This is a genomic window from Pseudomonas sp. C1C7 (assembly GCF_013359595.1).
Taxonomy (GTDB): domain Bacteria; phylum Pseudomonadota; class Gammaproteobacteria; order Pseudomonadales; family Pseudomonadaceae; genus Aquipseudomonas.
On sequence record NZ_JABFMP010000006.1, the window covers coordinates 7598 to 65268 of the forward strand.

At 60.3% G+C, this 57671-nt stretch carries 38 protein-coding genes and 2 pseudogenes (1 of these 40 cut by a window edge); 18 read left to right on the forward strand and 22 right to left on the reverse strand.

Translation table 11 applies throughout. The annotated features are described in order from the left end of the window. Positions 1-96: 96 nt before the first annotated feature. From HNO86_RS06960 to HNO86_RS06970, 3 genes are all read right to left on the reverse strand, one after another. Positions 97-1767, reverse strand: coding sequence for an ATP-binding protein (locus HNO86_RS06960; RefSeq protein WP_175376278.1), 1671 nt, complete (start codon positions 1765-1767; stop codon positions 97-99). Beyond that, positions 1764-3266: an ATPase domain-containing protein gene (locus HNO86_RS06965; RefSeq protein ID WP_175376279.1), complete on the reverse strand. Its 1503-nt coding sequence runs from the start codon at positions 3264-3266 to the stop codon at positions 1764-1766. Before HNO86_RS06965 ends, HNO86_RS06960 begins: the two co-directional genes overlap by 4 nt. A gap of 147 nt (positions 3267-3413) precedes the next feature. Then, positions 3414-4469, reverse strand: a complete 1056-nt coding sequence (locus HNO86_RS06970) for a tetratricopeptide repeat protein (protein ID WP_175376280.1) — start codon at positions 4467-4469, stop codon at positions 3414-3416. Positions 4470-4789: 320 nt separating this feature from the next. Between HNO86_RS06970 and HNO86_RS06975 the strand changes: the two genes are divergently transcribed. From HNO86_RS06975 to HNO86_RS06990, 4 genes are all read left to right on the forward strand, one after another. Beyond that, positions 4790-9001, forward strand: a complete 4212-nt coding sequence (locus tag HNO86_RS06975; RefSeq protein ID WP_175376281.1) for a hypothetical protein — start codon at positions 4790-4792, stop codon at positions 8999-9001. Positions 9002-9124: 123 nt separating this feature from the next. Then, complete coding sequence (locus HNO86_RS06980) at positions 9125-11263, forward strand: FUSC family protein (protein WP_175376282.1); 2139 nt, start codon at positions 9125-9127, stop codon at positions 11261-11263. Next, a complete protein-coding gene (locus tag HNO86_RS06985; protein ID WP_175376283.1) occupies positions 11253-11453 on the forward strand; it encodes a DUF1656 domain-containing protein in 201 nt (66 codons plus the stop codon). Before HNO86_RS06980 ends, HNO86_RS06985 begins: the two co-directional genes overlap by 11 nt. Positions 11454-11457: 4 nt before the next feature. Beyond that, entirely contained in the window at positions 11458-12423 is a 966-nt protein-coding gene (locus HNO86_RS06990; protein WP_175376284.1) for an HlyD family secretion protein, read from the forward strand. A gap of 127 nt (positions 12424-12550) precedes the next feature. Here HNO86_RS06990 and HNO86_RS06995 read toward each other — a convergent pair whose 3' ends face one another. The 5 genes from HNO86_RS06995 to HNO86_RS07015 all read right to left on the reverse strand — a co-directional run bounded on the left by HNO86_RS06995 (position 12551) and on the right by HNO86_RS07015 (position 19774). Then, positions 12551-13972: an efflux transporter outer membrane subunit gene (locus HNO86_RS06995; protein WP_175376285.1), complete on the reverse strand. Its 1422-nt coding sequence runs from the start codon at positions 13970-13972 to the stop codon at positions 12551-12553. Beyond that, a complete protein-coding gene (locus tag HNO86_RS07000; protein ID WP_175376286.1) occupies positions 13972-17160 on the reverse strand; it encodes an efflux RND transporter permease subunit in 3189 nt (1062 codons plus the stop codon). Before HNO86_RS07000 ends, HNO86_RS06995 begins: the two co-directional genes overlap by 1 nt. A gap of 15 nt (positions 17161-17175) precedes the next feature. Then, positions 17176-18429: a multidrug efflux RND transporter periplasmic adaptor subunit MexE gene (mexE, locus tag HNO86_RS07005; RefSeq protein WP_175376287.1), complete on the reverse strand. Its 1254-nt coding sequence runs from the start codon at positions 18427-18429 to the stop codon at positions 17176-17178. Positions 18430-18995: 566 nt separating this feature from the next. Continuing rightward, on the reverse strand, positions 18996-19457 hold the full coding sequence (locus HNO86_RS07010; protein WP_175376288.1) for a type II toxin-antitoxin system YhaV family toxin: 462 nt from the start codon (positions 19455-19457) through the stop codon (positions 18996-18998). Next, complete coding sequence (locus HNO86_RS07015; RefSeq protein ID WP_110607479.1) at positions 19457-19774, reverse strand: type II toxin-antitoxin system PrlF family antitoxin; 318 nt, start codon at positions 19772-19774, stop codon at positions 19457-19459. Before HNO86_RS07015 ends, HNO86_RS07010 begins: the two co-directional genes overlap by 1 nt. A gap of 241 nt (positions 19775-20015) precedes the next feature. Here HNO86_RS07015 and HNO86_RS07020 point away from each other — a divergent pair. Beyond that, positions 20016-20189: pseudogene (locus tag HNO86_RS07020) on the forward strand (DUF2274 domain-containing protein); the annotation flags it as partial. A 79-nt stretch (positions 20190-20268) separates the two neighbouring features. On the opposite strand, the gene HNO86_RS07025 reads toward HNO86_RS07020, so the two are convergent. The 8 genes from HNO86_RS07025 to HNO86_RS07055 form a co-directional block, all read right to left on the reverse strand. Continuing rightward, positions 20269-22002: a UvrD-helicase domain-containing protein gene (locus HNO86_RS07025; protein WP_175376289.1), complete on the reverse strand. Its 1734-nt coding sequence runs from the start codon at positions 22000-22002 to the stop codon at positions 20269-20271. Next, a complete protein-coding gene (locus HNO86_RS30210) occupies positions 21999-22787 on the reverse strand; it encodes an ATP-dependent endonuclease (RefSeq protein WP_256672561.1) in 789 nt (262 codons plus the stop codon). The genes HNO86_RS07025 and HNO86_RS30210 overlap by 4 nt, the downstream gene beginning before the upstream one ends. Further along, positions 22784-24082, reverse strand: a complete 1299-nt coding sequence (locus HNO86_RS30215) for an ATP-binding protein (RefSeq protein WP_256672562.1) — start codon at positions 24080-24082, stop codon at positions 22784-22786. Before HNO86_RS30215 ends, HNO86_RS30210 begins: the two co-directional genes overlap by 4 nt. 78 nt (positions 24083-24160) lie before the next feature. Then, positions 24161-25435, reverse strand: a complete 1275-nt coding sequence (locus HNO86_RS07035; protein ID WP_175376290.1) for a TIGR02679 family protein — start codon at positions 25433-25435, stop codon at positions 24161-24163. Next, positions 25432-29577 (reverse strand): TIGR02680 family protein, encoded by a 4146-nt coding sequence (locus HNO86_RS07040; RefSeq protein ID WP_175376291.1) that lies wholly within the window; start codon positions 29575-29577, stop codon positions 25432-25434. Before HNO86_RS07040 ends, HNO86_RS07035 begins: the two co-directional genes overlap by 4 nt. After that, positions 29574-30842, reverse strand: coding sequence for a TIGR02678 family protein (locus tag HNO86_RS07045; RefSeq protein WP_175376292.1), 1269 nt, complete (start codon positions 30840-30842; stop codon positions 29574-29576). Before HNO86_RS07045 ends, HNO86_RS07040 begins: the two co-directional genes overlap by 4 nt. Next, positions 30839-32386, reverse strand: a complete 1548-nt coding sequence (locus HNO86_RS07050; protein WP_218583514.1) for a TIGR02677 family protein — start codon at positions 32384-32386, stop codon at positions 30839-30841. Before HNO86_RS07050 ends, HNO86_RS07045 begins: the two co-directional genes overlap by 4 nt. Before the next feature lie 263 nt (positions 32387-32649). Then, positions 32650-33564: a LysR family transcriptional regulator gene (locus tag HNO86_RS07055; protein WP_256672563.1), complete on the reverse strand. Its 915-nt coding sequence runs from the start codon at positions 33562-33564 to the stop codon at positions 32650-32652. Between the two features lie 280 nt (positions 33565-33844). On the opposite strand from HNO86_RS07055, the gene HNO86_RS07060 reads away from it, so the two are divergent. The 4 genes from HNO86_RS07060 (at position 33845) to pgm (ending at position 40175) form a co-directional block, all read left to right on the forward strand. Beyond that, positions 33845-34867 carry a zinc-dependent alcohol dehydrogenase family protein gene (locus HNO86_RS07060; RefSeq protein WP_175376293.1) on the forward strand — a complete coding sequence of 341 codons (1023 nt, stop codon included), beginning with the start codon at positions 33845-33847 and terminating at the stop codon, positions 34865-34867. Between the two features lie 574 nt (positions 34868-35441). Continuing rightward, positions 35442-36923 (forward strand): hypothetical protein, encoded by a 1482-nt coding sequence (locus tag HNO86_RS07065; RefSeq protein WP_175376294.1) that lies wholly within the window; start codon positions 35442-35444, stop codon positions 36921-36923. 67 nt (positions 36924-36990) lie between these two features. Further along, positions 36991-38391, forward strand: coding sequence for a PLP-dependent aminotransferase family protein (locus HNO86_RS07070; protein WP_175376295.1), 1401 nt, complete (start codon positions 36991-36993; stop codon positions 38389-38391). Positions 38392-38528: 137 nt separating this feature from the next. After that, a complete protein-coding gene (gene pgm, locus HNO86_RS07075) occupies positions 38529-40175 on the forward strand; it encodes a phosphoglucomutase (alpha-D-glucose-1,6-bisphosphate-dependent) (RefSeq protein WP_175376296.1) in 1647 nt (548 codons plus the stop codon). Between the two features lie 91 nt (positions 40176-40266). On the opposite strand, the gene HNO86_RS07080 is transcribed toward pgm, so the two are convergent. Further along, a complete protein-coding gene (locus HNO86_RS07080) occupies positions 40267-40962 on the reverse strand; it encodes a pirin family protein (protein ID WP_175376297.1) in 696 nt (231 codons plus the stop codon). 291 nt (positions 40963-41253) lie between these two features. On the opposite strand from HNO86_RS07080, the gene HNO86_RS07085 reads away from it, so the two are divergent. Next, entirely contained in the window at positions 41254-43719 is a 2466-nt protein-coding gene (locus HNO86_RS07085; protein ID WP_175376298.1) for a UvrD-helicase domain-containing protein, read from the forward strand. A gap of 60 nt (positions 43720-43779) precedes the next feature. Here HNO86_RS07085 and HNO86_RS07090 read toward each other — a convergent pair whose 3' ends face one another. Beyond that, positions 43780-44052, reverse strand: coding sequence for a DUF1652 domain-containing protein (locus tag HNO86_RS07090; protein WP_033054957.1), 273 nt, complete (start codon positions 44050-44052; stop codon positions 43780-43782). Positions 44053-44315: 263 nt separating this feature from the next. Between HNO86_RS07090 and HNO86_RS07095 the strand changes: the two genes are divergently transcribed. The 5 genes and pseudogenes from HNO86_RS07095 to HNO86_RS30220 all read left to right on the forward strand — a co-directional run. Beyond that, positions 44316-45131: an AraC family transcriptional regulator gene (locus tag HNO86_RS07095; protein WP_175376299.1), complete on the forward strand. Its 816-nt coding sequence runs from the start codon at positions 44316-44318 to the stop codon at positions 45129-45131. Between the two features lie 50 nt (positions 45132-45181). Next, complete coding sequence (locus HNO86_RS07100; RefSeq protein WP_175376300.1) at positions 45182-46588, forward strand: FAD-binding oxidoreductase; 1407 nt, start codon at positions 45182-45184, stop codon at positions 46586-46588. A 26-nt stretch (positions 46589-46614) separates the two neighbouring features. Then, positions 46615-46956, forward strand: coding sequence for a cupin domain-containing protein (locus HNO86_RS07105; RefSeq protein ID WP_175376301.1), 342 nt, complete (start codon positions 46615-46617; stop codon positions 46954-46956). A 56-nt stretch (positions 46957-47012) separates the two neighbouring features. Beyond that, on the forward strand, positions 47013-48098 hold the full coding sequence (locus HNO86_RS07110) for a polyamine ABC transporter substrate-binding protein (protein ID WP_175376302.1): 1086 nt from the start codon (positions 47013-47015) through the stop codon (positions 48096-48098). Positions 48099-48135: 37 nt separating this feature from the next. Continuing rightward, a pseudogene (locus HNO86_RS30220) lies at positions 48136-48264 on the forward strand (transposase); the annotation flags it as partial. A 141-nt stretch (positions 48265-48405) separates the two neighbouring features. On the opposite strand, the gene HNO86_RS07115 reads toward HNO86_RS30220, so the two are convergent. Further along, positions 48406-48630 (reverse strand): YgdI/YgdR family lipoprotein, encoded by a 225-nt coding sequence (locus HNO86_RS07115; protein ID WP_175376303.1) that lies wholly within the window; start codon positions 48628-48630, stop codon positions 48406-48408. A gap of 192 nt (positions 48631-48822) precedes the next feature. Between HNO86_RS07115 and HNO86_RS07120 the strand changes: the two genes are divergently transcribed. The 3 genes from HNO86_RS07120 (at position 48823) to HNO86_RS07130 (ending at position 54751) form a co-directional block, all read left to right on the forward strand. Further along, positions 48823-50490 (forward strand): VRR-NUC domain-containing protein, encoded by a 1668-nt coding sequence (locus tag HNO86_RS07120; protein WP_175376304.1) that lies wholly within the window; start codon positions 48823-48825, stop codon positions 50488-50490. Next, entirely contained in the window at positions 50487-52763 is a 2277-nt protein-coding gene (locus HNO86_RS07125; protein WP_175376305.1) for an ATP-dependent DNA helicase, read from the forward strand. The genes HNO86_RS07120 and HNO86_RS07125 overlap by 4 nt, the downstream gene beginning before the upstream one ends. A gap of 65 nt (positions 52764-52828) precedes the next feature. Beyond that, complete coding sequence (locus HNO86_RS07130) at positions 52829-54751, forward strand: PAS domain-containing sensor histidine kinase (RefSeq protein WP_175376306.1); 1923 nt, start codon at positions 52829-52831, stop codon at positions 54749-54751. On the opposite strand, the gene HNO86_RS07135 is transcribed toward HNO86_RS07130, so the two are convergent. From HNO86_RS07135 to HNO86_RS07145, 3 genes are all read right to left on the reverse strand, one after another. Next, positions 54729-56093 (reverse strand): sodium:proton antiporter, encoded by a 1365-nt coding sequence (locus HNO86_RS07135; protein WP_175376307.1) that lies wholly within the window; start codon positions 56091-56093, stop codon positions 54729-54731. The two genes, HNO86_RS07130 and HNO86_RS07135, sit on opposite strands and share 23 nt — an antisense overlap. Positions 56094-56105: 12 nt before the next feature. Beyond that, positions 56106-56372: a YIP1 family protein gene (locus HNO86_RS30540; RefSeq protein ID WP_372242514.1), complete on the reverse strand. Its 267-nt coding sequence runs from the start codon at positions 56370-56372 to the stop codon at positions 56106-56108. A 191-nt stretch (positions 56373-56563) separates the two neighbouring features. After that, on the reverse strand, positions 56564-57671 hold the 3' portion of the coding sequence (locus HNO86_RS07145) for a MalY/PatB family protein (RefSeq protein ID WP_175376308.1). It continues 38 nt past the right edge of the window; the window shows 1108 of its 1146 coding nt (coding positions 39-1146); its start codon lies off the right edge, out of view; its stop codon occupies positions 56564-56566.

Consider the following 57671-nt stretch of genomic DNA (forward strand, 5'->3'; position numbering starts at 1 on the left):
CGGTGTTTGCGGTGTTTGCGGTGTTTGCGGTGTTTGCGGTGTTTGCGGTGTTTGCGGTGTTTGCAGTGTTTGCAGTGTTTCGGGAATGGTGGTGGATCAGGCCCTGACCATCTCCCGAACCTTCGCCGTCAACAGGTCGAAGGTGAACGGCTTGGTGATCATCTGCATGCCCGAATCAAGGAACCCGGCTCTTACCGCCGCGTGTTCGGCATAGCCGGTAATGAACAGCACCTTGAGCTGCGGCCGATGTTGCCGGCCGATTTCCGCCAGTTGCCGGCCGTTCATGCCCGGTAGCCCGACGTCGCTGATCATCAGGTCGATCCGTTGCTCCGATTCGAGAATCGGGATCGCGCCGTCGGCATCACCGGCTTCGACGAAGGCATAGCCCAGTTCGCTCAGCACCGTGCAAACCAGCACCCGCACCGCCGGATCATCCTCGACGATCAGCACCGTTTCGCCGTGTTGGGCGAACAGCGGGTGCGGATTCTCCACCGGTTGCGCCTCGGGCAGTTCGCCGCCGTAGCGGGGCAGGTACAGCCTGACCGTGGTGCCTTTTCCCACTTCACTCTCAATGGCGACATGCCCGCGCGATTGCTTGGTGAAGCCATAAATCATCGATAGCCCAAGCCCGGTGCCCTGGCCAATGGGCTTGGTGGTGAAGAACGGATCGAACACCCGATTGATCGTGGCTTGGGGTATGCCGCAACCGCTGTCGCTGACGCTGAGCACCACGTAATCACCGGGTTCGAGATTTTTGTGAAACTGCGTGAAGTCCGCATCCAGATACTGGTTCGATGTTCTCACCACCAGATGGCCGCCATCGGGCATGGCATCGCGGGCGTTGATCACCAGATTGAGCAGGGCGCTTTCCAGTTGATTGGGGTCGGCTTCGGCCACCCACAAGCGCTCGCTCAACTGCATGTCCAGGTGAATGCGTTCGTCGATGCTGCGCTGCAACAGCTCACCCATGGCCACCACCAGGGTGTTCATTTCCACGGGTTGCGAATCCAGGGACTGGCGACGGGAGAACGCCAGCAGTCGATGAGTCAAGCCGGCGGCGCGGTTGGCGGAGGTCACGCCCAGATCGATCAGGCTTTCCAGATCGTCCAGGCGCCCCCGGGCCAGGCGTCGGCGCAGCAGTTCCAGGCTGCCGATGATGCCGGTCAGCATGTTGTTGAAGTCGTGAGCGATACCGCCGGTGAGCTGGCCGACCGCTTCCATCTTCTGCGACTGGCGCAACACCTCTTCGTTATGGCGCAACTGGGCGGTGCGCTCTTCGACCTGCTGCTCCAGGGTTTCCAACGTGTTTTTCAGGCGCAACTCGCTTTCGCTCAGGTCCACCAGCCGGTCCCTGGCCTCGTATTGTCTCCGGCGACCACGCAAGGCGGCAGTCACCAGACTGATCAGCGTCACCGGATGAAAAGGGCGCTCAAGAAACGTGACGTTGCCCAGATATGTGCCGAAACGCGAGGCCGGGCTCTGTTCCGGACCGCCATGGTGGGTGAACAGGACGATCGGCAGGTCGGACCAGGCCGGTTGCTGTTCGATGAACCGCAGCAACGGCTCGAGATCCTGGCCGAGCAACGCCTCCAGCGCCAGCAGCAGCAAACCCGCGCCTTGCTCGAGTTCATGACAGAGGCCGGCCAGATCCCGGGTGATGACCCCGTCGAAACCCGCTTCGTTGAGAATCATCAGCGCAATCTGGCTGTCGCGCCCCTGCGGCGCAAGAATGATCGCGCGCTCGGACGTGGCGTTCTGCGTCGTCACTGGTGAACATCCTGGAGCAACGGACTGCCCGAACCCACATAGGTCGGGATACCCCGCAGTACGCCCTGGAAGGCCTCAAGCGGTTCACCGATGGTCATGCCTTGCGTGCTGATCTGGTATTCACGGATGGTCGACTCGTGGCTGCCGGTGCGTTTCTTGATGATGGAAATGGCCCGGCGCACCTTGCCCAGCGCTTCGAAGTAACGCAGCAGAATCACTGTATCGGCCAGGTAGGTGATGTCCACCGGCGCCTGCATGTCTCCGACCAGACCATGCTGGGCGACGGTCATGAAGGTCGCGGCGCCCTTGCGGTTCAGGTACAGCAACAGCTCGTGCATGTGCAGCACCAGGGCATTTTCCTCGGGCATCGCCGCCTGATAGCCGTTGAGGCTGTCGATCACCACGGTTCTGATCTCGCCCTGATCCACGGCGCGCCGCACCCGATGGGAGAACTCGCCGGGGGACAGCTCGGCGGCGTCCACTTGCTCGATCAGCAGGTTGCCGCTGGCTTGCAACGCCTCAAGGTCGATACCGAGGTTGTTCATCCGCTCGAACAGCAGACCAAGCTCTTCATCGAACACGAACAACGCGGCTTTTTCACCGCGCGCCACGGCTGAGGCGGCGAAGATCAGGGCAATCAGCGATTTGCCGGTGCCCGCAGGGCCGAGAATCAGGGTGCTGGACCCGGTCTCGATGCCTCCGCCAAGCAGCGAGTCCATCTGTGCGATGCCGCTGGTCAACTGCTCGCGCAGGTAGACACCGCGGTGTTCGGCAGCCACCAGGCGGGGGAAGACATGCACGCCATCGCCCATGATGGTGAAGTCATGAAAGCCGCCGCGGTACTTCTGCCCGCGGTACTTCACCACACGGACCCGCCGCCGCTCGGCGCCGTAGTTGGGGGTCAACTCCTCAAGGCGAATCACCCCGTGGGCCACGCTGTGCACGGTCTTGTCGAGCAGTTCGGTGGTCAGGTCGTCCAGCAGCAGGACGGTGGCGTCGTAGCGCACGAAGTAGTGCTTGATCGCAAGGATCTGCCGGCGATAGCGCAGCGAACTCTGCGCCAGCAAACGGATTTCCGACAGGCTGTCGAGCACTACACGGGTGGGTTTGAAGCGCTCGACCACTTCGAAAATCTGCTTGGTGGCTTCCCCCAGCTCAAGGTCCGAGGAATACAGCAGGGTCTGCTGTTGTTCGGCGTCGAGCAGGTTTTCCGGCGGCGTCAGCTCGTAGATGTGGATGTTTTCCGACAGTTCCCAACCGTGGGAACGCGCACCCTGGCGCAGTTCGCGCTCGGTTTCGGACAGGGTGATGTACAGCGAGCGCTCGTCGGCCTGGGCGCCAGCCAGCAGAAACTGTAAAGCGACGGTGGTCTTGCCGGTGCCCGGCTCGCCTTCGAGCAGGAACACATGGCCGCGGGACAGCCCGCCATCGAGGATGTCGTCCAGGCCTTCAATCCCGGTGGCGGCTTTTTCGCTGATCAAAGCGTTGGATGTAGTCAAGAAATGGCCCTCTCATGAACAGGGATATGAGGCAGCAGGCATGGGCGCCTGATTGGACTGCCTGTCTGTCTTGACCGTTGGTCGTCATGAGCGTTCAACATTTTATGACGGGATGTTCCCTGTTTTTTCGCCAGGAACGAGCGGGCGTTACAGACCTTGCTGCAGGGCCGGATCATCAGGATTGAGCTGTTCCAGCTGCGCCAGCAATATCTGCACGTTCTGCAACTGCCCGCTTTCCTTCCAGTAATTGATCAGCAGCACCCGAGCCCGGCGGTCGTTGGGATGACGCTGGACGATTTCCTGCAGCTGCTTCTGCGCCGCCTCCAGTTCCTGTTCACCGTGCAGGGTGGTAGCCAGGTCATAGCGGTAATCCTTGTTGTTCGGCTCAAGCTCAACGGCCTTGGACAAGCCTAGCAGGGCAAACTCGCTCTGGCCGTGATGCAGCAGCCACAGGCCCAGGGCATGTTGCAAATAGGCGGAATCGGGCTGCGCCTTCAGCTGCCTGGCCAGCAATTCACGGGCTGCTTCGCTCTGGCCCTGACGGTCCAGCACATCGATCTGCATCACCAGCGCGGGCAGGTTGTCCGGCGCCAGCTGCAAGGCCTTGTCCAGTTCCTGCTGCGCCTGCTTGAGTTCGGCGTTGTGCAGATACAGGCGCGCCAGCTGGTAGTGATTTTCGGCACTCTGCGGAGCGTTGTTGAGCACCTTCTGCCAGGCATCGATGGCCTGTTCCAGCGGGCCGAAATACAGGCCGAGATCATCCGGCGACAGCCCCAGCAACGCATTGACCGCCGCCAGCCGCACGTCCTGATCGCTGTCATCGAGCAACGGCCCGAGCAACAGGCTGCGCTGTCCGCTGGGCACCAGGGCGCTGATGCTCTTGATCGCCGCGATACGCACCTGGGGCGCCTCGTGCTGCAAATCCGCATCCGCCAGCTTCAGCGCCACCGAGCTTGGGTAGTTGGGCAGTTCGGCATGCAGCCAGACCCGGCGCTTGGGCGAAATGTCCGGACGCCCCAGTTGCTGATAAAGCACCCGCGCGGCGCCCGGCTGACCATTGCGGGCCGCCGTCAACGCTTCGCTGAAACCGCGCTTGATCGCCTCGGGCACTACCGGCGCGGTGCTGCGCATGAAAAACCACCCAAGGCCAACGACAAACAGGGCGCAGAGGCTGATAAGCAGAAAACGGCGGGACTTTGGCATGCAGAATCCGGGGGCTGAGGCAAATGCAAAAGAGTGTCAGCTTTGATCAGTCGGGGTCAGGAGTCAAACCTTGGATGGCTCAAGGCCGGGGCCCGGGTTACTGAGCGGCGTTGTCGTAAGCGTTTTTTGCAAGATGCTTACCGTGCACAGCGTCAGGCTTCGAAACTGACCCAGTTGAAATGGAAGCTCACATAGTGCTCCCCGCTCTTAACGCAACAAGCGTAAGACACCCGTCGCCGATGCCTCAGTCCGCCAATGACCAAAGACCGCAAACTTCACTCTCCACGTCGCTTCTGCGGGCCGCGAACAGTCCCCACGGCATGTCCGATCTCCGTGCCAGCGCGCCCACAGCATGCACTGGATCGAATGCAGACATTCCTCCTCCGGTACACGCGGAACGCAGATTCAAAATCAATCCGGACTTTATCGATCAGCGCGCTCTTGAATCTCAATGGTCGTCACTTCTAGAGCAGCTGGAGACGCAAATACTTGATGAGAAGGATGTAGAGGCAGTCCTGCGCAGCGGGATTCTGCGAACAGACACGGGCAAAGCCATAGTGGGGCTGTTTGTGGAGGCGGTGATGCGTTCGGTCGGGCCGCTTGGATCGCTGGACCGCGCTCGTCTGAAAGAAATTTTCGAGGTGCTCTTCCGTTTAGAGCCTGATCAATGGCAGGCCGCGTTGGGAGAAAACTTTGGTTTTTCGGGTGGAAAAAATTACGAAGGATTCAAGGGATTCGTTCAGTCAATACTGGATCGTTCAAGTGCGCAGCGGGACGAGCGAATTGCCAACAATGAGTTGCTTTCGGATGCTCACTATGAGGCTCTGAAAACGCTCGCGAAAAAGGGCCGGCAATACATTCGTTCGACTGATGGCAACGTCGACAGCGCACTGATGATGCTGGAAGACGCCCGTGAACTGCGGCCTTCTCCAAAAGTTGCGTATGCACAGTTGGTAACGTTTATCCGCCAGCTCGAAGAGGAGGATGTAAAGCGTGTGCGATGGTCAGAGCATTATGTGAGGGAGGTCAGGGCCCTGCGTGATCAGGTCAAGCCCGATGACGAGGTAAAACCGACCTGGTTGGAGTGGATGATCGGTTCCAGTTGGTGGGAAAGTCTGTTCGATGGCCCGGTTAAATCGTCGGGGTCCATGAACCCGTCACAAGCGCCGGTTGATGGCCCAAACTGGCTGCTTTCGGGCCTGCAGCGGTTTGAACGTAGCGCCGACTTTTACTCGAACATCAGCACGACGGGACCGCGTATCCCCGAGAGCTTTGCTGGCAAACTCTTATATGTCTGCAACGCACTGGAAACATTCGCAGCCTTGAGGTTGGACAGTAGCCAAATCTCTGCCGTTCGACCTGCCCCGGTTGTCGCTGAAAACTCAGTCCGGCCAGATCCCGAGCCCAACAGCGACGCCTGGAAAAATGGCGGGTCCGATATTGCTGCATCGCCTTTCGTGCCGACTGCGGGTCAACCGCAAACCAGCAACCACACTGACCCTCTGGTGACGCTCACACAGTTCATTGCAAAAGCAGATGAGTTGTTTACCCGCAATTTGGTGCCGTGGAGCACCGCCAGTGCTGTCGACCTGGAACCGAACGATGTGGTGATCGAGATGAAGGAACTACTGAGACCGGTCTACCAATCTACAACCGCGGTATTAAACGACCAGCCGCCCGTTATGGAGGTTGTCAGGGAGCAGGTACAGGGCTTTCTCGAGCGGATGGTCGCCAGGCTGGTCAGCAACGGCGCGGCAGCCTGGAGCAGCGGGGGTGCATTGGTTGAACGCAATGCCGGTCGTGCCGCGGGTGCTTTCGCGGCTTATATGGTTGTCAGCAACTTTTACGCCTATTGGTTTGAACCTGAGCCAGAAGACATGGTTGATCCTTTGCAAGGGCTGGAACCGTACCCGGACGCTGCATCTGACAAAGAGTCGGTCATTCATGAATACTTGGTCGAAGGTCTGGAGGATCTATTTGAAGAAGAACCGGATTTTGCAGATGAAGTAAAAAGATTGATCAGTGAGTCAGATTACGATGACCCCGCCGACGATCCACAGTTGGTTGAGAACATCGGGGCGCTATTACAGCAACCTGTTCCTAGTCTCCGGAACATGACCTATCGGGACTACGTGCACGAAATTGCTTTAGATGCTTCAGATCAGTTTGAAGAGTTAGATAACGGGTCAACGGCCCCGGATGAGGCTACAGCCGCTACCAACCCGGTCACGACCGAAGCAATGGCCGTCGTCCGCAGTCGTCGTAGTGCTGATGAATATCTGGAATCTTCAAAGGCAGGCGTGTCTGAATTGAATTGTGCCGGTTTGCTGATTGAAGCGGGACAGCGTGCATTGGACGCCGAGATTTCTGTGCAGTCGGGGGAGCAGATCGCACCCGGTGTCACAATCGATCAGGGCGCTGACAAAATTTTTGATGCTTGGATGTCTTTGAAAACCATCTCTGATCTTCAATTTTTTATTAATTCGACAATTGATAAGGCCGTCGCCGATTCCAACCTGCCTAAAAATCTGAAGTCGGCGTTTAATGTAAATACACGAATTAACGTGGAGTTCAGATTGCGCAGAGGTGCGCTGGAAGATCATAAGCCGCTTTATGCGTCGAGACGTACATCATTTACGTTGGCGGAGTTGTTCGCAGGGCAACATGAGAAGTACAGGAAAACCCGCGAAGAAATTCATGTTCAGTGGCCAGCTGGCTGTACGGCAGAGTTCAAAAATATAGTCGCTTCAAATGATTTTGAGGCGCTCTATAAGGAAAAAGTGCATCGGGTAACCTCACAGCCGGAAATGGTCGAACTTTGGGTGGCAGTAAAAAAATTTGAACTGGAAGAAACGCTCGGGAGCTATTTGAATGGGACGGGACAAACAGAGGCAGGCAGAAATATTGCCAATGCCTATCTGAATGGCCATGCCATGGTGGGAACCATAGACATCCGCAGTGGCTTCTTGAGTGATGTTGATCATGTCGTCAATGCCATTCATTTGACGATTCCAGGCAGTGAGACTGGATTATTCGTTTTTCTGGGACAAAATAGTACGGTCATTGAACAATCCATTTTTTTATTTGATAAGGGAGGGCGATCCATCGAGGAGTTTCCGATGCTTCGTGAAGCGTTGTCCAGACGGATCACCCTGAAATCCTTTCTGTCGCGTGACGAGGATGACTTCAAATTCAATCAAGGAAAACTTGAAGCTAGAAGTCGGCCATGGTGGGAGAAGATTGTGCCTGACATTCTCTTTGTAACAAGGAAAGTAAAACTTCCCTATAGGCCCATAATGATTGAGTGGGCAATGAGTGTTGAAAACGACTCCTTTAAGAAACTGTATCTAAGAACGGTTGAAAAAGTACTCTCAGATATAGACACAGTAAGCTCGACTAAAAGTGAGCGCCTTACAGATACACTACTGGAATTGTGTGCTGACTCACTAGCGATGTTCTCAATGATCGCCGGGCCAAAGGGCGGCGCTGTGGCGAAAGGTCTGGCGCTGATGTTTGGTCTGGGTTCCGCGGGAGCGACTTTCGGCCGAGCGCTGGTGGAAGACGACCCACAACGGTCCGATCAACACGAGGCTAGCGCACTAAGAGGGGCAATTTTCGCGGTAGCCGGGCCCTACCTTGGCAAGCTGTTGGGTACAACAATATCCAATTCCCTGAACTCCCGCATCACTGCAACAGTCCTCCAACGCCTCAACTCTGCGGGTCAGATTCCTGCAGGCGTCATGAAGCATCTTCTGAAATACAAAGGGGTGCCGGAAGTTGTTATCCACGCGGCCAGAAAAATTCCTAAGTGGATTTCGCCAGTCGTAAAGAATCCAGAGAAAAACATAAGCAGAATGGAAAGAAAATTTAGAAGTATACGGACTGTAAAGTTGTTGAATCGCTTAAAAAACGGCCCTGAAGTCGCACAAAAGTTAATGAACAAAAAGAGTCATGTTTATTTTGCTGGGGATAAAGATGGGTACGTGTACAAAGGATTTGTCATGCGTGGTGACGCGCGGCCACCCACGGAGATTTTCAAAGATGGCTTCAAACTCCGAACGCCGATCACGGATGTTAAACAGGTAAACGGTATGAACGGCGGCTTTGGTGGTGGAAAGAACGCGCTGGACCCGGACGGCATGGGCATTTCGACCTCTGCCATTTATAAGGATGGCGGTGTCGGCGCTTTCCATTATGGTGGCGGGCGAGGGGGATACACTTATGTGATTGATGGCAGAAGCATGAAAGGCTATGACTTGTACAGGAATCAAAACTTTGCCTCTGCGAATCCATTGAAAACTGGTTTCAGACCGTTAGAAATTAATTATGGAGAGAACATCCCCGGCTCGAAAATTCTTGGAGCTTATACCCCTAAGGGTGTCTTCATACCTAATCCCGACGCCCTCAAGAGCAGCATTGCAGCCAGCACTCCTGTTCCGGTCGTGAAAAATGTAGCACTTCCACTACCGCTGATACGGCTTGTGAACAACTCTACCTCCTCTCTCAACTCTCCGGGCCCTAACTTCCTGTAGCAGTGCGATTGCGTTAGTGGTCATTCATGCACAAGCAGGTTGATCGACTGCCTGATCAGTGAAATCTGTCTAGGCTCTCAAGCAGTGACTACGCTTGCTGGACAGCAGTCCACGAGTGCTCCCATGCAAGCGCTACTGCAATACTTCAAGGCAATCATCCACCCCAGCCCCTGGGTGTTGCTGTTTGCCTTGAGAACCATCACCGCCGGCTTGTTGACCCTGTACCTGGCCTTCCTGTTCGATCTTGAGCAACCCAAGTGGTCGATCATGGCCGTGGTCATCGTCAGCCAGCCCTTGGCCGGCATGGCCTTGGCCCGCAGTTTTGGCCAAGTGATCGGCACCACAGTGGGCGCGGCGGTGGCGGTGGTGATCATGGCGCTGTTTCCCCAGGCGCCGGTGCCGTTCCTGATTACTCTGTCGTTGTGGCTGGCACTGTGTACCGCCGGCGGCACCCTGTTGCGCTACACCAGCTCCCAGGCATTCGTGCTCAGCGGCTACACGGCGGTGGTGGTGGGTTTGTTGGCCGTGCCCGATCAGGATGGCACCTTCCTGCTGGCCGTGACCCGCGTGACCGAGACGCTGCTGGCGGTCGCCTGTGTCTGTGTCGTGAGCCTGCTGACCGCGCGCCCGGAAGCGGTGGCCAAGGACTATTTCGCCCGGATCGATCAAGTCATCAAATTGCTCGCAACCCATGCCTGCGCGGTCATTCGTACCGAAGAAAGCGAAGAAGATTTCAACCGTCGGCAGATGCAGCTGCTCGGGCAGATCAGTGCGCTGGAAGGCGTGCGACGACATTTGTATTACGACGCACCGCGTTTGCGCAGTGCCGACGATCTGGTGCAATTGCTCGGCAATCAACTGCTGTTACTGACGGCGCGGCTGACAGCCTTGCGCCACCAGCGTGAACTGTTGCTGGCGCGCTGGCAGGGAAAGATCCCCGACGAAATCCAGCACCTGTTGGGCGAGGAACTGGTGTTTCTCGACGCCCTGGCTCAACAGGGGCGAGCGTTGTCCAGCGAGCAGCGACATCAGTTTGTCACCTTGCAACAGCGTTTCGATGCATTGGCTTACCGTGCCGAACAGCTCACCGAACCCTTGAAACCCACCTTGCGCTCGTTGTCATGGTCACTGCGCTGGGAGCAGGCGCGCATGCTGCAGCAGCTGGAAACCATCCTGGAACTGGCCGATGCGATCCAGAGCGGACGCAAGGCCAGCAGCCTGTATCGCGGCCAGACCAACCCGTTGCACCTGGATTTCACCCTGGCGGCGATGAACGCGATTCGTGCCTATTGCGCGCTGATGGTGGCGGGCCTGATCTGGATCGAGACCGGCTGGGACGGCGCCCGGGGCGGGATGATCGTGACCGGAATCCTATGCTCGCTGATGGCGACGTTCCCCCGACCGCTGATGGCGGCCCAGAGCTTCGCAAGGGGATTGGGAATCGCGCTGGTGGCCTCGGCGGTGCTGCAATTCGCGCTGGTGCCGATGATCAGTGATTTCGAGCTGTTGGCCTTGCTTTTGGCGCCGTTGCTGTACGCGGTCGCCGTAGGACTGTCGACCCCGCCGACCACCGGCACCGGTATCGGCCTGGGGCTGATTACGCTGTTGATGCTGGGGCCGCAGAACACCGGCATTGGGCAGAACACGGCGATCCAGTGGTTCGAATTCGCCGGCGCCTATGTCTGCGCCGCGACACTGGCGCTGAGCGTGTATGCGCTGATCTTTCCCTTTCGGCCGGTGCTGCGCATTCGTCGTTTGCATCAGGAGAATTGCGAGCAGGTCTACGCCTTGATCAAGGTCTCGCCCACCGATCAGAACCAGTTCGCCTTCGAAAGTCGCATGGTCGACCGCCTGACCATGATGCTGGGGCTGCTGCCGGCCATTCAGGACAAGGCGGCGCGGGATCTGTTTCAGGTCAGTCTGGGTTGCCTGGCGCTGGGCATTGCCTTGAACCAGCTCAGGCAGCAGTCGCAGAACAACGTTTTACTGAGCCCGCAGATGCAGACCCGGCTCACGACCACCGTCCGCGAAACAGGGCGGCTGGTGGCCGGGCGGCCGGACATTGAGGTCGATCGCGTGCTTGGCGATCTGCATGCCTTGGGCGATGAACTCGATACGTTGCACTCCAGCGTGCATGAACATTTGTGGTCGGTGTTCCGCATGCGCGTGGCGCTGTTGATCGTGGTGTCGTTCCTCGAGCGCCATCGACGCCACTTCGAACCGGTCATCACGCAGCGGGAGGTACCCAGCCTTGCCCATTGATCTGGAACTGGGCGGTGTCTACCTGCCGCCGATTGCCCAGGCGCTGCTGCTGGGTTTGCCGATTTTCCTGGTGCTGGACTGGATTCTGCGGCGCGTCGGCGTGTTGCAGTTCGTCTGGCATGAAGCCTTGTTCGAAGGCGCCTTGTACGCCTGTGTGTGTGCGACGCTGATTCTGCTGATGGGAGCCTGATGCCTTGAAGAAGATCCTTGCCCAACTCACGACACTGGCGGTGGTGGCGCTGGCATTCGTGCTCGGCTGGTTCGCCTGGGAGCACTACACCCGGGCGCCCTGGACCCGGGATGCGCGGGTGCGGGCCGATGTGGTGACCCTGTCCGCCGATGTGGCCGGGCGCATCGTCAACCTGGGCGTGCAGGATAACCAGCACGTGGAGAAGGGCCAGTTGCTGCTGGAAATCGACCCCTCGCGTTATGCCCTGGCGGTGGATCACGCCAGGCGTTCGGTGGAGGTGGCCAAGGCTTCGCTGGGGCAATCGGAGGCCACTATCGTTTCCAGTCAGGCGTTGCTGCGTCAGCGCCAGAGTGAGGAACGGCGGCGCCGGACGCTCAAGGAGCGTTCGGCGATTTCCGGGGAGGAGTGGGAAAAGTCCAGCACCGAGGTCGCGGTGGCCCAGGCCGATCTGTTGCGTAACCAGGCCAACCTGGGGTTCGCCCAGGCCAACGTGCAACTGGCAATCGCCGCGCTGGCCGAGGCCGAGCACGATCTGGAGCGGACCCGGGTCGAATCGCCGGTCAGCGGTTACGTGACCAATCTGCTGACCCGTCAGGGCGATTACGCCACGGCCGGTGGGCCCTTGGTGGCACTGGTGGACAGCGATTCGTTTTACGTCAGCGGTTACTTCGAAGAAACCAAGCTGCCGCGAATAGGCGAGGGCGATCGGGTGGATATCGAGTTGATGAGCGGCGAGCGCTTCGGCGGCACCGTGGAAAGCATCGCCTTCGCCATCGCCGACCGCGAAAACCTCCCGGGCGGGCGCCTGCTGGCCAACATCAACCCCAGCTACACCTGGGTCAAACTGGCCCAGCGGGTGCCGGTGCGGATCAGGATCGATGCCGATTACGAAGGCAAGGACAAACTGCGGGCGGGAACGACAGCCACAGTGACCGTCCAGGAAGCCCGCCATTCCGAAAATCCCCCATGAACCCCGTGGGAGCGAGCAAGCCCCACATTGCATTTGGGCAGGCCAAAAAAAGCCCCGCGACCATTCAGGTCGCGGGGCAAGGAATTTGGTTGGTTGCGGCCAACCAAAGGAGCTCTGTGAAGGCCGGTTACTTGCTGGCAACGGTCTCCGGTTGCCAGCCGCCGCCGAGGGCCTTGTAGATGGCGACGATGCCGCGATACAGATCGATCTCCGCCAGGGCCTGGGTGTCTTCGGCCGCCAGGCGTTCACGCTGTGCGTCGAGCAGCACGAGGAAGTCCGACGAACCTTCGCGATAGCGAATCTCGGCCAGATCAGCTGCAGAACGACTCGACTCACTCTGACGAATCAGCGAAATCAAACGCTGTTGGCGCTTGTTGTAGTCGCTGAAGGCGTTTTCCGATTCTTCCAGCGCCAGCAACACCTGCTGTTCGTAGGTCGCCAGGGCGCCTTCGGCGTCGGCGTCGGCACCGCGGATGCGGGCTTTCACGCTGCCCAGGTCAAACGCCGCCCAGGTGATGCTCGGGCCCAGCGCCCAGGCGTTGGCCGCCGAGGAACCGATCTGCGAGCCACGCCCGGCGGTCCAGCCGAGGAAGCCGCTGAGGCTGACCCGCGGGAACAGATCCGCCTTCGCCACGCCGATCCGCGCCGTGGCCGAGGCCAGTTTGCGTTCGGCGCTGAGGATGTCCGGACGACGTTGCAGCAGCTCACCCGGATCACCGATCGGCAAGGCCTTGGCAATCGCCGGCAGGTCTTTCGGGCTCAGGTCCACGGTCAACTTGTCCGGGCGCTCGCCCAGCAGGGTGGCGATGCGGTTCTTCTGCCTTACCTGTTCGGCCTGCAATTGCGGCACGCTGGCTTCCACCGAAGCCAGGCGCGCGTCGGCACGCTCCACGTCGAGCTGATCGCCCACGCCGGCATCACGCAGGCTGATGGTGATCTTGCGCGACTCCTGCTGGTTCTGCAGGTTCGCCAGGGCGATCTTCTCCCGCAGCTGCGCACCGCGCAGCTGACCATAGGAGTCCACCAACTCGGCGATCATCGTCACTTGCAGCTGATACAGATCAGCCTCGAGTGCCTGTTGCTCGGCATCGGCCGATTCCAGATTGCGCTGGATACGGCCAAACAGGTCGATCTCCCACGCCATGTCCAGGCCCAGGTCGTAGCGTTCGCTGTTGACCCGGTTGGTGGTCTGCCCGGGAATCTGCCCCTTGCCCAGATCGCTGCTGGCCCGGCTGGTGACGGTCGGCATGGCGTCGTTGCTGACGTCATCGCGGATCGCCCGCGCCGCTTTCCAGCGGGCGAAGGCGACGCGCAGGTCACGGTTGCCCTTGAGCGATTCGGTCACCAACTGGTTGAGGGTCGGGTCCTCGAACTGCTGCCACCAGACACTTTGGAAGCGCGAGCGGTCGAAGTTCTTCTGACCCGAGGCGCCATCGGTCGCCGTGGTGATGTTGGCCGGCGCAGTGTCAGGGGTCTTGTAGTCCGGGCCGACGGCACAGGCGCTCAGCGCCAGTACCAGCAGGCTCGGCAGAAAGGCTTTCAGACTCATCAATGCGACTCCAGTTGCTGTTGCGGTTTCGGCGCCTTGGCCGCTTTGCGCGCTTCGCTGCGCTCCACAAAGTTGCGAATCAGTACGTAGAACACCGGCGTCAGCAACAGACCGAAGAAGGTCACCCCGAGCATCCCGGAGAACACCGCCACACCCATGGCGTGACGCATCTCGGCACCGGCACCGCTGGAGAACACCAGTGGCACCACACCCATGATGAACGCGAAGGAGGTCATCAGGATCGGCCGCAGACGCAGGCGGCAGGCTTCCAGTACCGCAGCCAGCGGGTTGAGACCTTCCAGCTGTTTGTCCTTGGCGAACTCGACGATCAGGATCGCGTTCTTACAGGCCAGCCCCACCAGTACGATCAGGCCGATCTGGGTAAAGATGTTGTTGTCGCCACCGGACACGATCACCCCGGTAATGGCCGACAGCAGCGTCATCGGTACGATCAGGATCACCGCCAGTGGCAGGCTCCAGCTTTCGTACTGGGCAGCGAGCACCAGGAACGCCAGCAGTACGCAGAGCGGGAACACGAACAGCGCGGTGTTGCCGGACAGAATCTGCTGGTAGGTCAGGTCGGTCCACTCGTAGGTCATGCCGTTTGGAAGTTCTTCCTTGAGCAGTTTCTCGATGGCGGCCTCGGCCTGGCCGGAGCTGTAGCCGGGAGCTGCGGCACCGTTGATTTCAGCGGTGATGAAGCCGTTGTAGTGCATCACACGGTCCGGCCCCGAGGTGTCGCTGACCTTGATGAAAGTCGCCAACGGGATCATCTCGCCCTTGTTGTTGCGCACTTTGAGCTGGCCGATCTGATCGGACTCCAGGCGGAACTGTTGCTCGGCCTGAACGTTGACCTGATAGGTGCGACCGAAGCGGTTGAAGTCGTTGGCATACAGCGAACCCAGGTAGATCTGCAGGGTGTCGAAGATGTCGCTGACCGCCACGCCGTGGGTCTTGGCTTTCTCGCGGTCGATGGCGGCATCGACCTGCGGCACGTTCACGGTGTAGCTGGTGAACAGGTTGGCCAGTTCCGGAACGTTATGGCTCTTGGCGATGACGTTCATGGTCTGCTTGTACAGCTCGTCGTAGCCCAGGTTGCCCCGGTCTTCGATCTGCAGGCGGAAACCACCGATAGTCCCCAGGCCCTGTACCGGCGGCGGCGGGAAGATCGCGATGTACGCACCCTGAATGTCGGCGAACTTGGCGTTCAGCGCGGCCGCAATGGCACCGGCCGATTCGCTCGGGTCCTTGCGCTCATCGAACGGCTTGAGCGGGGTGAACACGATGCCGGCGTTCGGGCTGTTGGTGAAACCGTTGATCGACAGGCCAGGGAAGGCCACCGAGTTGGCGACGCCGGGTTGCTTGAGGGCAATCTCGGACATCTGCTTGATCACTTCTTCAGTGCGATCCAGGCTCGCGGCGTCAGGCAGTTGGGCGAAGGCCACCAGGTACTGCTTGTCCTGGGCCGGTACGAAGCCGGTCGGCGTGCTGGAGAAACCGAAGTAAGTCAGCGCCATCAGGCCTGCGTACAGCAGCAGGGCGATGCCGCTGCCACGGATAACCCGGCGCACAGTGCCGACGTAGCCATGGCTGGCCTTTTCAAAGAATCGGTTGAACGGGCGGAACAACCAGCCACCGAAGATCTTGTCCAGGAATTTGGAGAAGCGGTCTTTCGGCGCATCGTGGCCCTTGAGCAACACCGCGGCCAGCGCTGGCGACAGGGTCAGCGAGTTGAAGGCCGAGATCACGGTCGAAATCGCGATGGTCAAGGCGAACTGCTTGTAGAACTGACCGGTGAGGCCGGAGATGAACGCGGCAGGTACGAACACCGCACACAGCACCAGCGCCGTGGCAATGATCGGGCCGGTCACTTCACCCATGGCCTTTTTGGTCGCTTCGAACGGTTCGAGCCCAAGTTCGATGTTCCGCTCGACGTTCTCCACCACCACGATGGCGTCGTCCACCACGATACCGATCGCCAGTACCAGGCCGAACAGCGACAGCGCGTTGAGCGAGAAGCCGAACAGGTGCATGACGGCAAAGGTACCGATCAGCGAGACCGGCACCGCCACCAACGGAATGATCGAGGCGCGCCAGGTCTGCAGGAACAGGATCACTACCAGCACCACGAGGATCAGCGCTTCGAAGAGGGTGTGAACCACCGCCTCGATGGAGCCGCGCACGAAGATCGTCGGGTCATAGACGATGCTGTAGTCCATGCCTTGCGGGAAGCCTTTCTTCAGCTCTTCCATCTTCGACCGAACTTCGTCGGAGATCTGGATGGCGTTGGAACCTGGGCGCTGGAAGATCGGGATCGCTACGGCCGGCTGGTTGTTCAGCAGGGAACGCAGGGCGTACTGGCTGGAACCCAGCTCGACGCGAGCGATGTCCTTCAGGCGGGTGATTTCACCGTTGTCGCCGGCACGGATGATGATGTTCTCGAACTCTTCCTCGGAGACCAGACGGCCCTGAGTGTTGATCGACAGCTGGAAGCTCTGGGCGCTCGGGGAGGGCGGCGCACCCAGTTGACCGGCAGCGACCTGACGGTTCTGTTCGCGGATCGCGGTGACGACGTCGGTGGCGGTCAGGTTGCGCGAGGCGGTCTTGTTCGGATCCAGCCAGACACGCAGCGAGTAGTCGCCCATACCGAACAGCTGCACGTCACCGACACCACCCAGGCGAGCCAGCTCGTCCTTGATGTTGAGGATCGCGTAGTTGGACAGGTAGAGCATGTCGTAGCGTTTGTCCGGCGAGGTCAAGTGCACGACCATGGTCAGGTCGGGCGATGCCTTGTCCACGGTGATACCGATGCGCGTCACTTCCTCGGGAAGCTTGGGTTCGGTCCGGGTCACGCGGTTCTGTACCTGCACCTGCGCATTGTCCAGGTCGGTGCCCAGGGCGAAGGTGATGGTCAGGGTGATCTTGCCGTCGGCGGTCGACTGCGAGGACATGTACAGCATGTTCTCGACGCCGGTGATGGCTTGCTCCAGGGGAGCGGCCACCGTTTCACCGATGACTTTCGGGTTGGCACCCGGGAAGTTGGCGCGCACCACCACGGTCGGCGGCACGACTTCCGGGTATTCGCTGATCGGCAACTGGAACAGCGAGATGGCGCCGGCGATCAGGATCAGCAGCGAGAGCACCGCTGCGAAGATCGGCCGGGTAATGAAGAATTTGGAAAAATTCATCGGAGTCGTTATCCCTTAACCGCGTGGAGTCACGGCAGCCACTTTCACAGCCGTACCCGGCGCGGCCTTGGCAGGCGCGACTTGGGGCAGGTTGCTGGCTTCCAGTGCTTGTCGTTGTTGCGCAAGAGCCGCGAGGGTCTGCTCGCTGGCCATCGGGATCACTTCAGGGGTCACCGGCGAGCCGGGACGCACCCGCTGCAGGCCCTTGACGATGATGGTGTCGTCCTTGTTCAGGCCGCTGCGCACGATGCGCAGGCCTTCGATCTTCGGACCCAGTTCGACGGGGCGGTAGGCGGTCTTGTTGTCACCGTCCATCACGATCACGAACTTCTTGCCCAGGTCAGTACCGACCGCTTCATCGTTGATCAGCATGGCGTTGTAGGTGCCGCTGCCCACCAGTTTCAGGCGTGCATACAGGCCCGGGGTGTAGCTGCCGTCGCTGTTGTCGAACACCGCACGACCGCGGATGGTGCCGGTCTTGGGGTTGACCTGGTTATCGACGAAGTTCATCTGGCCCAGGTGCGGGTTGCCGTCTTCGTTGGACAGGCCCATGTACACCGGCGTGGTAGCGCCGCGCTTGCCCTGGCGAGCGAGCTGGGTGTACTTGAGGAACACACGCTCGTCGGCGTCGAAGTAGGCGTAGACCTTGTCGGTGGAGACCACGCTGGTCAGCGCGGTGGTATCGGCGGTCACCAGGTTGCCGGCGGTGATTTCCGCACGGCTGACGCGACCGGCGATGGGCGCGGTGACGCGGGTGAAGCTCAGGTTAAGTTTCGCCAGGTCCAACTGGGCCTGAAGGGCGCCAACGGCGGCGCGGGCTTCCTGGGCGGCGCTGGTGCGCGAATCGGCCAGTTCGGCGGAGATCGCGTTGCTGGTGCGCAGACGCTCACCGCGTTGTGCTTCGTTTTCGCTGCGGGTGGCATTGGCGCGGGCTTGGGCCACCAGGGCCTCGAGGCGACGGACTTCAGCCTGGAACGGACGCGGGTCGATCTGGAACAGCAGGTCGCCTTTCTTGACCAACGCACCTTCGGTGAAGGCCACTTCATCGATCTGGCCGGACACCCGTGGACGGATCTCTACGGTTTCCGGTGCTTCGAGGCGACCGGTGAACTCGTCCCACTCGTTGACCGGTTGTTCCAGCACCTTGGCCACGCTGACCTTGGCGGCAGGCGGAGTTGCGGCCGATTGCGGCGCCTTGCCGCAAGCGCTCATCACCACCACGGCCAAGACGGCCAACGGGAAGCGCAAATGTTTGAATGACTGTTCCATGGATGCATCCGCCAATGTATTGAGATGGGCGAATGATGCTAGGCGGGCGGATATCGCACGAATCGAACGCGGCGAAGGTAACTATCATTCGGAATGATAGGAAGGCAGGGGTAGCTCTCTAGCCTGCGCCTTTTCACGGGGTGGGATCAATGGGTTTGGAGCAATTCAGTCTTTCCCAAACAACACAAATCCCCTGTAGGAGCGAATTCATTCGCGATGGAGGGCCAGGCACCACGGGCATGCAGGCAGCCAGCGTCATCGTTAACGACCATTGTAGGAGCCGAGCTTGCTCGCGATGGAGGTCCAGGCGCCGCGGGCATTCAGACAGCCAGCGTCATCGTTAACGACTATCGCGAGCAAGCTCGCTCCTACAGGGGGATGGCGTCAGGCGAGGCTATCGGGGTCGCCGAAGAACATTTGGACATCCATGCTAATCAACAAGTTATGAGTGGGAAATTGATTTTGTACCCGCAGATGTCCCCCTTTTTGCAGTGGTTGCGAGTGGACGATAGTGGACGCACTGAGGGGCGGTGTTGAACGTGCCATCACTCGCCAAAGCGTGCCGCTTATGCTTTGGGCTTGTCCCAGTCGCTACGCGTTGCAGTAATCAGCGCATCCCAGTCATCAGGAGGGTTGCCGCGGCCCAGCATCTTCTCGAATACGGCGTATGGATCGGATTTGCTGCCTGCGGACCGTAGGGTATTTTCGTCGTTGACCCATGCATAGACGATGACCTTGGATCTTGAGTCGTAGCGAAAGAACAGCCGAAAGCGCCTACCGATTTTTGCCCGCCGCCAATGTCGGTAGGCGGTGCCCAGCGTGTTGCCTTGGCGGAACTCATCACGGCCCGGGTCGGCTGGTACAGCCTCCATGATCAGATGGCTCAGTGCTCGAAACAGCTTGACGTTGGCGTTGCTTTCAAAACCCTGCGGGTCGTTCTGCTCGGCCCGGGTGGCGGCTACTTGCAATTTGCGTAGCTGTAAAGTCACACCTTCATGGAACAACAGTGTCCAGCCATGTCGCATCATCAGATTGCGACCTCACCGTCGATATCTTCGTCCAGGTTAACGGAGTGGTTTGCGTTGGCGAGCATGGTTTGCGCCAAGTCTTCCGGCAGGGTGGTGAGGTTGCGGCCGCCTCGGATATCTGCCTCCAGCAAACCCAGGAACGCACCGATGGCAGGGTCTTCGTGGGTGGTTTCTACGCGGCTGACCACGATTTCACCGCCTCGTACGTCGAATGCAATTTTGCCACCTGTGTCAATGCCCAGTAGCTGGCGAACGGATTTGGGCAGTGTGACCTGCCCCTTTGAGGTCAACGTGGCGATTTCGTGGATGGCAGGCATGAGTGTTCTCCGGATATACAGATTGAATGGTAAGGAATAATCCTTACGCAGTCAATCTTGGTTTCTGCTGATCAGGCACTAATAGGGTTACCGACCAATGCGGCGAGTGTCGACAGCAAGGGTTTCCTGCCCAACCCTTTCGCAGGTGAAAAGCCATTCTTCATAATCACTGCCCAGAATGCCGAGTAGTACCGGGCGTATCTGAGCGAGGGACAGATGGCAATGCTGCGCCGCTGTCGTCTACGCAGCGCTGCATGCAGAGGCCTATGGTGAGAGGGTTGACGCTCTAAGTCAGATTCCACACATGCTGGAGGCGTTCATGGTAGGAGATCGGGAGGGCTGCGGAGTCGCTACGCACAAGACCAGCGCGCAAACAGGAGCTGTTCCGATCAGCCGAGAACCCCACACTGACTGACGATCTTGCTCCTCAGCAGCAGGCCACTCTGAATCGCCCCGCTGGCTAGGCGGAACTGTTGGGGGGCTGTCACACAGCTTCAGGTCGGGATAGCAAGTTCCACTACGTTGTCGCCTCCAAAAAGACGATTCACCGCTGCGAGAGCTGTATCCGGCATGGTCTGTGTGGCCAGCACGGCGAGTCGCGTCATAGGTCGGGAGATGGATACATAAAAGAGATTACGAGCACGATAGAAGCCCTTTGTGTTCTTTGCATTCAGCGCATTTGTCTCAATTAGCTCGAGTAGTTGTGGCCAGTTATAGTGGTTCCAGCCGCCTCCCAGCACTACAAGAACGTTCTCAAACTCGGCGCCCTTGACGCTATGTTGCGTGGCAAAGGATGTCTGCTTTTCGATGAACTTGACCACCTCAACGACCTCTCCGTAAGGAATGTCCCGCAGCTTGCTGTACCGCATAAGTGCGGATGCATCCTCAGGTATGGGGTCGCCGTTTAGTGCTATGAGTTCTTCGTCGCGCCGCAATACGCGGTCTGGTGGCGATGGACGTCTTGTCACCTTCAGGTGGTCAATGACCTGTCCGATCGTGCCTTCTGCACGCAGCTTCTGGAGGGCATCCATGTCGCGACGCCAACTGGCTTTGTCTTCATGTTTGGTTATCGCAGGACCGGAGCCGAATGCCCTGAACATATCGCCGTAGCGAGATGCGCCGTAGGCTGCACATATGGGTTCAACGACTTCTGCAAAAAACTTGATCGCCGGGTCTTCCTTTTTTGCGAATAGATCGTTACGGCCGCTGAATACCTCAGCGAGGTTGGGATAGCCCTGTTCAGCGGCTAGGACGTTGTGGGTAAGCATCAGTACCTTCGTCCTGCTCAGGTCCCAGCCCTCGGCTTGCAGCCGTTGCATCAAATCTTCCCGAGTGCATCGGGCCAGATCAGGTGGCAGATCCTCTTTGGCGTGCCGGTCATTTGTCCGTTGACCCTTGTAAGCGTTGGTGTGAAAGAAGCGCGCCTCGCCCTTTGCCTCGGGGTCATGAACGGCTTGGTGTAGTTCAGGTCGCAGCTTGTTCAGCACATCTACGACTGCGGGAACCGACCGGAAGTTGGAGCCTTTGGCAATTTCTTTGATCGGATATTCCGCGAGCTCGTATTCACTTCGATAAATGGTTTGCCAGTGGTCTCCAAATAGACCAACGAGGGGCCCGGTTGCGGGCTTTAAGAAGTGCTCGGTAATCGCCTCCATGAATTGGCGATGGGTATCTTGATACTCGTCGATAAAAATCACTGGAAACTGCTGGGTCAAGATGCGTCGAAATTTTTCCTTCTGCAGAAGCTTGGCCATCATCTCTGGGATGTCGTCGTGACTCAGCGTGACTCTGTCCATGTCGACGCCGAAGAATCCCAGGTCGTAATCCACGGGCTTTGAGCCGATACCTCCGCCTTGTTCGACTTTCTCTTTCCGATCCTCCATTTCCCCCACGAGGTCACGTAGCGCCTTCTGAAACTGGCGTAGGAATGCCCACGAGAAGCCGTGGATGGTATTGACCAGAATGGCGGGATGATCCTCAATCTCTTGGGCAATCTCATTACGGGCAACTTCGGTGTAGGTGATGCAGGCTACCTTTTGCCCGGCTCGAACCAAGGCTGGGCCTCGCTCCGCAATCAATCGCTTCAGCGCGGTGACCAGGGAATACGTCTTGCCTGCGCCGGCACCAGCTTCAAGGCGAAAGCTGTGACCCGTATCAAGGGCCTCATTGATCTTTCTTTGAGCCTCTTGTGCAGCGATGAGTGCGGGATTCTCGTCAGGTTTAGTCATACTGCCTCCTCCTTGGCTGGCGCTTCCACGTTCTGTGCGGGTGGAGGAGGGGGTTCGGAAAGCCATGCCAGGCCTTCCTGGATATAGCGGGGTACCACCCATTCTTTCTCGCGAATGGCGAACCGCAAGGCCGTATCCGCTTTCGCGAGCCCCTGGGCGATCTCCCACGCTTCATTGGCCTCGTCCTGTTCCTTTAGCCACTCAAATCGATCCGGGTTTGCTAGAACGAGCGCGTCTTCATAGCTGCGGGCGCATACGTTCGTACCAGGTTTCTCTGCAATCTGATAGGCAATGCGACGGTAGCCGCTTTGCTTCTCTTCGGCAGTCTTGGCAACAAGCTCGGCAGGAGTGATTTGCCAGTCATCCTTTCCCTCGGTATCTTCGGGGCGAAACCATTCCTTGATAGCCGCGTTCGACGTCCGCTCGCCTTCAGCCACAGGGCACTTGTCCCAAGTCGTAATCGTCTTTCCTTTCTTGTTCTGCTTTTCCACCGGTTTGGTTGAATCCAGATCGGTGACGACCAAGGTCTTGAGTTCGAGAAAGTCGAGGAGTGGATAGAAGATGTGCGCATAAGCTCCGCCGACCTCGACGCAGGTTACGTACTGTCTGGCCAGCTTGTGCTTGTCGTCGAGCGACCTATCAACCAATTCGCACAGCCGAGGCATCAGCAGCCGCTCCGTCGTCCCTTCGACCATAATGGCCTTGTCCGCAAAGTACAGATCGCACTTGGTCAACGTCATGTACTGGTGCAGGAAGTTCTGGTCGTCGGGAGAGATACTGCTCATGCCCTTCTTGAAATCTTTACCTTGGTCTGACGAGCATTTGTCTGGCCCGGCGACTCATTTAGGAAATACCGTACTGCTTCAAACGATGCGGCATTTGCAACATGCGGAGAATGCGTCGTGATGACGAACTGAACGTTCCACGCAGCCTCTTCGGGGTAGCTCGCCGACAGCTTTCTAATGGCGGCATTCAGTTGGCCGATGAAAACTTCTTGCATCTGCGGATGCAAATGAGCCTCAGGTTCTTCGACGAAGATTAGATGTGTGGCTGGGCGGGTTGCCTTGGCTCGGTAGGCCTTGTGGTAGCTTTCGAGCTGCAACAACATGTAGATCAGATTGCGAGTGCCGAGACCGTTGTAGCCTTCCGGAAGATGTACCCCGTCTGTGCCGGTGTAGACCACCTTTGTGTGGTCCGACAGCAGGGCCTCAACATTCAATGAGGTCTCGGGCCGAAGCTCGGTATCGTTGAGGCTTGGAAAGCCCAGTACTTCCATGGCCGGCAGCAGCTTCTTCAGCATTTCATCGAAGTTACCTTGAATGCTGCGTTCGATGCCTTCGACTGACGCCTTCAGCTTTGCCGCCAGCTCCTGATCTCCTGCTGCGGCCGTTGGTGCGGAAGCAGTCTTGAATAGCGCGCTGAGCAATTTGCCAATGACATCGGCGTCGCCATGCTTCGCATGGTCGAGAGTTCTTTGTGCGCGAACGAAATTGCACTGCAGTAAAGCCGCTAGTGCGGCCGTACCCTCAAAGTCACGCCGATTGGTATCGTCCGTGGGGTCGATGGCGAACACATGGATGTTGTATGCCTTGGGCAACGTGTCGCGTAATGAGCGGAAGAAGTGTGTTCTTAGCTCGACACCTTCTGGCTCGGCAGGTACATCAAGCAGAGTGTGGAGAGTTGCCAGCGTCGCTTTGTACTCGACGCGCACAATGGCTGTGGTGGAGTCTACGTCCAGGTCAATAACGAAAGGCGCAAGAGGCCCTAAATTCGGGGCGGTGCTGTCGTAGCGGAAGGTTAGAGTAAGAGAGAGCGTCGGGAGTGCTGCGAGTACGTCCTCTGGCTTTGCCGACTTTTCTCTCAGCGTCTTTGCATTGAAGAACCGCTCGCGTTGGGGGGGCGAAAAGTCTTCCAGACGAAATCGCGCTCCGGTCTCCCCGGTGAAGCGATCAAAAATGTCGGTAAACGATGTCTTCCCGCTATTGTTGCGCCCTACGATTACTGTGGAATTTCCTTCCAGCATGATCTCAACATCCTGGAGGAGTCGAAATCCCTCGACCCTAACCTTCTCGATTCGCATGTTTGCTCCCGATTGATTGCCTCTAGTCGTTTCCTGTTTGCCGCCTGGTCTTAGATGCTCTGTTGATGATCGGGCGGATTACTTTTCCCCATGGCTCAGATCGTCTAAGAGAGTGCTGGCAACCGCTTCCTCTGGAATTGCGAGCCCTTGGGTGTCCATGGCGGTGTGCAGCTCTTTGTCCCATAGAGCCTCGACCCCGTTGAGGCCCAAATCGCGTGGTCGCGTCTGCACTACCATCACCGCTTCGAGGTAGTCTCTGCAGCCGAATCGCCAAGGGACTGCCTGCCAAGTACGCATGACGTGATTGCCGATGACGATCCCTGGCCAGTCGTAGTCGCCATGGTAGTGCAGGCGCGCGCCGGCGGCGGCCAACTGGTCGAGTAGAATTCGCTGCGCAGCGGCGGGCATGCCATCGGTGCAGACTAATGGAGCACTATCGGCACCCAGACGGTCGGCGACGATGGCTACTATGTTCGGGTTTTCACATACGTACACATTCCGTCCGTCTACTGCCCAGGAATACGGCTTGCGAACCAATTGCCGCAGTGAGAGGTAGGCGGGCTCGCCAGGCAGCCAGGTGTGGGCTGTGTCTGGCAGCGCAGGCAAGTTAAGAAAGAGAGCAGGGCGGGCCAGCTCGTTGACGAGAACTCCCGCCCTCGACCAGACCTCCCGCACACGCTCTTCGGCTCCACCGCCAGTCTCGGTTGTTGCCTCATCTTCTTGAGAGACGCCCGTGCGCTCGTGCAGGCGCCACGCCGACAGTACCAGGGTCGCAACAGGACGGCCGGGATCCAGCGCATGGGCATCGCCCAGCGTTTCGGCGGCAAGTTGCGAGCGAGGCAGTCCTTCCTCGGGCAGACGGCGGAGCACAGTATCAGTCGCTGCCAGTAGCTGATTGGCGCGCGCGGGATCGCGCCCAAGACGCTTGAGCAGGGGCATGCAGGTTGCCGCGTTTTGCAGCCAGGCGCAGAGGAGAGGGCTGCCTTCGGCCGACGCCGAGGTCGTGAGGGCGGACCATTGTGCCGCTAGCGTTTTACGCAGGCTGGCTTTCGCAACAATGGGGCCATCCAGTTGCGCCAGCGCATCCTGTAGCGAGTTGGCTAGCCCGGCCTCACGCAGTCGTGCATCGAGCTCGGCAATGTCCAGCGTCATCGAGCAAGCTATTCGTGAGGGGCGACCGGTCAGTTGGCAAAGAGCCGAGTACTCTTCCGCGGCAAGGTTGCTCAAGTGAACCGAGGATAGCGACTGCTCGGCATCGGCGAGCTCAAAACGGCGGCGCAGGCGCTGGCGCAGGGCGGCCAGTGCTGGCCCGCCGAGCAGGCGCTGTAGACGTAAGTCGGGGCTGGTCTTCATGCCAAGGGGAACCTGCGATCAGGATCTTCTTCGAGTCGCTTAGCCCGTCCATCCCAGGTCCAGCGCGAGACGAACACCGCATCGATACCTTCGCGACGCTGCAACTGGCAGATCGACACGCCAGGTAGCTCCGCATAGCAGGCCCACTCCCGCTCGCTGGTGATGACGAAATCCAGGTCGAATTCCCGCACCAGGCCCATGCAGTGGGCGCGGGCGGTATCGTCGATACCGGCGAAGGCTTCGTCGAGCAGCATCAAGCGTGGCGCCAAGGGACTGCCGCCGTGGCCGTAGAAACTGGCGATAGCGGCGAACAATGGGACGGTCAGGCCTAACGCGCGTTCGCCACTGGAGGCCGGTCCAGACAGCTTGCGCCATTGACCATCCTGCTGACGCTGGATGCGGAAACGATGCCAATAGCGATAGTCCAGCGCGTGGGCGAGTTGATCGAGAAGACTTCTACCTGCGCTGTCAGCGTCGGCCAGGGCGCGTTCGGCGGCGATCTGCTGTTGCAGCATGGTACCGACCGCACGCCGGTCTTCGGTCGACCAGAGGTCGGCGCTGGTATTGAGCAGGCTCTTGCGTGCGGCCTCCAGGCCTGCCGGTGCGCCTTCCTCGACTGATAGCGGCTCCCATAGCAGGCGGTAGCGTACGCCAGTGGTGGTTGGGCGCTTGTGCAATTCGTTGTTTATCGCCTCGACGCGGTCGTCGGCAGCTCGCATCAGTCGCTGGAGCTCGGCGGCGATTTCTGCCTGGAGGTGATTTTCCAACACTTCACGCTCACGAGCCGACAACAGTTCGCTGCGCTGGGCAATATCCTCGGCCAACAGTAGCGCGAGGGTATCGGGGCGCTCGGCACGGTTCTGGTACTGGATTGTGACGGTGATGCCCCAATCGTTGGGTTCTGAGATGGCCTGGTGGTTCAAGGCGCTCAGCCCGCGCTGCAGTTCACTTAGGTCTTCGGCGATCTGTTTCTGTACGCGGGCCCAAGTGGCCTCGTCATCGGCGATGTCAGCCAGCGCCTGTTCGATGCGGCGGGCTAGGTTCAGCGCCGGGTCGATGCTCCAATGCTCAGGCAATTGCAGGTCCGGCAATGCGGCGGCCAGCAGGCCGCTGGCGCTGAAATGGCGAAGGCGTTCGACGGCCATGGCGCGCTCGTTGCTACGCTCGCTCAGAGTCTGCTCAGTGCGTTCGACGTGCGCTGCGATCACGGCCAGCCGTTTTTCCGCTTCGCCCAGCGCCGTGCGGCGTGTTTCGGCGTCCTGCTCGGCCTGGGTACGTCCGGCGAGCGCGGTGGCCAGTTTGGCCAGCAATTCTTCCACTTGCTGGCCGATGGACTGGCGTAGTGTCTCCAAGCGGACCCGGGCCTGTTCAGCCTGCTCGTCGGCGACCATCAGGGTTTCCTCAGCCTGTTCCAGCACCCTGCGCGCTTCGCCTTCGCGCTGTTGCTGCTGACACTGATCGGGCCATGCGCGCTGCCACTCGCGTGCCGCCTGGACCAGGTGCGCCTGGACGGTGGCGAAGTGTTCCAAGGCCTCTTCGGTTGCTGGTAGCAGCTCGAGCTCTGCCGGCAGGCTCAGGTCGGTCGCGTCGTGGTGTAACTGCTCGCGTGCCGATTGCCATGCGTCTTTGGCTTCCTGGCTGCGTGTTTCGGCCAGCACCAACAGCTGCCGGATCCGATCGACATCACGAGCGGCCTGCAGCGCGACAGCAATCGCATCGTGCAGTGGGCGCTCGGAGGGTACGCTTTTCCGTTCCCGTTCGGCTTGGCTGCGCTCGGCGGCCAGGGTCTCGTATTGTCGTTCGAGCTTGGCTTGCGCCATGTCAAGTTCGGCAAGGAGGGTGGCGAGTGCTTCCAGCCGTCGTTGTCGTGCCAGTTCCCGTGCACTGCGGCCGATGTAGCCTGCTTCGTTTTTTTGCCAGGCACCTGCCAGCGGCCCCAGACGATAGCGACCATCAGGCGACAACCAGGCTTCGGCATCGCTCGGCTCCTGCGTGCCGTAAGCCACGCCCTCCAACAGTGCAGTCAGCGTTGCTAGTGCGATCGGGCAGGCCTCGGGCAATGCCGGGATCAGTGCAGCGTTCAGGTTGGCACCATTCACTGGCGCGCGCTGGTGCCAGCTGCTATCGAGCAGCGGCGTACCGTCGCTATCGCTCAATACCCCATTTGGCGACAGCCAGGCGTCAAGTAGGCCGCTGGCTTCCAGGGCGGCTTCCAGCCCGGCCCGTTGCGCGGCAGCCAGGCTCGGGTGGAAATCCACCAGGTGCCAGAGCGGCGCGCCGTGCCGTTGCAGACGCACACCACTGGCCCGGGTGAGCGGCTCGGCGGGCAGCGCATCTTCGCCGGCGGCCAGGCGGGTGCGCTCGTCCTCGATATCGGCGCGCTGCTTGTCCAGGCTGGTATGGTAACTGTCCAACTCTGCCTGTTGGGCGGCGTGTCGTTGCAGCGTCGTCTGCCAGGCGTTGTCCAGTGCCACTTGCGCCGGGTTTTCGACTTCCGGAAGGGCCACCCACTCGGCCAGTTGTAGCAAGGGTTGCTCAGCATCGAAGCGCAGTTGGATGAGGCTTGTGCAGTGCTCGGACCAGGCTTCGAGCAACGCGCTGCCTGCCTGTTCTGCTTGCTGGTCGGCCTGCTCGCGTTGCGCCAGTGCTATGTCCATTTCACCGCGAATGGTTCGAGCGTGTTCTTGCTTGTCCGCCAGTACCGCTTGGTGTTGGCTAACTTCGGCATGACGCTTACGCAGATGGGCGATGTCCTGGCGCCGACTCCTCACCAGCTCGCGCAGGGCTTCTTCAGCGGCCCTGTACTCGGGCGGATGTGCCGCGAGCGCTTCGGCTTCAAGGCTAAGCAGTGGGTTGATTGCGAGGTCTGCTGTTATAGCGAGTGCTTCGGCCGCGTCCAGCGTACGAGTACGCGACTTGTCCAGCTCATCGCGAGCTTGAATGGCCGCAGCGGTCCGTCGCTGGCTCAGTTCTACTTCGCTATTGAGTTTGCTACGCGCTTCATCGCGCTGTCGGCCTGCCGTGTGAGCTGCATGTTGCCGTTCAGTGGCATTACGCTCTTCCAGGGCAAGACGGTTGGCGTCCTGGTTGGCGGGATCGCTCTGCAGCGTATCTACCAGCTCCCGGGCCGCCGAATACTTCAGCTTCGCGGCTTCGTGCTCCGCAAAAGCCTCACCCTGCGCGTTCTGTGCGCCGGCGAGTTCAGCCTGCGCTTGATTGCGAGCCTCGCTGGCGTTGTCGAAATGGGTTTGAGCCTGGCGTAGTTCTCGTGCCTGGCGCCGCGCCAACATACCGGTATAGATTCGGTAGCGTCGTTCAAACTGGGTGACGGTTTGCTCCAGTAGGCGCGTTTCTTCCAATTGAATGCGGTCTTCCTCCAACTGGTTGAGCGCTTCGGCCACATCGCCCAGCAGCTCGGGTGGTAGCGGTGGCAGCGACTCGCTCAGGGCATTGGAAAGGCCGGTTTCGTCGGGTTTCTTCGACAGTTGTGGCTGGCGCAGCTGGATCAGCGTATCCATCAGCGCGTCGTAGCGCCGTGTCCCTAGCTGGAACAGGCGCTCGTCCACGGCACGGCGATACAGCTGATGGTTTTCGAATAGTTGACCGCGTCCGCCAAGTGCATCGCGCAAGCGTTCGCGAGTAAGAACCTGGCGCTCGGCAGTGGTAAGCCAGAGATCTTCGCCGATACGTGGGTCTAGTGTCGTGCCGTCACCTTCCACGATGAAAAACCAGCTGTCCACTTGAGCCCGGCCATCGACTGCCGACAAACCGACCCCCAGGGTCAGGTAGCGGGGGCGGCCATCGCGCTCGCGTCGGCCGAACTCTATCCAGCTGTAGCCGATACGGCGGGGATAGTTGCCGACCAGGAGGTTCCAGGCCATCTTCTTGCCGCTATCACCGTCGGGCTCGACGCGCGACGAGCGCAATTGTGCGTCCAGCAGCAACGGTAAGGTCAGCGACAGCACCTTGGATTTCCCGGTGCCGTTATTGCCGCGCAGAAGTAAATGACCATCGTGGAACCAGAACTCCTCGCTGTCGTAGTGGAACAGTTCGACGAGGCCAAGACGTAAGGGCTGCCAGCGTTCGCGCAGAGGTTTGGGCAGTGCGGGGCGGGAGGGGGTGATGAATAGGTCACTGGTCATGCGTCAGGCTCGGTTAGAAACAGGGTTTCGGCCCCTTGGGCGTTGCGCACCTCGGTCTGTCCGAGGGAGAAGCGGGCAATGGCGGGCAACGGATGTACGCCATGCATATCACGCAGCATTAGGCCCAGACGACATAGGCGAGCGATGGCGATTTCCGCCAGCTCGTGTTCGGCGCCTGGCGCGCGCGCCGATTTGCGCCAGTAGCGACCATATCGCCCAGCGGCCTCGTGCAGGAACAGGGCAATCTCGCTTTCTGTCGCTCGCAATGGGGCACGTTTATTCCGCAGACGCCGGGCCAGGTACTCCGCTACCAGCAGCGTTACATGAGCCTCAGTGCCCTCGGCGGGCATGGCTACATCCGTCAGTTGCCCGCTCTCGTCGATCAGGGCCAGGCCTTCGGCGCGTTGCTCGGCGACCAGTCCGGTGGCTTCACACAAGCGGTTGGCGAGAACACCACGCTGATTGAGGAAATAGCTGCGCGTCTCTTCATCCAGGCTGTCGGTATACAGCACCGGATCGTCGAGCAGGCGTCGCGCCAGGTGGTGGCGTATGGCGTCGCGCCTGCCTTGCTCGCTGTCCGCTGTAAAGCCGGCCACCAGTGCATGCAGCCGCGCCTCGGTATTTCCCGGAGTCTCCTCTGTGCTCCAGGTCGAGGGCCCGCGCACCGCCGCCAGCAGGCCGGCCAGCAAGCGCCGGTGAATGTCGTAGAGCGCGTCGGACTGTGGCCCGCTGCCGTCCTGTACGTAACTCTCTTCCTCGCCAGCGACACGTTCGAGAACGCCATGAGCCAGGAGGGTACGGCACACCATGACCAACTCGCGTCTTTCGGCAGCGCAGTGCAAGGTGAAGGCGAAACCCAATGTCTGCAATGCCGGGTCGGCGGCTTGTTGTACGATCCGTTCGCCGATCTGTCGCAGGGTGATCTGCGGGTCGGCTCGCTCCAGCACTGCAGCAGCCAGACACAGCAGTACATAGCGACGCCGGTCATAGTCCGGCAGGCCGCGGGTCGGAGCGGACAGGTCGGCCGGGCGCTTGAACAGGCGGGCACCCTCGCGGTCCACATGCAGCGGCCAGCCGGTCTCGCGGGCGAACCACTCGCGCAGGCGCTCGGCTTGGCGACGTACGGCGAGGAAATCCGCGTGCCCTGGCGGCATGAGCGGGCACATCAGCAGGCTGCGCAGAGCCCGGCGGAATTCGTCTCGCTGCTGCGCCTTCTGTGTTTCTCCGACATGTCGGGTGCCACGGCGGGACGAGGGTATGCTCATGATCTGTCCTCGGTGAGCCGGATCGTCAGCAGATGATCCCGGCCGGAGAACATCCCGGCTGCCGTGCAGATTTGGGCGCGGCTGTTTTCAGCCAAAGGTTCCAGGTGAATATGCAGCAGACCGTCGCCCGTTTGGCGCTCGACAGGGCTGTTCGGATCCTGTTGTTCAGCCAGTGCCTCGCCAAGCAATCCCAGAAAGAGGCCGAAGGCATGCACATCGAGCTCGCCCAGCTCCGATAAGCGTGTCGGGCGGCCGCTCGCCAATCGCCGGCGCGCGGCCTCGACCTGGCGCGATTCCTCCGCCAATTGCTGAGCCATCAGCGCCCGATCCCGGCTACGATCGCGCACTTTCGCCAGTGCGCCGCGCGGTGCGGCTTCACCATACTCGCGCAAGCGCGGATTGATGATCAGCGGAGGTGCATCCAGCCAAGAGGTGCTCGCTGGCACGTCGTCCGCATCAGCAACCTCTAGTGAGAAGTGGCGCGCTGGGTGCAGCGCGAACGCTGCTTGCGCGAGACGGTGTGCATCGTCGTCGCTGTCGCATGCAGCGAGCCACTGCGCCAGCACTCGGAAATCGGCCGATCGATCGCTGCGCCCGCTGCGTCGCTCATTAATTGCCGCGATGGCGCTAAGCAGTTGCGGAATCGCCGATCGCGCTCGGGCACGCAGTAGTTCTGCTTGAGGCGGTTCGTTGCCGGTGGCCAGAAACCAGCCACGCAATCCTTTCCAACGCTCGCGCCAGATATCCTGGCGACGCTGCGTTTCCTCTGCCTGCTCGCCAGTGTCGTCGGGGGCGGCATCACGCGCTTCACGTGCAGCGACTTGGCGTAAGACATACTCGATGATGGCGGACAGTTCATGCAGCGTGCGGGCGATGGCATCGGAGCGGCGGATCAGATCACCCATAAAGCGCTCGAGATAGTCGATCAGCCGTCGCTTGTAAGCGACCAATGCGGTGGCGTCGGCCTGCTGCAGCTCTAGACTACGTGCCACTCCAGCCATGAACGCCTGGGCGTTTTCAGTAAGACCCTCAAACACTCGCACTAGGTCGCGCAGAATCTCATGTGCCTTGGCGGTATCAAGGTCGTTGCCGGATTGTGCCTCAGCCATCAATCGCTGCAAGGCTCGTAAGCGGCTGTCGATGTCCTCCAGCGCGACTGTCTGCAGTTCTGCACGATGACGTAGGCTCTGCGCGAATGCTATCAGGCCGGCCTCTACCGCCTCGCCGCCGCGCGAGAGCCTATAGAGAAAACGTGCCCGGTAATAATCGTTGAGCGTGGATACACGCGTCATGTCCGGCTGCGATTCGAGATTGCCCCAGGTCGCCAATTGAGCTAATGCAGCGGCAACCTCTTCCTGAGCCGGTGGCGTCCGATGACTCCAGTTTGCTTCAGATAATACTTCGTCGGGCCGTAATTGCAGGCGGTACTGGCGCTTGGCAGCAGCGAACACCTCCATGATGGCACGATAGAGGGCCGCCTTTTCCGCAGTGGCGTGGCGGAACAAATCCGCTGAAGCTTCCGGCCAGGATGAGTTGTGAATCACCAAATTCTACCTCAGTGACCTTCCGTGATCGATGAGACCATTCTTCAGTTCTCTTCGCTATTTGCCAAGCTTTCCCTGCGAGCCAAATACTTAGGAGTTTTTTTGTGTCGGGGCCCTGAGCATCTTCGGTTGGGGGCATCATTTTCAAACCATCCAAAGCATGCCCTCAAATATGCCCCAAATGTAGCAATTAGCTGGAAGTAAATAGCTATTCGAGGCTAGAAAAACGCAGAAATGATCAGCTAACAAGCATGCGCCAGCCCCTAAAGACTGTCAGGGTCGCCGAAGAACATCTGAATCCTCGAACGCAGCCAGCGCTCCCCGGGATCGTTATCCTGCGACCCGCGCCAGGCCATGTGCAACTCGAAGCTACGCGTCGGCAGCGGCGGCTCTTCAGCCCGTACACCGCCCGCTGCGGTCAATGCTTCGGCCGTGTAATCGGGGACGGTGGCAACGATGTCGGTGCCGGCGAGGAGGGTGCTCAGGCCGTTGAACTGCGGCACGGCCAGGACCACGTGGCGTTTGCGGCCGAGCTTTTCCAGTTCTTCATCGATAAAGCCGCTGAGGTCGCCGGCGAAGGACACCAGCGCGTGGGGCCGTGCGCAGAAGTCGTCGAGGCTCAGGGGGCCGGGGACGGAGTCGGCGCGCAGCAGTTTTGGCGAGCTGCGGCGCAATACTTTGCGCTTGGCGTTCGCCGGCAGGTCGGTGGTGTAGCTGACGCCGATGGAGATTTCACCCGAGGCCAGCAGGCTAGGCATCAGGATGTAATTGACGCGCCGAATGACCAGCACGATCCCCGGCGACTCGGCGCGCAGGCGCTTGAGCAGCATCGGCAGCAGGGCGAACTCCACGTCGTCCGACAGACCGATGCGGAACACCGCATTACTGGTGGCCGGATCGAAATCGGCCGCGCGGCTGACGGCGGTGGAGATCGAATCCAGCGCCGGCGAGAGCAGGGCGAAGATCTCCACGGCGCGCGCGGACGGCTCCATGCTGCGCCCGGTGCGGACGAACAGAGGATCGTCGAACAGCCCGCGCAGACGCGAAAGCGCCGCACTGATCGCCGGCTGACCGAGGAACAGCTTCTCTGCAGCGCGGGTCACGCTGCGTTCGTGCATCAGGGTTTCGAATACGATTAACAGGTTCAGGTCGACACGACGCAGGTCATTACGATTCATCTGGAGTCCTGGCAGAGTCAGCAAGCTTGACGTGAGCGGGCATATGAGAACAATGGCCAGCAGGAATATTACGGGGTATTGCTGGTACTCTGCACCGAGAAATTGAGTTTTTCCTGCATCAAGCGGTCAAAATTCCTACAACAATGAGCGACTTTGGATGACGCTCCCGCTGCTGCGGAATTAATGACAGGCATGTCGACTATTAATAGCCACTGATAGTGTTGGGGCAAAAGCCCAGCTAGAGTTCAGGGCATTAGAGGTTCATTTGGCGAGGTTTGCGATGTCCCGCACGATCCGTTTTCACAAGTTTGGTTCAGCCGAGGTGCTCAAATGCGAAGAGCATGCAGCGGCTCTGCCTGCACCCGGCGAAGTGCAGGTACGCGTCGAAGCCATTGGCATCAGTTGGTATGACATTCTGTGGCGTCAGAACCTGGCGTCGTCCCATGCCCGTCTGCCTTCGGGTCTTGGCCAGGAAATGGCTGGTGTTGTCACCGCAGTCGGCGAAGGCGTCGATGACCTGGCAGTGGGCGACAAGGTCGCCAGCTTCCCGGCCGAAAGCCCGAACGACTATCCGGTCTACGGCGAGCAGATCGTTCTGCCGCGTTCGTCCCTGACCCGGTACCCGGATGTCCTGACGCCGATCCAGGCGGCCGTTCACTACACGCCGCTGCTGGTTGCCTATTTTGCTTACGTCGATCTGGCACGGGTCAAACCGGGCGAGTTCGCCCTGGTCACCGATGCCAGCCACTGCTCGGGCCCTTCGTTCGTCCAGCTGGGCAAGGCTTTGGGTGTGCGGGTGATTGCCGCGACCAAGTCGGCCGATGAGCGTGAATACCTGTTGGCCCTGGGTGCCGAGAAAGTCATCGTCACCGAGGAAGAAGATCTGCTGATGCGGATCAACAAGATCACCGACAACCGCGGCGTGAACGTGGTGTTCGATGGCCTGGGTGGCCCGCAGATGTCGCTGCTCGGCGACGTGCTGGCGCCCCGTGGCAGCCTGGTGCTGTACGGCCTGCAAGGCGGCAACCAGACGCCGTTCCCGGCCTGCGCGGCGTTCCAGAAGAACATCCAGTTCTTCGTACACTGCATCGGCAACTTCACCGGCAAGCCGGAACTGGGCATCATCCAGGACCAGGTCGCGCTGCAGCGTGCCTTGCGTGACATCAACCAGCTGACCGCCGATCGCGTGCTGCTGCCGCTCGAGACTCGGGTCTTCCCGTTCACCGAGTTTGTCGAAGCGCATCGCTACATGGGCGAATGCCCGTGCCGCGAAAGGGTTGCCCTGCAGGTCGAACCGGCCTGATTGCTCCGATCGCCGCCACTCGAAGAGTCCGTGTCCCCACGGACTCTTTTGCTATCTGCGCCCCGTAAATCAGACATCCGTTGACCGGTCGACGGGACAGTTCAGCAACTGAACTGGTTTTTGCTCTGGATCTGTGGCTTCTAATCAGCAACTAAGCCTTGATAATTGAATGATTACTTTCATCTCAAGGAATGAGTCATGGGCGAGTATAAAGTCGATACTTTTCAGTGCGCTACACGGTCATCTATTCAGAAAAGAACGAACTTTCCTGTTGTTGTAGAACAATCGGCTGCAACTTCTTTCTTTATTTCCTGTATCCCATGTCTGTGGGACTACGTAGGACATTTCCTAGGACATTGCGCGCAAACGCAAATTTCCTTTAAACCCTTGAGGTTACGGCGGCTGGCGTGTGCGCAGGGTGGTGAAGGTTGCGTCGCCCCTCCAATGCTGGTCTGAAAACTTAAGTGCTAGCATTCGGCACTAACGCCTTATTTCATTTCATTCTCCGGCCATTCCCTGCACCGCGGGTGCAGTTGTCTGCGCATTATCGAACTTACGTATCAGGTAAATAACGATGACCAATATCCATGACCAGGCCATGAAGTATGTCTATCAACAAGTACTGCAACGACTGCTGAGTTTTTTCTCCCGCGCGGAACGCACGGCGTTGCAATTGCTGATTCAGCGCCTGGGCGTGGCCGCGGGTGGCATGGAGCGGATCGGTGAGTTCAAGGTCCTGGCGGTGCAGAATGGATCCCGCGACAACTGTTACGCCCTGGCGCTGCTGCGCGCCGCGCAACTGACCATCGCCAGCCGAGCGCCTTCCACATTTCGCTTGCGCGTGGCGAGCCTGCGTCTCAACAGCAGTCACCCGGCGGCGCTGGAAAACGTTCATCGCAGTTACAACGCGCTGTTCCTTTATGACGACCCCAGGGTGGAAGTGCTGATGGTCGATAACCGCGAAGTGCTGGCGTTCGACCATGCGGCGCCGATTTCCCCGGCCGGACGTGCCACCAATCGCACCAACCTGCTGATGCTCGGGCACCGCAGGGCGTGGGACGGGCTGTTTGATCTGTGGGATGACTGCTATCTGGCCAGCGGGGAGTTCCACGCGCAAATCTCCCGCTGGAACCACGGGGTCGATGCCTTGATCAGTTGCGATTCCCCGCGTCAGCAGAAGCAGTACCACGAGGGCGTGCGGCGGGCGGCGATCAAGGCCGGTCTGCACTTTTCCAGCCAGCATAAACCCGACAGCACCGGACTTTTCCCTTTGCTGGACGAACTCGGCAACCAGGGTTATCAGCGCTTCTACAGCGAAGAGGTCCAGCTGCCCTGGCGTCCGGTCGATCAATTCGAAACCTGTCGTCGTGCGACGGTGATCGATATTCACGACATGCTGGTCAGCAACAGGGAAGAGCGCTGGCCGTTGCTCACCGAGTTTCTCGGTTTCAAGCCCGACGAACTGTCGGCGCACCTGAGCGACAACGAACACGTGGGCTTGGCGGTGACGGCACACCTGCGAGGCCTGCAGGCCTGTTTTGTGGAAGACGGCACCTACGAGGACGGCGTCGCCAAATACCTGCAACGGGCCTTGGTCATGATGCGTCGCAAGCAGTTGCCTGAGCGTTTGTGCGAGCAGGCGGTGGAAGCGTTCGGCAATCCGTTGACCCTGGTAGAGCTGCGCGCTCGGGCAGCCGCCGAGGCGCAACGCAGCCTCGGCCTGAGCGAGGCGCAGATGGTCTGCCTGGTGTTTGCACCCTTTGCCAACAAGGCGTCGCAGCTTGAACGTTTCCTGCGCCAGTGCCATCCGGGCATGCTGGTGGCCTTGCCGGATCTGCATCGGGCGATGCAGGGCTATCCGGTCGCCGACCAGATCCTGCAATGGCTGATGGACGTCAGCGGGCTGTCGGTCAGCCTGATTGCCAGGCTTTATCGCATGCCGCGTCTGCCCATCCCGGAGGGCAGGCCTGTCGAAACGCCAAGCGAAGGGCAGGACGAGGATGCGGACACGGACGATGCTCCGTCGATGGCAGGCGAACGCTCGGCAGGTCGCTGAACGTGCGTGGATTGACCGTCATCCTGGCGCCGCGAACCCCGCGGCGTCGTCCCCATGGCCCGATTCCATGAAAGGGCCCCGTGAATCCGATTTCGCCTATCAGGCGGTTTACCGTTACCTGACCAGCCTCATTGGTGAAAACGCCAGCGAGATGCACGTGCGCCTGCCGTCGTTGCGCCAGCTGGCCGAGCGCTTGAATGTTTCCATCTCGACCATTCAGTACGCCTACTCGCTGCTGGAGAAAGAAGGGCGGGTGTACTCGGTGGCCAAGTCCGGTTACTACGCGCTGCCCGCACCGGCGATCAACCTGCACTACCAGGGCAACGACCTGCTCGAAAGCGTCTACATCAATGCCCGACGTCCCGGCATGCTGGTATTGAGCTGCGATGAGCCGGTGCTTTTGCAGTCGATCGACAGCCCGTTGCTGCTGCAGGAGCGAGAGCTGCTGCGCCAGTACCCGCGCCAGCCACAACCGAACTCGCAACCCTGCGGCGAATTGGAACTGCGCATGGCATTGGCCGCGCGTTACACCACGTCGCCCGTGCGCTGCTGGCACGCCGATGACGTCTATATCGGTGCCGATCTGCGCGGTGTGCTGGAAATCCTGATTGCCGTATTGGGCCTCAGGGACGCCACCGTGGTGATCGAATCGCCTTGTGACTGGGTGATTCTGCGGCTGTTTCAGGGGGCGGGCGTGCGGGTGATCGAATGGCCGCTGCAAGCCAATGGCCGCTTGCATCACGATCGGCTCAAGCATCTGCTGGAAACCGAACCGGTGCGCCTGGTCATGGTGTCCTCGGGTTTGAACATGCCCCGGGGCAGCCAGGCGCCGGATGACGATCGCCAGGGCGTCGCGCAATTGCTTGACCGCCATGACTGCTGGGTTCTGGAAAACGACTGTTACGGAGAGCTCGGGTTCGAGGCACCGGCCGTGCGCTTTCGCGATCTGCTGGCACCGGAACGGCTGATGATCTTTTCCACCTTCGAAAAGATCATCGGCCCGGAGGCGCCCTATGGTTATCTGTTGTCCCGCCACCTGAGCGGCGAATGGCAGCGGCATTTCCTGTTGCGGGCCTTTCGCCTGTCTTCGATTCGCCAGAAGGCCATCGCCCGTTTGTACAGCAATGGCCGCATCGACCAGCATTTGCAGTCGCTGCGACGCAGGCTCAAGGAGAGCAAGCTGCAGATGATCGAATTGCTGGGCGAGCGAATGGGCGAGGCCCTGCAGTTCGTCGAGCCGCAAGGGGGCGCCACAATCTGGTTGCGATCGTCACGCCGGGTCGATGTGCGCCAGGTGTTCCAGCGCCTGCTCAAGGAACATGTGGTGATTGCGCCGGGCGAGCTGTTCAGCCTGCAGGGCTTGCATACCCAGCATTTGCGCCTGAGTCATAACGTCGGCAGCGACCATGATCTGGTCACCGCGTTGGGTCTGTTGGGCGACGCCCTGCGTCTGGAGTCGATCGATTGAGCGGGCAGGCTGGCAATTTATAACAGTGGGCCTGCGCCTCGCCGGGATCTATAACGTCGCGCGATGGTCAAACTGCCAGTAAACTGCGTCGCAGTATCCTGAACCATCTCCTGAACCACGCTATCCAGAGGTTTTGCATGACACTCAGTCCTTTTGCGGGTAAACCGGCACCGGCAGAATTGTTGGTCGACATCCCGCGACTGGTTACGGCGTATTACACCGGCCAGCCTGATGCCGCCATCCCGACCCAGCGCGTGGCGTTCGGCACGTCCGGGCACCGAGGCAGCTCCTTCGACCTGAGTTTCAACGAGTGGCACGTGCTGGCGATCAGTCAGGCAATCTGCCTGTACCGCGAGGCCCAGGGCATCGATGGTCCGCTGTTCGTCGGTATCGACACCCACGCGCTGTCCACCCCGGCCGGCGCCAGCGCCCTGGAAGTGCTGGCCGCCAACGGCGTGACGGTGATGATCGCCGAAGGCGACGAATACACCCCGACCCCGGCGGTTTCCCACGCGATCCTCTGCTACAACCGCGGGCGCACCACGGGCCTGGCGGACGGCATCGTCATCACACCGTCCCACAACCCGCCGCAAAGCGGTGGCTACAAATACAACCCTACCAACGGTGGCCCGGCCGATACCCACATCACCAAGTGGATCGAAGCCAAGGCCAACGAACTGCTGGCCAACAAGCTGGCCGGCGTCAAGCGCATCAGCTACGAGCAGGCGCTCAAGGCCAGCACCACCCATCGTCACGACTATGTGAATACTTACGTCGCCGACCTGATCAACGTCATCGATTTCGACGCCATCCGTAACGCCAAGCTGCGTCTGGGTGTCGATCCGCTGGGCGGAGCAGGGGTGCGCTACTGGTCGGCGATTGCCGAGCACTACCGTCTCGATCTGGATGTGGTGAACAAGGAAGTGGATTCGACTTTCCGCTTCATGACCGTCGACTGGGATGGCCAGATTCGCATGGACCCGTCTTCGACTCACGCCATGCAGGGCCTGATCGGCCTTAAAGAGCGCTTCGACGTGGCCTTCGCCTGCGACCCGGACCATGATCGCCACGGCATCGTCACGCCGTCCGGTGGCCTGCTGGCGCCGAACAACTACCTGGCGGTGTCCATCGATTACCTGTTCCAGAACCGTCCGCAATGGCGCGCCGATGCCGCCGTGGGCAAGACCGTGGTCAGCAGCGGCCTGATCGACCGCGTGGCCAAGCGCCTGGGTCGTCGCCTGTACGAAGTGCCGGTGGGCTTCAAGTGGTTTGCCGATGGTCTGTTCGATGGCTCCCTGGGCTTTGGCGGCGAAGAAAGCGCCGGCGCCTCGTTCCTGCGCAAGGACGGCGGCGTCTGGAGCACCGACAAGGACGGTCTGATCCCGGCCCTGCTGGCGGCGGAAATGACCGCACGTACCGGTCGCGACCCGAGCCAGGCTTATCGTGCGCTGACCGATGAACTGGGCGAACCGTTCTCGGTGCGGGTCGATGCCAAGGCCAATCCTGAGCAGAAGGCGCTGTTGAGCAAGCTGTCGCCGGCTCAGGTCACCTCGACTGAATTGGCCGGTGAGCCGATCCAAAGCATTCTCAGCCATGCACCGGGCAACGAACAGGCCATCGGCGGTTTGAAAGTCATGACCGAAAACGGCTGGTTCGCGGCACGTCCGTCGGGCACCGAGGATATCTACAAGATCTATGCGGAAAGCTTTGTCAGCGATGAACACCTGAAGCAGCTGGTTGCCGAAGCCCAGACCCTGGTGGACGGCGCAATCTCCACCAAGTAACGCAACCCCCTGGAGCGAGGCTTGCCTCGCTCCTACAGGGTTTGGTGGTGTAATGCACAAAAAGGGCGACCTCCATGGTTGCCCTTTTTTGTCAGGCCAGATCCACCAGCACGATTTCGCTGTCTTCGATCGCCGTCACTCGCAATACATCCTCTTCAGCCACCGCAACACCGTCTCGAGCTTGTGCGCGCAAGCCATTGACTTCAATCACACCGGTCGCCGGAACCAGGTAGGCACGACGGCCGCTGTCCAAACGATACTCGGCGCTTTCGCCGGCTTTGAGGTTCGCCGCCACCAACCGCGCATCGGCACGGATACGAAGGCTCTGATCATCACCCGCCTTGCCGCTGGCCAAAGTCACGAAACCTTCGCGCCCGTCTTTCGGGAAGGGTTTGGCGCCCCAGGACGGTGCCAGGCCGGATTCATTGGGGATGATCCAGATCTGGAAGATCTTGGTCGGCGTCGCTTCCAGGTTGTATTCGCTGTGGGCGATACCGGTGCCGGCGCTCATGACCTGGACGTCACCGGCTTCGGTGCGGCCCTTGTTGCCCAGGTTGTCCTGGTGGCTGATCGCGCCTTCACGTACATAGGTGATGATTTCCATGTCCCGGTGCGGATGCTGCGGGAAACCGGTGCCGGGGGCGATCACGTCGTCGTTCCAGACCCGCAGGTTGCCCCAGTTCATGCGCTTGGGATCGTAATACTCGGCGAACGAAAAGTGGTGATGGGCATTCAGCCAGCCATGGTCGGCACCACCGAGGGAATTGAAAGGTCTGAGTTCAAGCATGATCGTCTCCTGTAAAGGTTCGTCATGGTGGGCAGAGAAGGGTGCAGAGCGCCTGAGCCACGAAGAGACCGTTGGTTGATGACGGGCATCATCCTTCAGGCAACGATCGATAAAAAGCGTAAAAAATACCTCATAACAATCGAGTATCTTGATATAAAACAGCCTCGAAACATTCTCACCCGGCTTTCAGTTGATCGCATAACCCAATGAGTCATAAGCATTTCACTAGAACTCAACGGCAAATGCAGACACCATAGCCCGCAACAGCCTCACACCCTGGAGCCTTTCCGCGTGTCGCAACACACCCCCGATCTCCCTCCCGAACTTCTTCCGTTGGCCGAGATGTCGCTCTTCAAGCGCCTGGCCGCCCGGTTCTTTGGTCACGGCCTGACACGCCTGCGCGCGCAACACCGTGCGTCGTGGCTGCATGGTCAGGCGGACGGCTTTCGCAGCGGGCACACCGCCGGGGTCGAGTATGGCTATAAGGAAGGCCGGCTCGAAGGTCTGGAAGAGGGCCGGCAGGTCCTGCTGATTCGCGACTCGCGTTCAACCGAGCATCGGCCACCGAATATCGACGATCACCTGTTCGATGACTGGCGCCTGCCGCTGACGGCCGAGCTGAAAAAGCGCATGAAGGCCGACGTTGCGCGTCTATTGCCAGCCCACGCGCAACCGAGCGCCGCGCAGTGGAAGATGATCTTCAGCGACACCCCTTCGACGTCGGTGATCGCCGGTGCGGGCGCGGGCAAGTCGACGACGCTGGTGCTGCGTATTGTGTTGCTGAGCCATTACCTGGGCTTCGAATTGAGCTCGATGACCGTGGTGACCTTCACCCGCGAATCGCGCAAGGACTTCATCAATAAACTGATAGAACTGTTTGCCCTGTGGGGACGCACCCTTGGCTTGAAGGAAGCGCGGGATCTGGTGCGCACCTTCCACTCGCGGATTCTACCGATGGTCCGCAGCCTGCCGGGCTTTGAGCGCCTGCAAGCCTTCGAAAACCTCAGCCTGCGCCCGCAAGGCGGCGACGAGGAAGTCGACAGCAACCCGTTCGACCTGCGCATCAACGATGCCCAGCGCCAGCAACTCAATGCCTGCTATCACGCCCTGCATACCCGTGATGTACGTTTCCGCGAGCTGATCCAGCCGCTGTCGCGCCACGCCCTGCAACTCAAGGAACTGGAGCGCGATCACCCGGATGTGCAGAAACGCGTGGCGGTCACCGAGCTGGCGGCCAAGCGCGACGAAGAGCTGTGCGATCTGGTCGAGGATCTATGGGTACGCGCCGGCGCCTGGCCAATCAAAGGCATAAAGCCCAATCGTCAGGTCTTTGATATCAACGGCTCGAAATTCCATAGCCACGGCTACATTCCATCGCTGGATGCCTGGGTGATACTGGGCTTCGATCCCCGGGAAAACCCGCAGGTGACACGCCCGAACGCCAAGCTGACGGTGCGCGCGGAGTGGGCGGTAAAACGCACCCTGTTTCAAGCCTTCTGTCGTAAACCATTGATTTGGCTGGATAGTTACGATTCATCGAAACGTGTTCTGGCCTCGCTGGCTGGCGACGCCAGTGCCGGGCCGGGCTTCGATTACAAGGTCAAGGGCGAGCTGGCTTCGGCGCCCTTGCTGGATTGTTTTGTCGCCGCCGCCGGCTTTATCGAGAACCTGGGGCTGGACGTGCCGGACGCCGTCAGCCAGATGAGTTTCGCCAAGGATGATCCGGACCGGTTTTTCTTCGAGGCCCTGAGCCTGTTCTGGCGGGCGCTGGAAGATCATCTGCTGGACCAGAAACCGCCGATCATGACCTATAACCGCATGTTCGCGCTGTTCAGCGAGCATTCGCCGGAGAACCTCAAGCTGCTGGGCGATGACTTGTTGCGACCGATGTCGCACCTGATGATCGACGAATTCCAGGACGTTTCGCCGCAGATCGTCTCGTGGATCCGCGCCAGCCTGGCCGAGATCCGCAGTCGTGGGCCGGCCATGCACGTGGGGCGCGGCGCCCAGCGTTCGTCGCTGCTGTGCGTCGGCGATGACTGGCAGTCGATCTACGGCTGGCGCGGCAGTTCGCCGAGTTACTTCATGGAATTCAACAAGACGTTTTCCTCGCCGAGCACCACCAAGGTCATGCTCAGCGACAACTACCGCAGCCATCAATACATCATCGACGCGGCCGAACACATCGTACGCGCAGCGCCCGCGATTGCCGGCAAGAAGGCCAAGGCCTGCGGCGAGCCGAAGGATCTGCGGCCGGTCAATGTGCTCGATCGCGATGATCAGGGTATGGCCAAGCAGCTGATCGAACACTATCGAAAGGGCGACTCGATCTTGATGCTCTATCGAAAAAGCAGCGATAAGTCATTGATTGAAGAGCATATTCAGTCTGTAGTTAATGTTGATTCTAGCTTGCCTCATGAGGCGCGCCGCCTGAAGCAACTGACCTATCACAGTGCCAAGGGCCTGCAGGCCGACGCGGTATTTCTGCTGGGCGACTGTCAGCATCTGACCAGTTCGCCCTACAAGAACCAGGTCTATCGCATGGCGGGTTTGGGCAAGGCCGGCGACAACGAAGCCTACGACAACGCGCAGAAAGACGAGATCCTGCGTCTGGCGTATGTGGGTATCACCCGCGCGGTGAGTCATTGCTACTGGTACGTCGACGGGCAGGACACCCAGGCGGCCAATCTACCCAAGGCGTCCGACCGCATCGGCAAGGGCAAGCCGTTCTTTGCTGATCAGCGACGCGAGGCATAAAACGATCCGCCACAAAAAAAGCCCACATAATGTGGGCTTTTTTACAGACTAAAACGACCCTCAGGCATAACTCCTCAAGGCCACCGGTGGAATGAACGCTTCCAGCTCATCTTCCACCGCTTCGATTATTCGTTCGACATCCGCGGCATTCATCACCGTCGCGCAAGGAATGCCGGCAATGGCGATCATGGTCTCGCCACTGGCACGATCAAACAGACGGGCAATCATGCTGCCCGGCGCATCCATGCTCGCCTCGAAACCCATGGGATGAAAATGCCAGCGCATCAGCTGGCAGGCGTTTGGAAACGTGACCTTGCTGAACCCTTTGTTCATGTGTAGCCCACCTTCTTCATCGAGCGCTTCCTTTAGCTCACGTTAGGAGGGAAGAGCCCTCATTGGCTCAACCAGTGACAGACCTTAAAAGTAGCATCGGCATGTGAAAAGAATGTGTTTTTTTCAGGCCGTTTGGCGATTGCATCTCATTTTTTATGCGGGGCGAGGCGCGCAAACGTTTCACGCAAGACCACGCCCACGGTTTGGCGATTGAAGCAGGCGTGGAAGTTGGGCAAGCTCGGCTTTTTTTCATCGAGACCTTTATGCACGCCGAGGATGATGGCCCGCAGCAAACCCAGGCCACGGCCGAGACGGTCATGCGTTATCACTTGCGCTGGAAGCACCGGGATCTGGACGGGGTGATGGCGCTCTATCACCCGGATGTTCAGTACAACGACTTTTTCCAGAACCGCGTGATGGGCCTGGACGAATTGCGCGAATACGTACGCAGCAGCATGCCTCGCGATCCCGATGAAGCCCTGGAACACTCGGACCGCATTCGCCTGGACGGCAACACCGCGTTCATCCAGTACCGCATCACCCTGCGTGGCGGCGAAGGCCTGGTGTCGTTTCGTGCCAGCGAAGCGATCACCGTGCGCGACGGTTTGATCTGGCGGGTCAATGAATACGCCTCACTGGTCCGTGAGCAGGCCACGCGCAAGCATTCGACCGCCCAGCGCCCGGCAGTCAGTCGACTCGGCCTGTCGCCCCGGCAATTGAGTTTCATGGCCGATGACCTGCAGCAGTATTTCCAGCGCCAGCAGCCTTATCTCGACCCTGAGCTGGATTTGCAGCGAGTGGCGAAGGAGTGCGGGTACAGCCGCAATCAGATCTCCTATCTGCTCAATCAGGTGCTTGGCCAGAGCTTCTACCGCTACGTCAACCAGGCTCGGCTGCAGCATTTGCTGACAGCGCTGGATCAGGCCACGCCACCGCTGCGCATCGACGAACTGGCGTTTGCCGCGGGCTTCAACTCGCTTTCCGCGTTCTACAGCTGTTTCCGCCAGCACACCGGCCAGTCGCCCAAGGCTTATGTGAAGCAAATTTCTCTGCGTGCACGCGCGCAAGACAATTCCTGAGATCACCCACTAGGATCGACGCCATCGAAGTTTGAGTGGCGGGATCCTGCATGACAGCGTGGCGCAAAATCAGTTTATGGATGGACCAGCTCGACGAGCCGCTACAGGCGCGTCCTTCGCTGGAGCGGGATCTGGATGTCGACGTCGCGATCATCGGCGCCGGGTATACCGGGCTTTGGACCGCGTATTACCTCAAGCGCCATGCCCCTGAGCTGAACATCGCCATCGTCGAGGCACAAACCGCCGGCTTTGGAGCTTCGGGGCGCAACGGCGGCTGGCTGATGGGCAATCTTCTGGGCGAAGACCGGTTGCTTGCGGCGTCCTCGCCCGAACAACGCCGAGTCTCCTACGATCTGCTGCACAGCATTCCCGATGAAGTGGCGATTGTCCTCGAACGCGAGGGGATCGACTGTGATTACCGCAAGGGCGGGGCGCTGTACTGCGCGGCGCGCTACCCGGAGCAGGAAGCCAGCCTGCGTCAGTATCTGGCCAAGCTGTATGCCCAAGGGCTGAACGAAAGCGATTACCGCTGGCTGAGCCCTGAGCAGCTGTCGCAGCAGATCCGTGTCGCCAAACCCTACGGTGGCATCTTCGCGCCCCATGTCGCCACCGTGCATCCGGCCAAACTGGCGCGCGGCCTGGCTCGGGCGGTGGAGCGTCTTGGCGTGACGATCTACGAGAACAGCCCGGTGACCCAATGGCAATCCGGCAGCCTGCGTACCGCCAAGGCCTCGGTGCGCAGCCGCTGGGTGGTGCCGGCGGTGGAAGGCTATTCGGTGACCTTGCCCCCGTTGGGGCGTTACCAGTTGCCGGTGCAAAGCCTGATCGTCGCCACCGAACCGCTGTCCAACGCCACCTGGGACGAGATCGGCCTGAGCCAGGGTCAAGCCTTCAGCGAAAGCAGCCGTCAGGTCACCTATGGCCAGCGCACCGCGGACAACCGGCTGATCTTCGGCGCCCGGGGCGGCTATCAGTTCGCCGGCCGGCTGCGCCATGACTTCGACCTGACCAGCAGCGAAATCGAACTGCGCCGCTACCTGTTCGGCGAGCTGTTCCCGCAGCTCAAGAACGTGCAGATCACCCACGGCTGGGGCGGCAACCTGGGTATGTCCCGGCGGTTCAAGCCGCACATGCTGTGCGACCGGGCCAGTGGCATTGCCTTGTCCGGCGGTTATGGCGGGGAGGGCGTCGGCGCCAGCGCCCTGGGCGGCCGGACCCTGGCGGATCTCATCCTTGAGCGCGATACCGAGCTGGTGCGCCAGCCCTGGGTCCTGCCGCAACGGGGGCTGGATGCGCTCAAGGCCTGGGAGCCCGAACCCTGCCGTTGGCTCGGCTACAACGCGATCATTCGCAGCTTCGTCCATGAAGACCAGACCCTGGCCAACCCGGCTACCGCGCCCTGGCGGCGCAAGCTTGCCAGCGGGGTTGCCGGGTTCATGGAAGGTTTCATGCGTTAAACGCTTTTTCACAGACAGGTATTCCCATGAGCATCACCCAATTCAAGAACACCGCGACCCTCGAGCTGGAAGAGTCCAACCCGGTCGCCGTCCCTCTGGGCACCCCCGTGGCGGTGGCCTCGACCACCAGCGTGGAGCGCGACGACGGCGTCGAAACCGGCGTCTGGGAATGCACCCCGGGGCGCTGGCGGCGGCAGATCGTCGCCCAGGAGTTCTGCCACTTCATCCAGGGCCGCTGCACCTTCACCCCGGACGGCGGCGAGCCCCTGCACATCGAAGCCGGCGACGCACTGATGTTGCCGGCCAACAGCCTCGGGATCTGGGACATCCAGGAAACCGTGCGCAAGACCTACGTTTTGATTTTCTAAACGCTGATCCCTTTGATTGCCTGCCAACAAAAACAAACCCATACAGGAATCGATTCATGCTGCGACAGACTCTGATATTTGCCCCGTTGATGCTGGCTGCCTCCATCAGCCAGGCGGCGGAAACCGTCAAGATTTATAACTGGTCGGATTACATCGCTCCGGACACCACCAAGGATTTCCAGAAAGAAACCGGCATCGGCTTCACCTACGACGTCTACGACAGCAACGAAACCCTGGATGGCAAATTGATGACCGGCAAATCCGGTTATGACGTGGTGTTTCCGTCCAACCACTTCATGGCCCGGCAGATCGAAGGCAAGGCGCTCAAGACCCTGGACAAGAGCCAGTTGCCGAACTGGAAGAATCTCAACCCGGTGCTGCTCAAGGCGTTGCAGGGCAACGATCCGGGCAACGAACACGGTTTCCCGTATCTGTGGGGCAGCACCGGCATCGGCTACAACATTGCCAAGGTCAAGGCAGTGCTGGGCGACAACGCGCCGGTGGATTCGTGGGATCTGATTTTCAAGCCGCAAAACATGGAGAAGCTGCAGAAGTGTGGGGTGGCGATTCTCGATAACGGACCGGAGTTGTTGCCGGCGGCGTTGAACTACCTGGGGTTGCCGCATCACAGCAAGAACCCGCAAGACTACAAAAAGGCCGAGGCCTTGCTGCTCAAAGTCCGGCCTTACGTCAGCTACTTCCATTCATCCAAGTACACCAGCGACCTGGCCAACGGTGATATCTGCGTGGCGGTCGGTTTCTCCGGCGACATCCTGCAAGCGGAAAACCGTGCCAAGGAAGCGAAGAACGGCATCGATATCGGTTATTCGATCCCCAAGGAAGGCGCCGCGATCTGGTTCGACATGGTCGCGATGCCAGTCGACGCCCCGGACGAAAAGGCCGGCTACGCCTTCATGAACTACCTCCTGCGCCCGGACGTCATGGCCGGCATCAGCAACTACGTGCACTACGCCAACGGCAACGAACAGGCCGACACCCTGATCGACCCGGCCATCAAGAACGACACCAAGGTCTACCCGAGCCCGGACATGATGGGCAAATTGTTTGCGCTCGAAGCGATGCCGCTTAACATCGATCGGGTTCGGACGCGGGTCTGGAACAAGATTCGGACGGGGAGCTGAAGTTACATATTTTGTCGCGATGGATGCTGTCAGGCATTACGACAGAGCGGTTCGCCGGGAGAAAGATGTCAAACATCTTGCCAGGTATGTCGTGGCTAACCCCATTCGGGCCGGGCTGGTTGAACGCGTGCATGATTACCCATTGTGGGATGCATGTTGGCTCTGACAATCGACGACTGCTGCGCAGCCTGACGCAGCCTTCGGCAGCTGCTACAGGTTCTGTGTCCGCCGCGGATCATGTAGCAGCTGGCGAAGCCTGCGTCCGAGCGCGCAGCGGTCGCAAAATCATTCAACACGGATTCCGGGTTCAATCCTCCTCACGAACCGTCGCGACTTCATCCGCCCGCACTTTGACTTTCGCGCCGGAAATGTCTTCGAACTCGTAGAAGCCATCCTTGGTCTTGGTTTTCGGCATGTCCTTGGTCAGGTATTGCGTGCCGTTTTGCAGGGTTACCACGGTGGGGGTGGAGCAGCCTGCCAGTGCCAGCAGGGCGGCAGCCGCCAAGGGTAAGCCCAACGTCTTGATGTTCATAACCACCTCTCACATTCGAAAAAACGCGGCGACCGTCGCGTTTGACAGCACCTCTATCGCGGTTGGTGCCGTGGACGAGCAGAAAGTTCGGCCTCTCAAGAAAAATGATTGATGGCGATCCGCCCATCTTTTTCCGATTGCACCGTGTGGGGTGTTGCTGGTATCTGTACGCATAACCAGTATTCGCTCGCCATGGCCCCCTTTCCCGTGACCGCAAATCCCCTCGAAGACCCGTTCTATTACCTGAACAATTTCATGCAAGTGCTTGATTGGCTTGAACAACGCTATGGCGATGTGCTGGCCGAAGAGGAGCAGCGCTTCATCTCTGACTTCAATCAACTGAATCGCGAATCCCGTGCACTGTTGGTCAGGATGGTCATGCGCAAGGGCATTCATTTCAGGGCGAGCAAGCTGCAATACGTCGAAATCGGCGACACCCTCGAAGCGGTGAAGCCACTGGTGGCGCTGGGCTGGATCGACGAACAACGGCCACTGCCAATCGAGGCGCTGTGCGAACTGTTGCTCAAAGCCGAAATCCTGCAATGTCTGGGCCACGCGATCGATCAGCCCAAAGGCAAGAAAACCGACTGGCTTCCCATCCTGAGCGAGCGCTTTCCCGAGGAGCTGAGCTTCCAGGCGTGGTGCCCGGCTCTAAACGAGCGCCTGTTCAGTTTGACCATCATGGATCTGTGCGACCGACTGCGTTTCATGTTTTTCGGCAACCTCTACCAGGACTGGTCCGAATTCGTCCTGGCGGACCTCGGTATCTTTACCTATGAAAAAGTCGAGTTCTGCGCCGATTCCCGTGGTTTTCGCAACCGCGAGGACGTGGATGCCGGCATGTTCCTGCACCTGTGCCAGCAAGCATTCATAGACGGCGAGCCAATCGATGACATCGTCGAGCGCATCGGCCGCCTGGTCCTCGGCAACCCCTGGATGCAAAGACGCCGCGACAAACTGCTGTTCCAGATGGCCCAACACTGCGAACGCATCGCCGATTTCGCGACGGCCCTGACGCTCTACCGCCAATGTGCCTACCCCGGCGCCCGGGTGCGCCTGATCCGCGTGCTGGAGCGATGCGCCGAATACGAACGGGCCCTGGACCTTGCCACCGAAGTCCAGCAATCCGCCCCAAGCGCCGCCGAACAGCAACAACTGCTGCGCATGTTGCCCAGGTTGCGCCGCAAACTCGGCGGCCCGGCGGTGAAACGCGCAGCTCAACGGCAGATGGAGCGCCTGGATCTGCTGCTGCCCAGAATCGATCCCGACCTGTCCGTGGAGTTCTACGTCCAGGCACACCTGGCAGAAGATTCGGCGCCGGTGCACTACGTGGAGAACAGCCTGATCAATTCGCTGTTCGGCCTGCTGTGCTGGCCGGCGATTTTCGCGCCGCTGCCCGGCGCGTTTTTCCACCCGTTCCAGCGCGGTCCGGTGGATCTGCTCAACGAAGACTTCCAGGAAAGGCGAGCGCAGCTGTTCCAGGCTTGCCTTGATCAACTGGACGACGGTCGATACCTGCACACCATCCGCCAGTGCTACGCGGAAAAATGGGGCGTGCAGTCACCTTTCGTGTTCTGGGGTGCACTCGACGAGACCTTGCTGGAGCAGGCCCTGGACTGCCTGCCAGCCGAGCACCTCAAACACTGGTTCAACCGCCTGTTGCTGGACATCAAGGCCAATCGCGCCGGGATGCCGGACCTGATCCAGTTCTGGCCGCAGCAGAAAACCTACCGCATGATCGAAGTCAAAGGCCCGGGCGATCGCCTGCAGGACAACCAGTTGCGCTGGCTGGAGTTCTGTCATGAACACGGCATGCCGATCGCCGTGTGCTACGTGCAGTGGGCGGAGCAGGGCGCTTGAGCTACAGCATCGCGGTGCGAGCGTTGTGCGAGTTCACTGCAAAGGTGGGCGATCTCGACCTGCGTTTCACCCCGTCACCGACGGCGCTGGAGGGCATCGTTGGCCATCGCACCGTGGCCTCCCGGCGCAGCGAGGACTATCAGAGCGAAGTCGCCCTTGAAGGCCGGTTTCAAAGCCTGACCGTCAAAGGCCGGGCCGATGGCTACGACCCGGCGCAAAACTGCCTGGAAGAAGTCAAAACCTACCGTGGCGACCTGAGCAAGCAACCGGCCAATCACCGGCAACTGCACTGGGCCCAGGCGAAGATCTACGGCTGGCTGATGTGCTGCAAGCTTGAGCTTGAGCAGATCAACCTGGCACTGGTGTACTTCGACATCGTCAGCGAAAAGGAAACCTGCCTGGTCGAAAGCTTCAGCGCCACACAGTTGCAGGCGTTCTTCGAAACGCATTGCACCCGGTTTCTGCACTGGGCCGAACAGGAAATGACCCATCGCCAGGCGCGTAACCTCGGGGCGCAGCAGCTGACATTCCCCCACAGCGGTTTTCGCCCGGGGCAGCGGCATCTGGCCGAGTCGGTGTTCAAGGCGGTCAGTACTGGCCGTTGCCTGATGGCCCAGGCGCCGACCGGGATCGGCAAGACCCTGGGCACGTTGTTCCCGATGCTCAAGGCCCTGGCGCCGCAGCAACTGGACAAGGTGTTCTTCCTCACGGCGAAAACCCCCGGACGCAAACTGGCGCTGGATGCGGCGCAGGTCATCCTCGACAGCGCCAACGCGCCGCCTCTGCGGGTGCTGGAGATGATTGCCCGAGACAAGGCCTGCGAACACCCCGACAAAGCCTGCCACGGCGAGTCCTGCCCCTTGGCGCAGGGCTTTTACGACCGTTTGCCGGCCGCACGACAAGCCGCCAGCGAACTGAAACTGCTGGACCGGAACGCCTTGCGCCAGGTCGCCCTGGACCACACCGTATGCCCGTATTACCTGAGCCAGGAAATGGCCCGCTGGGCCGACGTGGTGGTTGCCGATTACAACTATTACTTCGACTTCAGCGCCTTGCTGTTCGGGCTGGCCCAGGCCAATCAATGGAAGGTCGCGGTACTGGCGGATGAGGCCCACAACCTGGTGGAGCGCGGCCGGCAGATGTACAGCGCCAGCCTCGACCAGTTCACACTCGACACCGTACGCAAAACCGCGCCTGAACCCCTGAAAAAGTCCTTCCAGCGGGTCAATCGCGAATGGAACGCCCTGCATGACCCGCAGCCGATGGCCTATCAGGCCTACGACAAGGCGCCGGAGAAACTGCTGCAGGCGCTGTCTTCCTGCACCGGCAGCATCGGCGAATACCTGAACGACCACCCGCAAGGGCTGGACAGCGCATTGCAGAGCTTTTACTTCGACATGTTGCAGTTCTGCCGGGTAGCCGAGCTGTTCGATGAGCAATTCCTGTTCGACATCACCAAGCGCGACCTCGACCGCAAGAAACCGCTGTCGAACCTGTGCCTGCGCAACGTGGTGCCTGCCGGGTTCATCGGGCCGCGCCTGACGGCGGCGCGCAGCACCGTGCTGTTCTCCGCGACCCTGAGCCCGCGCCGCTATTACGCCGATCTGCTGGGTACGCCCGCCAACACGGTGTGCATCGACGTCGAATCGCCGTTTCATGCCGATCAGCTTCAGGTGCACATCGCCAGCCAGATCTCGACCCGGTTCACCCATCGGCAGGCGTCCCTTGCGCCTATCGTCGAATTGATCGCCCGGCAGTACCAAACCCGCCCCGGCAACTACCTGGCGTTCTTCAGCAGCTTCGATTACTTGCAGCAGGTCTCGCAGCTGCTGGCCGAACGGCACCCGCAGATCAAAACGTGGTCCCAATCCCGAGGCATGGCTGAAGCGCAGCGCCAGCAGTTTCTCGATCAGTTCAGCGAGGACGGCGAGGGCATTGGTTTTGCGGTGCTGGGTGGGGCGTTCGGTGAAGGCATCGACCTGCCCGGCGCGCGGCTGATCGGCGCCTTTATCGCGACCCTGGGGCTGGCGCAGCTGAACCCGGTCAATGAGCAGATGAAGCAGCGCATGGCGGCGATTTTCGGCGCCGGCTACGACTACACCTACCTGTACCCCGGCCTGCAAAAAGTGGTGCAGGCGGCCGGCCGGGTGATCCGCACTCAGCAAGACAAAGGCGTGGTGATGCTGATCGATGACCGGTTTGCCGAGTCACGGGTTCGGCAGTTGCTGCCGAGTTGGTGGTCCATTGGCGATGCTCCGGTATCGGGCGCCTAAAATCAGGCTGTCCAAATCAGCGGTTTGTCGCATACTTCCAAGAAACATTCTGACGCGAGTACTCAATGAGCGAGGATCGAAGCAAAGGGATCGCAAGCGAGGACATGCGCTTTCGGCTATTGGTCGATGCGGTTGTCGACTATGCGATCTACATGATCGATCCCGACGGTATCATCATCAGCTGGAACGCTGGCGCCAGGCGTTTCAAGGGTTATGAAGAAGCCGAGATCCTCGGCCAGCATTTCTCGCGTTTCTACACCGACGCCGACCGACGGGCCGGCTTGCCACAACGGGCGCTGGACACGGCGCTGCGCGAAGGGCGCTTCGAAGGCGAAGGCTGGCGGGTGCGCAAGGACGGCACGCATTTCTGGTCCAGCGTGGTGATCGATCCGATACGTGATCCGTCGGGTACGCTGCTGGGCTATGCCAAGATCACCCGTGACCTGACCGACCGCAAGATGGCCGAGGAAACCCTCAAGCAAAGCGAGCAGCAGTTCCGCCTGCTGGTGCAGAGCGTCACCGATTACGCCATCTACATGCTCACCCCGGACGGCTACGTGTCCAACTGGAACCCGGGCGCCCAGCGCATCAAGGGCTACCGGCCCGAAGAGGTCATCGGCCAGCACTTTTCCATGTTCTACACCGCCGAGGACCGTGAGGCCAACGAGCCGTATCGGACCCTGGACATTGCCAGGCGTGAAGGGCGTTTCGAAAATCGCGGCTGGCGCCAACGTAAGGACGGCACGCGGTTCCTTGCCCATGTGGTGGTCGACCCGATCTGGGGCGATACCGGCACCTTGCTGGGTTTCGCCAAGATCACCCGTGATGTCACCGAGGCCGCCCAGGCCCAGCAGACCCTTGAGAAAACCCGCGAAGCCCTGTTCCAGGCGCAGAAGATGCAGGCCATCGGTCAGCTCAGCGGCGGCATTGCCCATGACTTCAACAATTTGCTGACGGTGATCCTCGGCAACCTGGAAATCGTCCGCAAGCGCGTGGGCGACGATCCACGCCTGACCCGTCTGCTCGACAACGCCACCCAGGGCGCCCAGCGCGGCGTGTCCCTGACCCAGCGCATGCTGGCCTTTGCCCGCCGTCAGGAACTCAAGGCCGAAGCGGTTGAAATCCCGGCGCTCGTGCAAGGCATCACCGGCCTGCTGCGCAGTTCACTCGGGCCTTCGATCAGAATTGAAATGCACTTTCTGCCGCAACCGGAGCCGGTGCTGGCGGACGTCAACCAGCTGGAGCTGGCGGTGCTCAACCTCGCGACCAATGCCCGGGACGCCATGCCCAACGGCGGCAAGATCGTGATGGGCACGCGCACCGAAGTCATTCTCGATCAACCCCATTCGACCCTGGCACCGGGGCGATACGTGTGCCTGAGCATCACCGACACCGGCGAAGGCATGGATGAAGTGACGCTCGCCTCGGCGATGGATCCGTTCTTCACCACCAAGGGCGTGGGCAAGGGCACCGGGCTTGGGTTGTCGATGGTGCATGGCTTTATCGAGCAGATGGGCGGGCGCTTCGTGCTCAAGAGCGAAAAGGGCCAGGGCACCACGGCGGAATTGTGGCTGCCGGTCGCTCAGGCGGGGTCGCTGGCCGAGGCCGCGGATAGCGCGCCTGCCGCCCCCGAGGTGCCACGGTTGAATGTGCTGGTGGTGGATGACGACAGCCTGGTGCTGACCAGTACCTGTCTGCTCCTGGAGGACCTGGGGCATCGGGTCAGCTTCGCCGATTCCGGTGCACAGGCGCTGCGCCTGCTGGAGAGTGAGCAGCACTTCGATCTGGTCATCACCGACATGGCCATGCCGCAGATGAATGGCGCACAACTGGCCCAGGCGATCAGGATCCTGATGCCCGACTTGCCCATCATCCTCGCCACCGGTTTTGCCGAAAGCATCGATGGCTTCGCCGCCGGTCTGCCGCGTTTGTCCAAACCCTTCACTCAAAACAGTCTGGTGGAGATCATCGCCGCGGCGCTGAGGTGAGTCGGCGCTCGCGCTGCTCGTAGCGTGCAAGCATCGGCTGGGTGCTGATGCCGTGCAGCAGAATGCTCAGTGCCACCACCGACAGGGTCAGATCGGTGCACAGGCTGGCGACCGCAGCTGGCAGGTCGTGATTCAGGGCATAGAACAGGTAGTAAAAGCTGCCGATGCCGCGAATCCCGAACCAGCCAATCAGCAGCCGTTGCCGGGTGTTGAGCAGGCTGCCCCAGGGCACCAATCCGACGCTCAAGGGGCGAATCACGCAGAACAGCACCAGGGCGATCGCCAGCGCGCGCCAGTCCCAATGGCCGACCAGCACCACGCCGAGCAGGGTCACCAGAAACACCTCCATGGCCCGTTCCACCAGCCCGCCAAATGCCAGCATGTCGCCGATCATGATGCCGGCGGCCACCTGCGTGTCGTCCAGATGCTCCACGTCGCCGTGCAGCGCCTCATGGGGTTCGACATCCTGGTGGCCCACCACCGCTTTGACCAGATGCTCCGCCGGCGGCTGCAAGTGCCCGGCGGCGTTGACCTCAGCAGCCCGCAACCCCAGGCCGGCGGCGAACACCGAGAGAAAGCCGTAGCCGTGCACCGCTTCGGCGGCAACGTAGGCCAGGGCAATCAGGGCGAAGGTCAGGTAATCGTTGGGCGACAGGGTGCTGTCGGCATTGCGGATGCGCATCGACAGGGTCAGGCGGCCGATCCCGCGCCCCATGCAGTAGCCGATCAGCAGGCCGGCTGGCACTGCCCACAGCAGGCGTTTCAGGGCCCAATCATCCAGCCAGGCGGTGGACGCCCCTTCGGCTTGTTGCAGGAACAACAGACCGAGGATGACGAAGGGAAAGGCGATGCCATCGTTCAGGCCGGCTTCGCCAGAAAGACCGAAACGCACCGGGTCGTCATCCTGGGCATCGTTGACCTGCACCAGCGATGCGAGCACCGGGTCGGTGGGCGCCAGAATCGCGCCGATCAGCAAGGACGGCCCCCACGCCAGATCGAAGGCGAAATGCAGCAGCAGACAGACACCGGCAATGGTCAACACCATCACCGGGCCGGCAAGGCCGTAGGCAACGCGCCATTTGCGCTTGGTGAGCGGCAGACGCAGTTTCAGTCCGCAGACGAACAGCGAAAAAAGCACCGCGACTTCCGTCAGGTGCTCCATCCAGAACGATGCTTCATTGAGGTCCAGCCTGAGCCAGCCCAGGCCCGCCGGTCCGATGGCCATGCCAAACAGCAGGCACACGGCCGAGGTGGTCACCGGCATCCAGCGCAAATACGAAGACGTCAGCGCCAGGGCCAGCAACACGGCGCCCAGTACCGACACCCAGGCAACAAAGCTCATGGCCTCGGGTCTTCAGCCGACGACGGTGTAGGCGGCAAAGCCGATGCACTGGTTGAGGGTCGGTCTGGCGTCAAAGGTGCAGGACATCCAGCGGATGAAACCGCCGATGAATGCAACGCCGACTATGATGCTGACGTACAGCAGCACACTCAGTTGCAAGACGCTGGCGGCGCCCTTGTAGCTCTGCTCGCCGCAATCGGGATAGGGGTCCATCTTGCGCTGCGAACCGGGGACGGGCTGATGCTGTGTGGGGAAGGGTGGTTTGGGGTAGTGGGTCATCATCAATCTCCGAACTTTAGTGGTGCCTGTTCGGGGTTGACTGTGAGGGTTTGGCGGGAGTTCGGTTGGATTTAAAGACCTCACCAAACCCTGTAGGAGCTGCCGAAGGCTGCGATCTTTTGATTTTGCTTTTTGAAGATCAAGATCAAAGGATCGCAGCCTTCGGCAGCTCCTACAGGGGATTTATGGCGTTAACGGGTGAGACTACGCTCCATCCGGCTGATGCCTTCTTCGAGCAACGACCGCGGGCAGCCGAAGTTCAGGCGCACGAACTGTTTGCAGTCGTCGCCAAAATCCAGGCCCGGGCTCAGGCCGACCTTGGCCTGTTCCAGGAAGAACTGCTGCGGGTTGTCCAGCCCCAGCGCCGTGCAGTCGAGCCAGGCCAGGTAGGTGCTTTGCGGCACGTTCATGGTGATGCCCGGCAGGCGGGTGCGCACGGCGTCGACCAGGTAATCGCGGTTGCCTTGCAGGTAGGCGCTCAACTCGGCCAGCCAGGGACCGGCTTCGCTGTAGGCCACGCGGGTCGCTTCCAGGCCCAGCGGGTTGACGCTGTCGACCATGCCGCAACGGGCGTGGTTGACCTTCTCGCGCAGGTGACGGTCTTGAATGATCATGAACGAGGTTTTCAGGCCGGCGATGTTGTAGGCCTTGCTCGCCGACATCAGGGTGATGGTGCGCTGGGCGATCTGCGGGCTCAGGGTGGCGATCGGAATGTGCTTGCGACCGTCGTAGCACAGCTCGGCATGGATCTCGTCGGAGATGATCCAGGCGTCGTGCTCCAGACAGATATCGGCGATGGCTTGCAGTTCCTCCCGAGGGAAGGCCTTGCCCAGCGGGTTGTGCGGGTTGCTCAGCAGCAACGCGCCGCCACCTTGCAGCGACTGGCTCAGGGTATCGAGCGGGGTGCGGTAGGTGCCGTCGGCTTGCGCCTCGAAACCCAGCTCGACCTTGTTCAGGCCCCAGTGCCCCGGCGCGTGGCGCAGTGGCGGGTAGTTGGGAACCTGCACCACGACGTTCTGCTGCGGCTGGACCAGCGCCTTGAGCGCCATGTTGAAACCCGACTCGACGCCCGGCAGGAAGATCAGTTCCTGGGGCTCGATGCGCCAGGCGTACTTGTTCCACAGATCCGCGACGATGGCTTCACGCAGGCTGTCCGGGGCCACGCTGTAGCCGACCATCGGGTGTTCCAGACGCTTTTGCAGGGCCTGGATGATGACCGGCGGCGCGGCGAAATCCATGTCGGCAACCCACATCGGCAACACATCGGCCGGGTAGCGGCTCCATTTGGTGCTACCGGTG

What these genes read in the sequence shown, in the direction of transcription:
- HNO86_RS06970 (WP_175376280.1), bottom strand. Translation starts at nt 4,469, where the DNA reads ATGCCAAAGTCCCGCCGTTTTCTGCTTATCAGCCTCTGCGCCCTGTTT.
- HNO86_RS06975 (WP_175376281.1), top strand. Translation starts at nt 4,790, where the DNA reads ATGTCCGATCTCCGTGCCAGCGCGCCCACAGCATGCACTGGATCGAAT.
- HNO86_RS06980 (WP_175376282.1), top strand. Translation starts at nt 9,125, where the DNA reads ATGCAAGCGCTACTGCAATACTTCAAGGCAATCATCCACCCCAGCCCC.
- HNO86_RS06995 (WP_175376285.1), bottom strand. Translation starts at nt 13,972, where the DNA reads ATGAGTCTGAAAGCCTTTCTGCCGAGCCTGCTGGTACTGGCGCTGAGC.
- HNO86_RS07000 (WP_175376286.1), bottom strand. Translation starts at nt 17,160, where the DNA reads ATGAATTTTTCCAAATTCTTCATTACCCGGCCGATCTTCGCAGCGGTG.
- mexE (WP_175376287.1), bottom strand. Translation starts at nt 18,429, where the DNA reads ATGGAACAGTCATTCAAACATTTGCGCTTCCCGTTGGCCGTCTTGGCC.
- HNO86_RS07010 (WP_175376288.1), bottom strand. Translation starts at nt 19,457, where the DNA reads ATGATGCGACATGGCTGGACACTGTTGTTCCATGAAGGTGTGACTTTA.
- HNO86_RS07015 (WP_110607479.1), bottom strand. Translation starts at nt 19,774, where the DNA reads ATGCCTGCCATCCACGAAATCGCCACGTTGACCTCAAAGGGGCAGGTC.
- HNO86_RS07025 (WP_175376289.1), bottom strand. Translation starts at nt 22,002, where the DNA reads ATGACTAAACCTGACGAGAATCCCGCACTCATCGCTGCACAAGAGGCT.
- HNO86_RS30210 (WP_256672561.1), bottom strand. Translation starts at nt 22,787, where the DNA reads ATGAGCAGTATCTCTCCCGACGACCAGAACTTCCTGCACCAGTACATG.
- HNO86_RS30215 (WP_256672562.1), bottom strand. Translation starts at nt 24,082, where the DNA reads ATGCGAATCGAGAAGGTTAGGGTCGAGGGATTTCGACTCCTCCAGGAT.
- HNO86_RS07035 (WP_175376290.1), bottom strand. Translation starts at nt 25,435, where the DNA reads ATGAAGACCAGCCCCGACTTACGTCTACAGCGCCTGCTCGGCGGGCCA.
- HNO86_RS07040 (WP_175376291.1), bottom strand. Translation starts at nt 29,577, where the DNA reads ATGACCAGTGACCTATTCATCACCCCCTCCCGCCCCGCACTGCCCAAA.
- HNO86_RS07045 (WP_175376292.1), bottom strand. Translation starts at nt 30,842, where the DNA reads ATGAGCATACCCTCGTCCCGCCGTGGCACCCGACATGTCGGAGAAACA.
- HNO86_RS07055 (WP_256672563.1), bottom strand. Translation starts at nt 33,564, where the DNA reads ATGAATCGTAATGACCTGCGTCGTGTCGACCTGAACCTGTTAATCGTA.
- HNO86_RS07060 (WP_175376293.1), top strand. Translation starts at nt 33,845, where the DNA reads ATGTCCCGCACGATCCGTTTTCACAAGTTTGGTTCAGCCGAGGTGCTC.
- HNO86_RS07065 (WP_175376294.1), top strand. Translation starts at nt 35,442, where the DNA reads ATGACCAATATCCATGACCAGGCCATGAAGTATGTCTATCAACAAGTA.
- HNO86_RS07070 (WP_175376295.1), top strand. Translation starts at nt 36,991, where the DNA reads ATGAAAGGGCCCCGTGAATCCGATTTCGCCTATCAGGCGGTTTACCGT.
- pgm (WP_175376296.1), top strand. Translation starts at nt 38,529, where the DNA reads ATGACACTCAGTCCTTTTGCGGGTAAACCGGCACCGGCAGAATTGTTG.
- HNO86_RS07080 (WP_175376297.1), bottom strand. Translation starts at nt 40,962, where the DNA reads ATGCTTGAACTCAGACCTTTCAATTCCCTCGGTGGTGCCGACCATGGC.
- HNO86_RS07090 (WP_033054957.1), bottom strand. Translation starts at nt 44,052, where the DNA reads ATGAACAAAGGGTTCAGCAAGGTCACGTTTCCAAACGCCTGCCAGCTG.
- HNO86_RS07095 (WP_175376299.1), top strand. Translation starts at nt 44,316, where the DNA reads ATGCACGCCGAGGATGATGGCCCGCAGCAAACCCAGGCCACGGCCGAG.
- HNO86_RS07100 (WP_175376300.1), top strand. Translation starts at nt 45,182, where the DNA reads ATGACAGCGTGGCGCAAAATCAGTTTATGGATGGACCAGCTCGACGAG.
- HNO86_RS07105 (WP_175376301.1), top strand. Translation starts at nt 46,615, where the DNA reads ATGAGCATCACCCAATTCAAGAACACCGCGACCCTCGAGCTGGAAGAG.
- HNO86_RS07110 (WP_175376302.1), top strand. Translation starts at nt 47,013, where the DNA reads ATGCTGCGACAGACTCTGATATTTGCCCCGTTGATGCTGGCTGCCTCC.
- HNO86_RS07115 (WP_175376303.1), bottom strand. Translation starts at nt 48,630, where the DNA reads ATGAACATCAAGACGTTGGGCTTACCCTTGGCGGCTGCCGCCCTGCTG.
- HNO86_RS07120 (WP_175376304.1), top strand. Translation starts at nt 48,823, where the DNA reads ATGGCCCCCTTTCCCGTGACCGCAAATCCCCTCGAAGACCCGTTCTAT.
- HNO86_RS07130 (WP_175376306.1), top strand. Translation starts at nt 52,829, where the DNA reads ATGAGCGAGGATCGAAGCAAAGGGATCGCAAGCGAGGACATGCGCTTT.
- HNO86_RS07135 (WP_175376307.1), bottom strand. Translation starts at nt 56,093, where the DNA reads ATGAGCTTTGTTGCCTGGGTGTCGGTACTGGGCGCCGTGTTGCTGGCC.
- HNO86_RS30540 (WP_372242514.1), bottom strand. Translation starts at nt 56,372, where the DNA reads ATGACCCACTACCCCAAACCACCCTTCCCCACACAGCATCAGCCCGTC.